We start from the raw sequence: 57,671 nt of genomic DNA, 5'->3' as shown, positions 1-57,671 counted from the left end.
GGAAACTATATAATCGGCGCGTTCTACTTCTGCTCCCACAGGCTGGGCAAAGCAAATCGTGGGACTTCAATTTCACAAATCGGTTAAGCTTTGTTTTGCAGATGGGGCATTGGTGATTATTTCCCAAGTAGTTAATGGTGATCAACCGCCTAAAGAGAAATTCGTGCTTAAAAAGAAAACTTTGAGGAATAAAGCCCTTTAGAATTTTTTTTAAACCGTTGTACATTTTAATTGCCTTTGCGTTGCACCACTTCAAAAACCTTGTTTTCGTCACATTTTAAGGTTTTGCTTGGGTAGCGAAGCAGGAGCGCATAATCGTGGGTTGCCATTAAAATGGTATTGCCGTTTTTATTGATTTCACGCAACACCTCCATAACTTCAATGCTGGTCTGCGGATCTAAATTTCCCGTAGGCTCATCCGCCAAAATAAGTTCAGGGTCGTTCAATAAAGCTCTTGCAATGGCAATACGCTGTTGTTCACCACCTGAAAGCTCATGTGGATATTTAAAGCCTTTAGTTTTCATGGCCACTTTATCAAGAACTTTTTCAACCCGTTCCCTGATTTCATTTTTGTCCTTCCAACCGGTAGCTTTCAGTACAAATTCCAAATTGCCATTAACGGTTCTGTCCGGCAACAATTTAAAATCCTGAAAAACAATACCTAATTTTCGTCTTAAAAATGGAATGTCCTTTTCTTTTAACGTTCGTAAATCAAAATCTACAATATGGCCTTCTCCAGTAGTTAATTCCAGATCGCCATAAAGTGTTTTCATAAAACTACTTTTTCCACTTCCAGTCTTTCCAATGAGATACACGAAATCGCCTTTTTTCATTTCAACATTAACTTCAGACAACACCATACTGTCTCCTTGATATATGGAGACATCCTTTAATTCTAAAACAGTTTCAGACATTTTTTACGTGAGTTTTTAAGAGTTGTAAATGTATTGTTTAAATAATCAAATATCAAATAATTTGGGAATGAGATGGTAGGGGGTAGTCGGTAGTTTGCAGTCGGCAGTCTTCAGTTGGCAGTTTGTTAATCCTTAAATATCGACGATTGGGCATTTTAAGGTTTTTTATTCTAAATGTCACAACAGAAGTCACATGGAGCCTGACATCCTCTGGACCATCTGTGAAAAGTTTTTAGGTTGTTGTTCAGTCCACCACTGTTTCGTGTTCAAATAGTATTATTAACAGACATCTTTGCTGCCTACTGAGTACTGCCGACTACTAATTGCCTGCTAAATCCCGCCCACTTCTCTTTTAATAACTCCGTGTATAATTAAAATTTTTTTCCTTCGTTATAGCTTTAAGATTCAAGTATCTTTGATCGTCAAAAAAAAACAAATTTAATGCTTAATAAAAAACTCTCACTTTTGGTAGGCTTCCTATTACTTATAGGACATACCTACGCTCAACAATCGGCAACTTATACCAATGAACTGGTCGATTATCAAAAAGCACTTACTTTATATAATAACAAACAATATCAAGCAGCACAAAGCATGTTTGATAAAGTTAAAGACGCGACCGATAATGAACAGTTGATTGCGGATTGCACGTACTATTACGCTAATTGTGCCGTGCGACTCAATCAGATAAATGCCGATGCCCTCATTGAGGATTTTGTTGAAAAACATCCCACCAGTACCAAACGGAATTCTGCATTTATGGATGTAGCCGATTATTACTTTGATAACGGCAAATATGCTTATGCCAGAAAATGGTATGAGAAAGTGGATGAAGGTAATATTGGTATATCAGAACGCGATCGGTTTTCGTTTAATTACGGATATAGCCTATACTCAACAAAAGACCAAGTTGAAGCACAAAAATACTTTAATCGTGTTGTGAATTCGAAAGAGTATGGTTCACAAGCCAAGTATTACATTGGATTTATGGCTTATGAAGGTGATGATTATGATCGTGCCAATGAATATTTCGAGCAAGTAAGCGAAAATGAAAAGTATCAGGAAAAGCTCTCTTATTATCAAGCAGACTTAAACTTTAAGCTCGGGAAATTTGAAGAGGCAATAAAACTTGCGGAAGCGCAAATGAAAAAGAGCAATCCGAGTGAAAAATCGGAATTGTCCAAAATCATTGGCGAGAGTTATTTTAACCTTCAAAAATACAAGGAAGCCATTCCGTATTTGACCGCATATAATGGAAAGAGAGGAAAATGGAGCAATACCGATTACTACCAATTGGGGTATGCCTATTATAAGCAAAATGATTTTGAAAAAGCCATTTCTGAATTCAATAAAATCATTGGAGGGAATGATAGTGTCGCGCAAAATGCGTACTACCATTTAGGTGAAAGTTATGTGAATCTCAATAAAAAACAAGAAGCATTGAACGCTTTTAGAAATGCTTCCCAAATGGATTATAATCTTAAAATTCAGGAAGATGCTTGGTTAAATTATGCAAAACTGAGTTATGAAATAGGAAATCCATACCAATCGGTGCCACAGGTTTTGACCAGTTATTTGGAGAAATACCCACAAACAGCAAGCAAATCTGAAATTGAAACCTTATTGATTGACTCTTATATCACCTCAAAAAACTATAAGGAAGCTTTAAGATTATTGGAAGGTAAAAACAGTTTTGAAAATAAAGTCGCTTATCAAAAGGTCGCTTTTTACAGAGGAATTGAAGTTTATAATGAAGGCAATTATAGAGAGGCCAAAAACTTGTTTGAAAAATCGATAAAGGAACCACGGGATGCAAAATTTACCGCGAGAGCCACGTTTTGGAAAGCAGAATCTGATTATCACATCGGAAATTATGATGAGGCATTGATCGGTTTTAGACAGTTTAAACAACAAAATGAAGCTGCTTCAACACCAGAAATGACCAACATTGATTATAATTTGGGCTATACTTATTTCAAACAGAAAAATTATTCAAAATCGACCGAACATTTCAAAACATTTGTCAACCAACGCAAGGATGATAAATTGCGATTGAACGACGCTTATTTGAGATTGGCAGATGGTTATTTTGTGTCGTCGGATTATAAAGATGCCATTGATGCTTATGATAAAGCCATTGCCTTAAAACAGATTGAACCTGATTATGCCGATTTTCAAAAAGCGATGAGTTATGGCTATATCGGTCAGGATAACACGAAGATTCAGGAACTGAACAGTTTTATAAATAGATACAGCAAATCGTCTTTAAGAGATGATGCGATGTATGAATTGGCAAATTCTTATGTGAAAGCCAATCAGAATGATAAAGCGATTGCTATGTATGACCGATTGAATTCGGAGTATAAGAATTCTGTATTCATTTCGAGGTCAATTTTGAGACAAGGGCTTATTTATTATAATGCGGGTCAAAACGAACAAGCTCTGAACAAGTTTAAAAACGTTGCCAGAAATTATCCAAGCAGTGAAGAAGCCGTTCAGGCTGTATCCACATCCCGATTAATTTACATTGATACTGGAAGAGTTGACGAATATGCGGCATGGGTGAAAACTTTGGATTATGTGCAGGTGACTGATGCTGATCTTGACAATACGACCTATTTGGCGGCAGAAAAGCAGTATTTGGAAAATAAGACGGATAATGCCATCAAACAATTTAATGGGTATTTAAATCAGTTTCCAAATGGGATGCACGCTTTAAAATCGCACTTTTATTTGGGAGAATTATATACTAAAAAATCCCTGCCTGAAACTGCACAACCACATTATGAGTTTGTAGTGAATAAACCTAAAAGCGAATATTCAGAGCAAGCCATCGTCAAACTATCGGAGATTTATTTGAACGGTTCACAATGGAATAAAGCCATCCCACTTTTAAAACAATTAGAAGTAGAAGCCAATTATCCGCAGAACATCATTTACGCACAATCTAACTTGATGAATGCTTATTACCAACAGGAAAAGTACAAAGACGCAGAAAGCTATGCTGAAAAGGTGTTATCGGGTTCTAAATTGGACAATAAGGTTAAAAGTGACGCACAGATTATAATTGCGCGTTCGGCCATAAATACCGGAAATGAATCTAAAGCAAAATCAGCATACGCCACGGTTGAAAAGATAGCCACAGGCGCTTTGGCTGCTGAAGCTTTGTATTACAACGCTTACTTCAAAAACAAAGAGGGAGATTACGAAGCGTCTAATGCAACGGCCCAAAAATTGGCTAAGGATTTCGGGAGTTACAAATATTTCAGTGCAAAAGGTTTGGTGGTCATGGCTAAGAATTTTTATGCCCTTAAAGATGCGTTCCAAGCCACTTATATTTTGGAAAGTGTGATTTCAAACTTTCCTGAATTTAAAGACGTCGTACAAGAAGCACAAACGCAACTCAGTACTATTAAAGCACAAGAAGCAAAAACAAATTCATCAATCACAACAGATAACTAAATTCCTGTCAAGGCACCATTTTCTGAAATATTTCACGATTATGAGTGTCACTAACATTTGAAATTTAGAATTTTATTTTTGGAAATTAACACGTAATAAACAATGCTGAAACAAATCAAATATATTTCCCTCATCGCAGTTGTAATAAGTACTGCATCTTTTGCCCAAGAACGCACAAAAGATACTTTAGATTCGGAAGTGGTCAATGTGGTCAAACCTTATACCCCAACGGTTGCGGATGCCTTTAAAATTAAAGAAACCCCAATTTTGGATGATGACGTCAACACCACAAAAAAAGAGATTAAATACAATATTTTTTCAATTCCTGTGGCGTCAACTTTCACACCGGCAAAAGGAAAGGCGGCAACGGTTAACAAACCTAGGGCTGTTAAATTATATGATAATTATGCGTCCTTGGGCGTTGGCACCTACACTACCATATTAGGAGAAGTTTATCTAAATCAGGAGTTGGGGAGAGGAGAGAATGTTGGGGGCTATTTTACGCACCATTCCTCAAGTGGTGGCATTGATGGTCTACTTTTGGATGATGATTTTATTGATACTAAGCTGAATGTGAATTACAGCCAAAGACTTAGAGATTTATCGTGGACCGTGGAAGGCGGTGCTTTATATCAAAAATACAATTGGTACGGATTACCACAGCCTTATTTTGATGCTACAACTGCTGACATGTTAGATGTAGGTCACACATTTTATGGTGGGAATGTTGGTGCTAAAGTGAAATTTCATGATTATCTAATTAATGATGCCAGTGCGCGCTATAGAAGATTTGGAGATAATCAGGGGTCTGGTGAAAATCGCTTTGTATTGAAAGCCTCTGCAGATGTCCCTATTCAGGATGAATTGATATCTACGGAAGTTACCATCGATTATATCAATGGTTCTTTTGATAGAGATTTTTATACGGACAATAAATTTCAATATGGAAATGTAAGTTTTGGGATTGCACCAAGCTACCAATTGACCCAAGATGATTTAACACTGAATCTGGGCGTCAATTTGGTATATAAAAATAATACGGGCGATTTTGGAGCGAGTAAATTACATATTTATCCAAATATTACGGCAACTTTCAGAGTGGTGGACGAGTTGATGATTGCTTTTGGGGGTCTTGAAGGTGGGCTCAAACAAAACTCTTATTATGATTTTGCCCAAGAAAATCCATTTATATCACCAACACTTTACATAAGTCCAACCGATCAAAAATACAATTTGTCAGTGGGTTTAAAAGGGAAATTGTCCAATAGCATAAGCTATAGCGTAAGCAGCCGTTATATCAATGAAAATGATAAGGCCCTGTACACTTCAAACCCTGTTTATATTGGAGCTACTGAGGATTATCAATATGGAAATTCCTTTGGAATAGTTTATGACGATGTCAAAACGTTTTCGTTTGGGGGTGAACTAAATGTTGATGTCAACCGAAATTTTAAATTAGGTGCCAAAGCTGAGTATTTTTCTTATAGCTCCAGTAGACAAGCAGAGGCTTGGAATCTTCCAGACCTGAAAGCTTCGTTATTTATGGATTACCAGATTGATGAAAACTGGTTTGCTGGAGCAGGGCTGTTTTATGTAGGCGAACGTAAGGATCAGTTTTTGGAGGAAAATATTAATGAATTTGTGTTACCCATACAACAGACCATGACATTGGATAGTTATTTTGATGCCAACGCGCATGTTGGCTATCGTTTTGATGAACAACTATCATTTTATATTAAAGCCAATAATATTGCAGATAAGAAATATCAACGCTGGATCAATACGCCAGTTCAAGGTATCCAGTTTTTGGCAGGAGCCACTTACCAATTTGATTTCTAAACACTCCCTACGAAAGCGAATTCCTGCGAAGGCAGGAATCTTATGATGAGAAGTGAAATTTAGTTGATTCGACTACCTTAAGAGATTTAAAGCACCCAAATTTTGGGTGCTTTTCACATTTGTAACATTTTTTTATAGAACGCGAATAACAAAGAAGAAACAGATTTTTGCTGATTAGTCTTGTCTTGTATGCTTTACTAATATAAATCATCGGTCTTATCTACCAGAACGGAATTCTGTGTCCCACAAAAAAAATGTTTTTGACATTTTTGAAAATAAAAGCTCTCCGTTCAAAAAGGTTCTTGCTACTTCCAATCATCTTAATATCGGATAGCTTATAATTTGAGTATATCCGATAAAAAGAGTATCTTAGTGAAGTGAAACATTTAGATTTAACATATAGAGAAGAAATGACGCCTATTTTTGAGCGTCTAGAGGAGAAGCTGGAGCAATTAAAAAAGCACCGGCCTTTGCCTTCCATGGCCTTAAACAAAATTAGGGAGGCTTTGACAGTTGAGTGGACCTATAATTCCAATAGTATAGAAGGTAATACTTTAAGTTTAAGAGAAACCCAAATGGTATTGCAAGATGGTATTACTATAAAAGGGAAATCATTAAGAGAACATTTTGAAGCAAAAAACCATGAACGGGCCATAAATCTTCTTTATAAATTAGTAGAACGTCGTGAAACACTTTCCATTCATGAAATCCTTTCTTTACATGGGCTCGTTTTGAATTCCATAGAAGAGGAATTTGCTGGAAGACTTCGTATGGTGGTGTGCGCATTTCGGGAGCAAATTTTGTGCCTCCCAATGCTGTAAAAGTGTCTGGTTTGATGGATGATCTTTTAACATTTATCAAAGAGAATCCTTTAAATTTGAATGTTATTGAGCTTGCTGCCGTGTTTCACCATCGGTTTGTTTGGATACATCCATTTTTTGACGGAAACGGCAGGACCGTAAGGTTGGCCATGAATTTGTTGTTGATGATCCATGGTTTTCCGCCAGCTATTATCCTGACAAATGATCGGATTAAATATTATACAGCGCTAAATGATGCCAACAATGGACGTTATGGAAAGTTGATGCTCCTTATGTCCCAGGCCATAGAGCGTACCTTAAATATTTATCTTAATGCTTTGCCCGGAAACACCTTGGAATACACAGAAATTTCCAATTTGGTAGAAGAGGAAAATCTTCCCTATGGGCAGGAATATATCAGTCTTTTGGCACGTACAGGAAAGATAGATGCTTATAAGGAAGGCAGGAATTGGCTAACGACAAAGGAGGCTATAGAAGAATACGTAAAAAATAGAAAACGAAAGAGATAAGTTTTGAAAAGCATTTCAATTGGAATGCTTTTCTTATTTTTACAATACTATCAATAACCAACTGTAACCAATTATTAAGATGAAAAAACTATTAGTTCTCCTTTTTATCACCCTTATTTTTTCTTGTGAAAGCGAAAAAACAGAGGTCGATTCGATCATTATCAATGCGAATATCTATACAGTAAATGACAATTCTGACAAAGCCGAAGCCTTCGCCATTAAAGATGGTAAATTCCTCGAAATAGGAAGTTCTAAGGCCATTCAGGACAAGTATGCTTCCAACAATATTATCGATGTTAACGGAAAAACCATTGTTCCTGGATTTATTGATGCACATTGCCATTTTTTGGGATTGGGATTAAACCAACAATCGGTTGACTTGGTGGGGACTAAAAGTTTTGAGGAAATCATTCAACGTATTAGCGAATTTCAAAATGAAAAAAAACTAGATTTCATAACAGGTCGTGGTTGGGATCAAAATAATTGGGAAGTCAAGGAATTTCCTAATAAAGCCTTATTGGACGTATTATATCCAGATACGCCAATCGTCTTGACCCGTATTGACGGACATGCAATTTTGGCCAATCAAGCGGCTTTGGATTTAGGCAAAGTGACTGTTGATAGTAAAGTGAGCGGAGGCGAAGTCGTTATTGAAAACGGAGAATTGACAGGAGTTTTAGTAGATAATGCAGAGAATTTGGTGATGGCATATTGGCCTAAATCTTCTAAGAAAGAATTGACCAATGCACTTTTGGATGCTCAAAAAATCTGCTTTGAGTATGGATTGACCACAGTTGATGATGCGGGATTGTCGCGACAAGCCATTGAACTTATTGATAGTTTACAGCAGTCAGGCGATTTGAAAATACGTGTGTATGCCATGGTATCGGGATCAAAGGAAAATGTCGATTATTATTTAAACAAAGGGGTGAGTAAAAACGATAGGCTAAATGTAAGTAGTTTTAAATTCTTTGCCGATGGTGCTTTGGGTTCAAGAGGAGCCATGTTAAGAGCGCCATATAGTGATAAACCAAATCATTTCGGATTGATGGTAACGGATCTTGAGACCTTTAATAATGCCGCAAAACGAATTGCCAATTCCGAATTTCAAATGAATACTCATGCCATCGGCGATTCTGCCAATCATGCAGTATTGCAAACTTATAATAAAGTACTAAAAGATCAATCGGATAGACGCTGGCGTGTGGAACATGCGCAGATTGTATCGCCTGGAGATTTTGAACTCTATAAAAACGTCATGCCTTCGATTCAACCAACACATGCCACTTCTGATATGTACTGGGCAGAAGACCGTTTGGGATCAGAACGAATTAAAGGTGCTTACGCTTACAAAGAATTATTGGATGCTTACGGTAAAGTCGCTTTGGGAACTGACTTTCCAGTGGAGCAGGTGAGTCCGTTCTTAACGTTTTATGCGGCAGTAGCACGTCAGGATCTGGAAGCATATCCAAAGGATGGCTTTCAAATGGAAAACGCATTGAGCCGAGAGGAAACTTTAAAAGGTATGACCATTTGGGCGGCTTATTCCAACTTTGAGGAGAACGAAAAAGGAAGCATCGAAAAAGGTAAATTCGCCGATTTTATCATCCTTGATAAAGATATTATGACCGTTGACGTTCATGAAATCCCGAATATTAAAGTTGAAGGAACTTTTGTGGGTGGGGAGAAGCAATAAGTTTTTTCTGTAGTTATTTCACAGAGTTACACGGAGAGATTTGTTAATTTATATTAAACTCTATGTGTATCTCTGTGACTTCTCAGCGAATCTCTATGTAATAAACTTTAATAAACTCGCGCCAAATAATCATAATGCTCACCCTCCATTATGAGTTCGCATTCTAATCCCACCGATTTGCAGGCCGTTACCAATGTTTCAAAATCGATATAAAGCCAAGTGGTAAGCGGCTCTGATTCGCCTTTATAACTCACCAGATAATCAAGTTCACCGTAGTAATTGGAGTTCAAGTCCTGCCAATAACCACCGTCCTCATCTTCATACATGTAGATGATATCTGTAGAATCAAGTAATATCTGACCACCAGGATTTAATATAGATTTGAGATGGTTCAAATAGTGGGGTACTTTTGAAAGCTCTTGAAATATTCCGCTTCCATTCATCAATAATAAAATGGTATCAAATTTTTCGGTTTCATCTAAAAGCGCAATAACTTCGGCATTTTTGACCCCACGTTTTTTTGAAACCTCTATGGCACCTTTAGAAACGTCAATAGCCTTTACGTCAAAACCTTGTTCCTGAAGATACAGCGCATGACTTCCAGCGCCGCAGCCCACATCCAAGACCCTGCCCTTAACATGCTCCATGGCTTTCTTCTCTAATATTGGCATTTCATCATAATCCCTGAAAAGGAATGGCAAGGGCAGTTCATCCTCATCAGATATGTTTGTAGATGTGAAAACATCTTCCGTATAATTCCCATTATAATAATCCAATAATGCTTTTCCGAATATATCTCTCATAGAAAGTTTTTTTTCATTTCCGTAAAGTTGGAAATCTTAAGTTCTAAATGTGTTATTTTTACACTAAGTAAGAGGTCGTGCAGAATCTCACAGAGTAAGACAAAGATAAGCATAAGGTGCATAGAACCTTCTGTGGTATGATAAAAAAGTACGTGCCAATACAATCGGATGCTGTCAAATCTGTTGTTATAAATTTAGAGTTATTGCTGACTGTTAAGTCAGGTTGAGTTTATCTAATTGTGAGCTAACAAATAAGTCAATTGCTAATACTGATCGGAAGATGTTGTTTTCCTATTAAAAATTTAGTCGAATAAAAACACAAATAAAAATAAAATTATGGCTATGAAAAGAGGTATTCTGTTTTTAATATTAACCTTGTCGATGTCCAATTATTGTTTGTCCCAGGAATGGTTGACCTCCCTGGAGGCTGCCAAACGCATTGCTTTAGTTCAAGATAAATTTCTGTTCATGATGTGGGAAGATGCCACTTCAATACCGTATCCCGTAATCATGAAGGATACCAATGGGACCCAAGTATTATTTGACGATTTATTTAAAAATGAAGAGATCAATGAAATCATTTGGAAATACTTTGTGCCCGTAAAGGTCAATGAAAATCTCTATGGCGAGTTATATGATGCCGTAAAAGATAGCAGGAGCAAGAGTTATTTGTTTCAATTTGAAGATGATAATATTAAGATTATGGATGCTAATTTAAATATTGTCAATACCTCGTATTCGCCTGAAGCTTATTTCAATTTATCACAATTCATCACCAATTATGGGTTGAATACTTCTTTTTTGAATGCGGAATTACGTAATTACTCAGAGCATAAAGATTTTGGTACCGCTTATCGATTAGCTTCAAAATATATGGATTATGCGATTTTAGTCAATAAAAACGTGAGAAAAGACATTATTGATTTGTCATTAATTTATTTAGAGGAATCAAAAAAGCATTTATTAACAAGCGATATAGAAAATAAGAAACACTTTGAGGATAAAATGAATTTATTAAATTACTCACAATACCTTCTTGAAAATAAACCAAGGAAAGTGCTTCGTTTATTGAAAAAATTTGACGTTTCAGCAATTGATGAAACCACTGAATCTCTTCTTGCTTTTCTATATTATACGGCGTATCAACTTAGAAAAGATGTTAAAAATTCAGAGCCATGGAAAAGTAAAGTTTCTTTAGTAAATTTAAGGAAAGCAGAATTGATCACTCAACTTCATTTATAGCTAATTGTTAAAGCATCAATAGGTGCTAACAACCATTCCATCAATGCACCGAAACATTAATTCGTTTTATTGGTACAAGGTATATTTATTACGGGTTTTTTTGAATTCCTCAAGTCCTTTTGTCCACGTAGCTTTAATCTCCTTTTCAGAAAGTCCTTTTTCAATTTGCTCCTGAAGTTTTTTCGTTCCCGCCAATTTCACAAAAAATGCATTAAAAAACTTAGACTTATCTGCTGTATAAGTATAGGCGTCAATAACGTAATTTAAATTCAAGCCTGAGGTCACATCAACCTGGGTCAAATCCTCCCCACAACATACTTTTCCTTGTTGAGGTGGTGTTTTTGCTCCTTCATTAGGTTGTGGCGTGAAGCTAAAAGTAAAGTGATTCTTGTCTAAATCGGGACTTCCGAAAACCTGGAATTGCTTATTGGTGCCTCGTCCAACGCTCACATTGGTACCTTCAAAAAAGCACAAGCTTGGATACAACGCAATGGATTGGTCATTTGGTAAATTTGGCGATGGTTTAATCGGCAAACTATAAGGCATATCGTGAGTGTAATTCGCCATCGGTATAACGGTCAATTCACATTGAATTCCATCTTTCAGCCATTTTTCGCCATTGATCATTTTAGCATATTCGGCAATCGTCATCCCATGGGCAATTGGAATAGGATGCATACCCACAAAACTGGTATATGCTTTTTCTAAAATGGGACCGTCCACATAATGCCCATTTGGGTTTGGTCGGTCTAAAATCAATAGTGGAATGTTCGCCTCCGCACAAGCCTCCATGACATAATGCAAAGTTGAGATATAAGTGTAAAAACGGACGCCCACATCCTGGATGTCAAAGATTAAAATATCCAAACCTTTGAGCTGTTCTGGTTTTGGTTTCTTGTTATCGCCATAAAGGGAAATAATAGGCAGTCCTGTTTTTGGATCCAAGCCATCTTGAATTTTCTCACCAGCATCAGCGGTGCCTCTAAATCCGTGTTCTGGTGAAAAGACTTTTTTCACATTTATGTTCAGACTAATTAAAGAATCAACAAGGTGCGTGTAGTTTGCCTGATCAGTTTGCTGATTTTTGTTCTTAAAGATGACGCTCGACTGATTTCCAACAACACCAATCTGTTTGCCTTCTAATAATTTTATATAGTTTTCCGTTTGATTGGCTCCAACACTTATGGATTTTAGAGGGGAATCGTCGGTTTTCGGGTTTCCATCTTCCGTCTTTGTACTTTTAGATCCGTTTCCACAGGAAATCAACACCAAAACAATCGCCGATATTATCGGGAATAATGTATTTTTGAACATCTTTAATCGCATTTTAAAATTTTGAATTACGAGTTTTTTATAGCTAAACGTATTATAGGCAGTAAAGCGTATAAAAGTAGTGTATCGGCACCAATAATAAAAATTGGTATTGCAGCAATTGCTATTGGCATTGTGGTAATGCTTATCGCGATTGCTACAGGAATCGGACTTCAACAAAAAATAAGAGACAAAGTGGTGGCTTTCAATGGTCACGTCTCAATTACCAATTTTGATAGTAATGTGTCTGATGAATCTGAAATTCCAATCAGCAAAAACCAAGATTTTTATCCTGAGTTTAAAAACGTTGATGGCATCAGGCATGTCCAGGCTACGGCTACAAAATTCGGGGTCATCCGTACTGCAACTGATTTTGAGGGAGTTGTACTCAAAGGTGTTGGCTCAGACTATGATTGGCGGTATTTTAAAGAATTTCTGGTTGAAGGAAGAGTCCCTGATTATTCGGGTGAGATGAGCAATGAAGTTCTGATTTCTCAGTATTTGGCCAACCGACTGCAGTTCAAGTTGGGCGAAAACTTTCAAACCGTTTTTAAAAAAGAAAGTATTGATGAGATGCCGTTTTTACGCGCGTTTAAGATTGTAGGCATTTATAATTCCGGATTTAAGGAATTGGATGAGAAATTTGTGATGGGTGATATTCGCCACGTGCAACGACTCAATAAATGGACCGAAAATCAAGTTGGGAATTTTGAAGTGTTCATAGACGATTTTAATCAGATTGGTGAAAAGGGATTGGAAATCTACGAAAATATTCCTTCCGATTTGGATGCGACTACGGTGGAGCAAAAATATATTTCCATATTTGAATGGATCAAAATTTTTGACAACAATACCTATGGCATTATCGGAATCATGATTCTTGTGGCAGGCATTAATATGATCACCGCGCTATTGGTTCTTATTTTGGAACGAACCCAAATGATTGGCATTTTAAAAGCTTTGGGAAGTAACAATTGGAGCATTAGAAAAGTGTTTTTGTATAATGCGACTTATTTGATCGGATTGGGATTGTTCTGGGGCAATTTGATTGGATTGGGATTGTTGTTTGCACAAAAATATTTGGGTTTGGTGCCATTAAATCCTGAAGTGTATTATGTTTCAGAAGCGCCTGTATATCTCAATTTGGATTATATCCTATTACTTAATTTAGGAACCTTTCTTGTATGTTTGTTGATGCTTTTAATTCCTTCGGTGATCATTACCAAGATTTCTCCGGTTAAAGCGATGCGTTTTGATTAGGGAGAGGATAGAGGATGGTGATTAGAGGATAGAGTACGTTTTGATCGTTTTTCCTGCAGATTACGAAGATTGGCGCAAACAAACTCTTTGCATCTCCGTGAATCTCTGTGTAATTGTTTTTAATGGTTTTTCCGCAAATTTATAATCAATAACTCCGTGCATCTCTGTCTTTTCTCCGTGCATCTCTGTGTTATACAACCAACAATTTAATAAATCAAAAATTCCACTTACCTTTGCCTTCTTAAAATAAAACGCATGCACTACGCAGAAAATATTCTTGAGACCATAGGTAATACGCCTTTGGTCAAACTCAATAAATTAACGAAAGATTTACCATGCTTGGTCTTGGCTAAATATGAAACGTTCAATCCAGGCAATTCCGTTAAGGACAGAATGGCGGTTAAAATGGTTGAAGATGCTGAAGCAGATGGGCGATTGAAGCCAGGAGGAACCATTATCGAAGGTACCTCTGGAAATACCGGAATGGGATTGGCATTGGTCGCGATCGTAAAAGGTTACAAATGTATTTTTGTGATGAGCGATAAGCAGTCTAAAGAAAAAATGGATATCCTACGAGCTGTTGGTGCAGAGGTTATCGTTTGTCCAACAGATGTGGCACCAGATGACCCAAGAAGTTATTACTCGGTTGCCAAACGTTTGAGTGAAGAAACGCCAAATTCTTGGTATGTAAATCAATACGATAATTTAAGTAATGCAAAAGCACATTACGAAAGTACAGGTCCTGAAATATGGAAGCAAACGGGTGGCAAGATTACCCATTTTGTGGTTGGTGTGGGCACAGGAGGTACGGTATCTGGCGTGGGTAAATATCTGAAAGAACAAAATCCGAATATCAAAGTTTGGGGAATTGATACTTATGGCAGTGTCTTCAAAAAATATCATGAAACTGGAATTTTTGACGAAAATGAAATCTATCCATACGTAACTGAAGGGATTGGTGAGGATATTCTTCCTAAAAATGTCGATTTTGATATCATCGATGGATTCGAAAAAGTGACTGATAAAGATGCTGCAGTCTATACCCAATTATTGGCGAAGGAAGAAGGTATGTTCTTAGGCAATTCAGCTGGTGCCGCCATTAAAGGCTTATTACAATTGAAAGAGCATTTTACTAAGGACGATGTGGTTGTCGTTTTATTTCACGATCATGGCAGTCGTTATGTAGGGAAAATGTTCAACAATGACTGGATGAGGGAGATGGGGTATATAGATTGAACTTCATCGTTAGTCAACAAAATATAAAATGGAATCAAGCCCGTTTCGTTGTTAGAATCAAGCCTGCCCGTCCGTAAATTTTTTAAAGGCGGGAATATAGACGAGCTTTATTAAGTGGACATGATGATAAAATAAAAAAGCGTCAGGATTATTTACATTCCTGAAGCTTTTGCTTTTTATTGCTTTGTAGATTATTTAACGTTCACTCGAACTCCTTCACTGTGACTCATGAATTCCGGCGCATACATGCTTTGAATGGTCGTGATCCCGTTACTCATGTCGCCGCTGTTGTTCACACGTAAATCATATTCAAAAACGTAGATGCCTTTTGGTAAATAGTCGAAGAAGAAGTTCGTAGCCGCATCTTTTGTGCTTTCATAATAGCCCAATCCGTCTTGGTATTTATAAGAAGACAAAACATTGACAGGTTCAAAACCTGCCGCACGCATATCTTTCATGTGTAGGAATTCCATAGGTCTATCGCTTCGTAATTCGATACGAACTCTTACCAAATCGCCAACTTTTAAATCGGTTTTAGAAGTGATTTCTAAAAGTTGTTCCCCTTTATCGGTATTGGATTTTAAGAACAGTTTTTTCTTCAATTGCAAAGGTGTTTCGGCAAAAGTTATTTTATCCAAATCTTCAAAATACTGCCAGTATAAACTTCCCCAAGCAATACCATCGCCTTTTTTGGTCAAGGTGACATTTGCCATCTCTGGTTTTATTTCAGAACCATTCCAAGCCGTTTTATAATAACCCGTTCCGGCTTCAACTTTAACGTGCTCTAATTTTGAAGTTGCGATTTTTTCGCCACCTATTGTAACATCTACCATGTCCGTAACGCTAAGCCAATCGCTGCCTTGCAATAATAATGCATAAACAGCTTCAGTGGTCGCTTTGGTGGTTTTCCAACTGTTGGTCTGTTTGTTTTTAAGCAACCAGATCTTTAAATTGTCGATGGTTTTAACGTCATTTTGAATTTCTGAAAAGGCTTCAATCATGAGGGCTTGGGTTTCAATGGGCGCTTGGTACCAAAACCAGGATGCCGTATTATCTTTCCAAAACATACCCAATTCGTCAGAAGTAATACTATTCTCTTTTAAGGATTTCAATATTTTATCAGCTGTTTTAGAATCTTTAATACGATGTGAAACCATGGCCATCAGTCCTTTGGCATATAACGATCTACTTAACCAATACTTTTGGATTTGTGTTTGGTAGTATGCAGTTATGGTTTGAACTTCTTTGCTTTTTGCGATTTCTGGAAAGAAGCTACGCATATATAAATAATGTAATTGGGTATAGCTTAGATGATCTTTGCTCAAATCGACATTTTTATCGTATTTGCGAAGGTCTTTGTATTCTTGAACAAATTCAGCATCTAAATAAGCGATCGCTTTTTTGATCATGTCGTTTGAAGATCCATTTACTGTACTTGATTTGACATTAAGGTGGTCTAAATGTCCAAAACCTACCAGGATCTGTTGTGTAATAAATCGGTTTGGTCGTCCGCCTTCAAACCATGCCCAAGCGCCGTTGCTCATTTGATTGTTCTGGAGTTTGCGCTGTGCCGACTGCAATTCGTTGGTCATCTTGTTCATGTCAAACAATAATGCAATACGTTTCTTTTGCTCAGTTTCTGATTGGGCATCACGTAACCACGGCGTTTCCGCGATAAGAATGCTTTTCAATTCTTCGTTCTTTTCAAGATTGCTGATTAAGGCATCTTGAGATGCCCATTGGTCAAAGACTTCTTTAATCCTTGGATTGCTGTTAGCAATATGACTAGCCAGCGCATTAGCGTAATATCTACTAAAGATTTGCTCATTACAGTCATACGGATATTCCATTAAATATGGTAACGCCTGAACGGCATACCACGCGGGATTGGAAGTCATTTCCAAGGTTAATTTATGGTTTTTAAGTGTTTTGGAGCTGTTGGCAGCGCTTGTTGAAGCTAATTTGTCCAAGGTGAATGTGCGTGTTTCGTTTGAGCGTATCCACATTGGCAAAGTTTCTGTAACCAACATGCGGTTTGAAAGTACAGGCAGTAGGTTTTGTTCACCGTCGCTAAAAGCGCCCGATTTTGCAATCACTTTATATTGAACGGCATCCACGTCATCTGGAATTGAAAGGCTCCAAGTAACTTGGGTATTGCCTTTGGCATCCACAGTGAATGACTTTCTATTGTCTGAATTGTTAAGTTTAGCATCAATAGAATTCCCGGTAATGGCATCAAAAAGTTGTAAAATAGCTTCTCCCGATAATGTGTTTTCAGTGAGGTTGGCAATTTTTGTACTGATAGAAATGACATCGCCATGACGTAAAAAGCGAGGGGCATTCGGGATGACCATTAATTCCTTTTGGGTGACTGTTTCCAAAGATGTCGTTGTGCTTTCCAAGGTTTTGGTATGCGCCAAGAGTTGTAATTTCCATCTCGTCAATGCTTCTGGTGTTGTGAAACTAAAAGTGATATTACCATCAGCATCTGTTTGCAATTGTGGGAAAAAGAATGCGGTTTCCTGAAGGTTTTTACGAATGGCAACAGAGTGTAGATCTTCATTGGATTCTTCTTTTAAGCCGGGTGGGGTTGGAACATTAGATGAATTGCTCAATTGTTGCTGAGCATCATAACTCACTATCGTTGATTCCTCCAAAGTTGATTCTGAGTCATCAACTATCATGTTTGATTTTTCCATTCGAACACCAGACGCTAGCCCTCTCACCGTACGCATCAGATTGTGATTTCCGCGACCAAAATAAAATCCAAACCAATTCCATTGATCATAACTTTGATAAGGATAGCTTAAATTATTGGTCGGTAAATACACATAAAATGGGTTGCTTCCAAAACTTTTGATGTCACGTCTTTGGTTGAAACTGTAATAATTTGGTTCATATAATGGACTAAATTGCCATTGGTGTGGTTGAAATTGATCTAGAGACAGGTCATACATGCTAGCCAAGAGTTCAGCGCTCACTTTATCACCTTGTGGACCCTTGATATTGAAACTCCAAGTTTCGTCGGTCCCAGGTTCTAATTTATCCCTAAAGGTTTTGGTTTCGATGGATAACTCCGATTTTGGATGTGGGACAGAAATGGTTTGTGTTCCAGTTTTAAAACTATTAAAAGCAGCAAAGCTGTAGTGAATGGCAAATCCACCCAAGTCCGCATCGGTTACGGGAATAACAATTGTTTTTTTGTTTTTGCTTAATGGTATGATATAGGTGTTGATAATTTTTTGTCCTTTTTCAACATCTACAGTAACCACCACATTTTCTGCTGCAGAGCCAAAAGTAATAATCACATTTTGACCTGTTTTATAAGCAGATTGATCAGTGCTCACGCTAAACAGCTGATTATCCGGAAGCGTTTTATCGTCCGGACTGAACACAAAAGTCCGTGCTTGATCTGTTACTAATTGGCCAAAGCGATCCTTACTTTCTAGAATGATGATATAATTACCAGATTCCCATTGTTTAAGGTTTTCCAATTTAATCTCCTTCGATTTTGAAGTGTCAAAATTGGTTTCAAAAACCATCTTGCCTTTTTCCCAAGTTTCTGGATTGTGTTCCTCTTGATAAGCTTCATGAGGGAATAATTTTTTAAATTCTTCACGGGATAAGATTTGATAATCCGGCGCTGGCCAAGGGCGTGGTCTTAAGACTTCTTTTGGCGATTGAAGTTTGTAAATTTTGACGGTGCCTTGCGCGGCAACAAATTCGCCATTTAAGTTTTTGGTGCTTAGTGAAAGTTGGTGTTCCTTTTTGGATTTATCCAACTGTCCTTCTACACTTATGTTGGCCAGAAGCGCATGGTATCCAACTTTCACAATAGTAGTTGCGCTCCGTGTTTCACCATTTAAATCGGTGACATCCGCAGTGATTTCGTAATTGAATACGGGCAGACTGTTTTTGTCCACACTTTCATCAGGAATGGCTTTAAATTTTATTTCGAAATTCCCATCCTTGTCGGTCATGCTTTCACCATGGGCAATTTCCTGTGGTTCACTGTTAAACCAAGGTCGGTGCCAGTAATACCAACGAGGATATTGTATTTTTCTGTGCACACGATAGACTACTTTTGCATCTGTAATTGTACTGCCAGCGTAGGCTAAAGCATTTCCTTTAACGGTTACCGAATCATTGACTTTAAAGGTTTTAGTAATTGGAAGTAGTTTGGTTTCAAATTTTGGACGTTTGTATTCTTCAACAGAAATGTTGGCATATCCATAACTTCCTGCATGGATGCTAAGGCTAAATTGACCTGTTAATCCGTCATTAGGTAAAATGAATTCTCCCGAAACCGAACCATAATCGTTGGTTTTAAGCTGCAATTTCTTGACCACTTCGCCATTGACATTTTTAAGGATCACTTCTACTAATTGATTGGCATAAACCGTAGTCTTTTTATTTTCGGTTTTGGTGGCAATTCCTTTAAAATAGACCACTTGACCAGGTCTGTAAATACTTCGGTCTGTGAATAAAAATGGGGTATAAGTAATCTTTTCTTGACCTTCCACTTGGTTATAATAACTTCTGCTATAATAATCCTTAAAATATGCCGTGTCTGACTTATGGACGGCGGTGATATTCATGTTGTAATAGCGATTCTTGGAATTCGTCATGCTGAATTCACCGTTCTTATCCGTTTGGAAGTTTTGGGTTTTGTACTCGTTATTATAATTTACTTGGTACCTCACCGTCACTTTTACGCCTTCAATTGGTTGACCATTGTTTCTATTGATAAATTGAAAAAGTTCTCTATTGGTATCAGATTTCGTCACCAACGCCATATTGGTTACTTGAATGGATTTAAATGCGAAAAACGCTCCGTTCGAGTCATTGGGAGTTGCCACAATAAGATACTGTCCATTACTCAATTTAGGAAGGATTACTTCAGTCGTATGGACTTGGTAATCCTTTTCATCCTTGAGTTGGCTGTCCCATTCCTCGGCGACTTTTAATTTTTTGATGAAAGCAAAACGTTCTTCCTGGCGGTGTGTTGTATTTAAAGTTTCCAACTGTGATGGGGTCAGCGGATAAACTTTAAATTTTAAGTGGGACAAATTCGAGTAACGAACCAAAATCAAGCTGTGCTCTTGAATTGGAATACTGTTTTCTGCAGTTAGTTCCAAGGTGGGATTTAAGATGCTATTTTTTAAAATAGCACATTGTTCTGCACCACTACTTTTTGGGAAATCCTGTGTTACCGCATCGCAGATCGCAATAGCTTCTTTTAGTTTCCAACGGACATCAGGATTGGATTTAGGATCAAAAACTTGACCTTGTTGTTGATATAGTGAGGCAATTTCAAAATTATATAGTGCTGAAACTTCATGGGTTTTATAGGTTGCTAACGCTTGTTCAAGACTCTTCAAATAAATAGCGTCCTTATCGTTAAACGTTGCATTGTCTCTCACGAATTGCAGTCGATGGATATCCACATCCACTAAAGCATAGGGCGCTTTGTCTTTTAGGTGAAAGGCAATTAAATTTTGGTAAATCTTTAGAGCTTTTAGTTGTAAGGATGTAGAATCTTGATGGCTGATTTTCAATCCTGCAAAGATTTTGGCATCCATAAGGAATTCAGGGTCATCAATCTGAAATTTATAAGCAGGTTTAGCAATGCTGTTCTCATCGGTTTGATAAAAAGTCAGAGCGTTATGGTTCAAAAAATCAAAAAGCGTTGGACGGTATTGTTTCGAACCTTTTGATAATTGCAACAATTCATTGTAGTTATCCAATGGGGTTTCTTGAAGGACTGAACCGTTTTTAAGTGAATTTTGAAAATGAACATCTATTTCTTCAAACAAGGTGCGTAAATCCCAAGTTCTGAAATCGTCCGCATCAACTTTGTTTTCCGTATGGGTTCGGTTATAAAACTGATAGCGGTTTTGTTGAAAATATTGCCAATATAAATTGGCGAGCATATTTTCTAGAATATTTTTGGTGGGAATTTCACTATTGGCAATTTGTGATTTAAAATCGTTAATAATTTTAAGTTGTGCATCTTCTTCTAAAACGAGTGCATATTTACTTTTATACAATACGCTTTTGATGTGCTGCGAGGGGTTTTTATCGGCAACTGCTAATTTGGAGATTTGTTCTGTGACCTCCAAGGCGGATTTGGTCAAGCCTTCATTTTCATGTTTTTCGACTTGTTTCCAGAGTTTTTCGTAAGTATTGGATTGTGGTTGTGCGAAATTTGCGAAAAATAGAATCATAAATAGGGTTGTAAACTGTTTCATCATATGAATTGATTTTAATCCTTGACCTGGATTTATTCGCAAGCTAATTCACTAAGTCCTTTTAAATATGACAAAATGTGTGTGACCTGCATTTGACTGAGTGAAGTTAACATATTTTGAAGTTAACTTTATTACTTTTTATCAATTAGCAAAAACAATACCACAACAATTGAAATGTTAGAATATAGAATTAAGAATGAGAAATCAGGAAACAAGAGAGCGCGTATGATGTTGAGAAGATAGCTTTTGAAGAATAGGAACTATCTACGTCGTCTTTTTACCTCGCATATTTAAGAAATTAAAATACGAGGATCATTATCATATAGAATATCAAGGGTTTTGAGTTAAATGAGTTGTTTGATTTTAGATAACAATGCGTGAGAATGTCTATTTTTGAATTCAGAAACTTCACTATGAAATTATTTATTTATTTTTTCTTTTTTTCAGTAGCGTCATTAGGTCAGACCGATATTGTAAAAACCGAACAGTTTTTAGCGAATAAACAATTTTCAAAAGCGGAAGCGCTGATGACTACTTTTGTGAAAAATAACCCTACCAACGTTACAGGTATTGAACTTTTGGGAGATGCCTATGGTCATCAGAAAAAATGGGATGGCGCCATTGAAAACTATAAAAAATTGGTGGATATAAGTCCCAAAACGGCTAACTATCATTATAAATACGGTGGCGCTTTGGGCATGAAAGCCTTGTCGGTCAATAAAATGAAAGCCCTAGCCATTATAGGTGATGTCAAGCAGGCATTTATTACGGCGGCCGAGCTTGATCCTAAGCATATTGAAACCCGATGGGCGCTGGTAGAATTGTATATGCAGCTGCCAGGAATTATTGGGGGTAGTATGAGCAAATCTCTAAAATATGCCGATGAATTGCAAAGCCTTTCAAAAGTTGATGGTTATTTGGCAAAAGGCTATATCTATGAATATGATAAAGAACTTAAAACCGCTGAAAAGTATTATAAGCTTGCAGTGGAGGAAGGTGGGTCTCTATTGTGCTATCAGAAACTTACCAGTTTATACGAAGCCCAGAAGCAACCGGATAAAGCCATTGCCACTATGGAAGCGGCTCAAATCAAGCATGATAACAATGACTTAAATTATCAAATAGGAAAAGTGGCTGTTGAAAACAATACACAATTAAGCAAAGGCGAAAAGCACCTTCTTCTCTATATTACTAATTTTTCCGTGAAAGATGATCTGCCAAAAGCGCGGGCAAATTACCGCTTGGCACAGATTTACAAACTGCAAAATAAAAAAGATGCTGCGCTAAAACACATCGAACTCGCTCTCGCTGAATTGCCTGAGAATGAAATTTTTCAGTCGGAGAAAACAGTCATTCTTAAATTATAATAGCCACTAATACACGAATGATTTAATTGATTTCTGCGTGTACCTCTGTTTATCTCTACGAAACTTTGTGTAACAATTATCTTCTTTTCAGGTTCAATTTCATTCGCAGTTCGCGTCAAAAAAACTATCTTTGGAGTCTTCAAAATCAAACTATGAACGTACATTTTATAGCTATCGGCGGCAGTGCCATGCACAATCTCGCCATAGCTTTGCACCATAAAGGATATCAAGTAACAGGAAGTGATGATGAGATTTATGAACCTTCGAAAACAAGGTTGGAGCAGAGAGGTTTGCTTCCAGTAAACTTTGGTTGGTTTCCTGAAATAATAAACACTTCTATAGACTGCGTGGTTTTGGGGATGCATGCCAAAGCAGATAATCCTGAACTCTTACGAGCTCAAGAATTAGGTTTGAGAATTTATAGCTACCCAGAGTTTTTGTACGAGCAGTCCAAACACAAAACCCGAGTGGTGATTGGCGGTAGTCATGGGAAAACAACAATTACGTCCATGATCCTCCATGTCATGGATTATCATGATAGAGATGTGGACTACATGGTAGGCGCCCAATTGGACGGTTTTGATGTGATGGTGAAACTAACGGATGACAATGATTTTATCGTATTGGAAGGTGATGAGTATTTGAGTTCCCCGATTGACCGACGACCAAAATTCCATTTGTACCAACCCAATATTGCATTACTGAGCGGGATTGCTTGGGATCATATCAATGTTTTTCCATCCTATGAAGTTTATGTGGAGCAATTCAAAATATTTGTGGATAGTATAGTTAAAGGTGGAAGCATAACTTATAATGAAGAAGATGACGAAGTGAAAAAAGTGGTGGAAGCTTCAGAAAATACGATCAGAAAACTACCCTACCATACGCCGGACTATAAAATTGAAAATGGAGAAACACTCTTGGAAACTCCCGAAGGCCTGTTGCCGATTGAGGTTTTTGGAAAACATAACTTAAATAACCTCGCTGGGGCCAAATGGATTTGTCAACATATGGGTGTTGACGAAGACGATTTTTACGAAGCCATTGCCAGTTTTAAAGGCGCCAGTAAACGTCTCGAGAAAATAGGAGAGGGAAAGAACAGCATTGCATTTAAAGATTTTGCCCATTCCCCAAGTAAAGTTAAAGCGACAACCAAAGCAGTAAAGGAGCAGTTTCCTGATAGAACTCTAGTGGCTTGTTTAGAGCTGCACACCTTCAGTAGTCTGAATGCAAATTTTCTGAAAGAATATAAAGGAACATTAGATGCTGCCGACGTAGCGGTTGTGTTTTATTCGCCTCATGCCGTAGAAGTTAAAAAACTGAAGGAAGTGACCCATGCTCAAATTGCCGATGCTTTTGAACGTGAAAATCTCATTATTTATACCAATCCTGACGATTTTAAGAACTTTCTGTTTTCACAGAAATTTGACAACAAAGTTTTATTGCTGATGAGTTCTGGTACTTATGGCGGATTGGATTTTGAGGAAGTCAAGAACTTGATGGTCTAAAGTTTCAAACATCGCCATTAAAAAAGCCATTCACGATTAGTAAATGGCTCTATATTTAAATGATGTTATATTTATTTAATCTCCACCACTTCTAAGTCAAACACTAAATCTTGACCAGCTAATGGATGGTTGCCATCAACAACAATATGATCTTCTTTAACTTCCACAACTCTAAACTGGTGTTCTGTACCATCTGGTGCTTTAGATGCTAATCCCATCCCAACTTCGGGTTGGATGTCCTGTGGCAATTGATCTTTTGTAACTTGATGAAAAAGCTCCTTTTGGATGTCGCCATAAGCTTCTTCTTTTATAATTTCAACGGTTTTTTTCTCGTTCACTTTCATATTGATGAGAGCATTTTCAAAACCCGGAATCAGTTTACCTTCACCGACAGTGATTTCTAAAGGCTCACGCTCCAAAGAACTGTCAAAAACTTGACCGTTGGTTAATTTTCCTGTGTAATGTACTTTCACTGTGTCATTCTCTTTTACTTGACTCATAATTGTGTTTTTGTGTTTTAATAAAGTACAAAACTACTGTTTAAAGAATAAAACAAAGGCTCACAGGAGAAGTTTATGGACTATTTAAGAAAAACTTAACGACTTTATGAGGGGAATGAATGGAAACTGCTTTCTAACATATAGCTAATTGATAGTCTATTTTGAAGCGGTAGCCTCTTGAAATGACAAACTAAGGATAGACTTATGCAATCTTTTAAAGTTTGGTGCGCAATCAATGAAAATTAATAAGTCTCTACACCTTCCGTGGTAAATGAGAACGACTTATTTCCCAATCCACCAATCATGACCGCTTGAAAAATCGGATTTAATTTTTCATTTCCATACCATTCAATTACAAAATTGGCGCCTGAGCCGCCAGTTTTATCCTCCTCATCTACAACATATTCCAACGTTTCAAATGGGGTTAGAAAGATGGTTGATTCTATGTGCTTTCTTACCAATTTCCCTTCTGTATTATAATAATCAATACGGCTTAGATATAACGAGTCTGTTTCACTGGTATTATGAATGCTTAGGGTTGACGTGAGCAATGTTCTTTCATTGCGGGTGCGTTGGTAAATGTCAGAATAAACGGGAACATAAACCTTCTTTGTTTTATAAAGACTGTCCGTTTTTTGAATAGATTTTTTTAATTCATGATCGGTTGAGATTAACTTTCTTTGCTCTTTTGGAGTCGTTTCTTCGCAGGCAAATATCAGAAGGAAAAAGGCAGAAAAAAAGAATCTTGAATAGTTCATATAAGTCAGTTAATGCTGGAGTTGCCTGAAGCTGTGGCTAAACAAATATAATAAACATTTCAGTAGCATCATGCGCAAAACATAGCTCGCTATCGAAAATACTGATGTAGCTTTCCTTGATTTCTACATTAGTATTTTCCGTCTGACAGCACATGCTCATACTAAAAAGGAGAACTAATTGACTTTTACGAAACCCATTAAATAGAGCACTTCGCATGAACCATTATCTGTTCAATCGAAATTTTTTTAAATCTGTTATTTCAAAATTAAGTGCTGAATGAAAAACTCCATCATCCTTTCGAAATTTACCGCGGTGTGTCCTTGATCAGGACCGACTTGGACTTCAAAGCTTTTTCCTGCTTTTTGTAAAGCCTGTATTAATTGTAAGGAATTGGCTGGATGCACATTATTGTCATTGGTGCCGTAAAAGATCATTAATTCTCCTTCTAAGTTGTTGGCATAGTTCATTAAATTAGAAGCGTCATAGCCTTCAGGATTATTTTCCAATAGATTCATATAACGTTCGGTGTAGATGTTATCATAATTTCTCCAGTCTGTTACCGCTGAATTGGCGACTGCCACATGATATACCTCTGGAAATCTTAATATGCTCATAGCGGCAACGGTTCCGCCATAAGATGTGCCATAAACCCCAACTCGCGATTTGTCAAAATACGGACGATCATATAACGATCTGATTCCCGCAGCAAAATCGTCCATTTCAACAATACCCAAATTCCCATACAACTTGTCGAGCATATGTTTTCCGCGTCCTCCAACATTCCTTCCATCGATATTCACGACTAAAAACCCAAATTCAGTTATCGGGCTTGGGAGACGAAATGTCTCTGTAAACGCATTGACGCCGGGACCACCATAATTACTTAAGATCAATGGATAGGTTTTTGTAGGGTCAAAATTTGATGGAAAATGAATCATGCCATGCAGTTTCGTTTCGCCATCCGCAGATGTAAATTCAAAGGTTTCTACAGTTTTGAAACCCAATTCGTTAAATTTTGACAGATCTGTTTTCAAAATTTCTGAGACCACTTTCCCCTTAGCGTCCACAAGATTCATAAAAGGAGGGATGTTGTGGGTTTGAGCGATATCAATAAAATGGTTTCCGGTAGGGGATAGGATGATATTATGATTGTAAGCAGGATTGGTTAATCGAACATCCTTAGTGCCATCAAGTTTAACCCGATGGAGTTGCATCTTCATGTGGTTATCGCCACTGGCCGCCATATAGTATAGAAGCTTATTTGCTTCATCAACCTCAATAATTCGCGATACTTCAAAAGCATGATTGGTAATGGCATTGACGAGTTTTCCATTGAAATTGTAGAGGTAATAATTCTTAAATCCATTTCGTTCCGAAGCCCAAATAAAATGTTCCTGGTCTTTTAGCTTATAGATTTCTGGCGAATTTACCGTAAAACTTGGCAACCATTCTTCTCTAACAACAACTCTTGTTTCACCAGTTGTAGGATTGGCCGCTTTAAACTCCATGATGTCTTGCTTCCGGTTTGTACTGTGAAAAAGCAGTTCTTTACCATTTGGAGACCATTCTATATCATATAGATAGGTGCCAATAGCGCCGTCATTGAAAGGTTTGCTGTCACGAGTGTCGAGGGTAACGGTCTCTTTTGTTTCTAAATCATAAACCAATAAATCGACAGGTAAGTTTTTGGCACCCACTTTTGGATAGGCTTCAACTTCCACCGAGTCTTGTATTTTAGTTTGATGATAAAGTACATAATACTTCTTGGCGTCTTTTTCATCAAACCGATAAAAAGCGACTTTTTTACTGTCTGGAGACCACCACATGGCGGTGTTTTGACCTAATTCTTCACCATAAACCCAGGTTGCAATACCATATTTTACTTGATTTTCCTCATTTCCATCAGTCGTGATTGCTACTACGTTTGAACCATCAGGATTACTGATGTACATATTTCTATCTTTGGTAAACGCTTTTAAGGTGGAGTCGGGTGATAATGCGAAAGCATATTGTCTGCCCCGTTCTGGTCGCCCTTGTCGAGAAAATGGAGCTCTTGGCGGTGCTTGATAGTCTTCAGATTTAATGATCTTCTTTTTTCCAATATCAAACGTATGCTGAGTATTGTTTTCAATATAAGTGAATGTTTTCCCGTCTGCGCTCCAATTGATGTTTGGTGATATTCTTGGTACTGAACTATATAATTGCGACGACATTTTTTGATACTGTTCGTATCCTGGCATATTTTTTATTTTGCCCTGAGCGTTGCTTGTGTATGCGGACATTAGAAATAAGGATACGAGAAACAAGGACAAAGATTTTATTGAAAGTCTACAGGTCATTAGAATTGATTTAAGAATGAAAAATATGTGATAATCGTAATAATTTATTGGTAATAGATTTAAAGTGTTTCTTTTAGCCACTTAAAAAACTCATGTTGCCAAACCAATGCGTTTTGAGGTTTCAAGACCCAGTGGTTTTCCTCAGGGAAATAGACCAGTTTACTTTTGATCCCTAACAGTTGAGCAGCTTGATATGCGCTCAAACTTTGTTCAATAGGCACACGGAAATCTTTTCCACCTTGGATGATTAAAATAGGCGTATCCCATTCTGAGACTTTTGTGATAGGATTGAATTCTTGATAGACTTTTTGTGCAGTCTTGTTATTTTTATCCCAATAGGGACCTCCGAAATCGTGGTTGACGAAAAACAATTCTTCAGTGGTGCCGTACATCGTTCTGGTATCAAAAACACCATCATGAGAGATAAAGGTCTTGAAACGCTTGTTGTGAATCCCCGCGAGATAAAACACGGAATAGCCGCCATAACTCGCACCAATAGCACCTAAACGATCGTTATCTACATAAGGTTCCTTGGCAAGCTCGTCAATAGCCGATAGGTAATCGTCCATAACCTGACCACCCCAATCCTTACTAATGGCTTCATTCCACTCAACCCCGTGACCTGGCATGCCCCGACGATTTGGGGCCACAATAATATACCCTTGGGATGCCATCAACTGGAAATTCCAACGGAAAGAATAAAATTGAGATAAAGCAGATTGAGGACCTCCTTGTGCGTACAATAAGGTTGGATATTTTTTGGTCGCGTCAAAATTAGGTGGTAAAATAACCCATACCAACATTTTTTTGCCATCAGTAGTGGTGACATAGCGTTTTTCTACTTTGGGAAGATCAAGGCCATTATATAATTTTTGGTTGAGAGTGGTCAATTCCTTAAAGCTTTTGTCTTTTAGGTTAAAACTGTAAAGCTCAGCGGCATGGTTCATATCGGTTCGGGTCACCAAGAGCGTGTTGTCTTTTTGGGAGATGATACTTGTGACATCAAATTGACCTTCTGAAAGTTGTTCGACCACAGGTGCAATGCGTTTTCTACCCGGATAATTCACTTTAAACAGCTGAATGGTGCCATCCACAGGTGCCGTGAAATAAATAGTGTTGCCGTCTGTACTCCATAAAAAACTATTGACTGTGCCATCCCATCTGTCGGTTAGATTTTGTTTAACGCCATTGTTCAACACGACAATATCATTTTTATCGCTTTCGTAACCTTCCGTTTTCATTTGCAGCCATGCCAAAGCGCCTTCAGTTGAAAAGGCTGGATTGGTGTCATAGCCTTTATTACCTTCCGTAATGTTTTCGGTAGTTTTGGACTCCAGATTGTATTTGTAGATGTCCGTATTGGTGCTGGTAGCATAAGCTTTCCCTTTCAGTTTTTTGCTAACATAATAAATGTGTTTACTGTCTGGAGACCAAATATAATCCTCATCGCCACCAAATGGACGTTGTGGGGTATGGTGGGGTTCGTTGGGCATGATATCGATTCCGGTGTCGTCATCCGTCCCCACTTTTTTATAAAACAAATGATTGTAACTGCCATCCTGCCACGTGTCCCAATGGCGGATATCCAAGTCTGAAAAAATATAGACATCGGATTTTTCTAGGGCTTTATAGATGTCAGTACCTTTAATGTCTTCAATGTGAACTTCCTTATGAAATAATTTGTGTTTTCCATCTGGCGACGTGTTTTTGTCGGCCGTGGCCACCTCATCTTTTTTAATTTCGATTAAATCCCCGCCCGTAATCGGCATTTTATAATATTTGGAGTCGAAGTTGTTTTCTTTAATATTTGGAGTTTTGACCTCTATAAAAATGGTTGATCTTTCCTTATCCAGTCCCTTAACGCTTAGGCGTTCTACCTTCCATAATAGTTCGGGTGTCATTTTTTGTTGGGCTATCATTAAACTACTGCTCAATATTAAACTCATAAATAAGAGTGACTTTTTCATAACTGTTCATTTTAATAATTGGAATATCTTTTCTCAAGGTTTCATCTAAGATTTGCATCAGCGCATAAAATTATAAAAAAACCTATCGGTTAGGGTCTAAAGCTACGATTAATTAATAAAAGACTTTCGCCTTCCGAATTTTAAGAAGCCACAAGGATGAAATCGTTGTGAAACGATTTTATTACCTAAAATTGCGATTGAAGTACGCTAAAATTCTATAACATGGAAAATAGTGATTATGAAGGTTTATTGTCATCTTAATCCTTTGGCGAAATAGAAAAAAAAAGCCTAAAAAATCAAAGATTTTTTAGGCTTTTAAGTAGGGTAGACATTATGTGTAACACCCTTAATTTAAAATCAACGGAATTTGATTCTGTTCTGTATTAGTATTCTGGATTTTGTTGATTTCCAATTTCAGGATTCGCATTGATTTCTTCTTGAGAAATTGGTAAAATCGTTTTATAGAATGAACGATCGATTGTTTTTGGTCTGGTCGAAATTGGAACGCCTCCAAGATCGTCATTAAAAACTATGTCCTTATTTAATCTCAGCATATCAAAGTATCGTTGTCCTTCAGTGAACAATTCTTTACTTTTTTCGTCCAAAATCATATCAATACTAATGGTGCCAGCGGTTGCAGGCGCTAAGTCAGGTGCTCTTTTTCGAATCGCGTTAAGATAAGTGGCCGCCAGATCTTTATCTGTATGGAATGCTGCTTCCGCTGCAATTAGGTAAATCTCAGATAATCGGATCACTTTAATATTTACCGCCGTTGGTGTAGACTTCCCATCTCCACTCAAAGTTGTATCTCCACTATACTTATAACTCGCCCCCATATGGGTTGCGCTAACTTCATCGTAATCAAGGATTCCCCATCTCACATCATTAGGATCTTCTCCTAAACGGTTCAAATAATAGTCACTGGCTATAAATTGACCAATGGCACTTGCAGATCCATGTCCAGATCTTCTTAAATAGACACTAAGACTAGAGTTACCTAGATCTGCTTCACTTGGAAGGATAGCCAATTCAAATATGGATTCCGATCCAAACTGGCCAGCCCATGAATTGACCCAGGCACTGTTAGAATATAAGGAATAAACACCAGAATCAATAATTTCTTGAGCGGCAGCAAGAGCTTCTGGATAGCGTTCCATATTAAGATATACCCTTGATTGTAATGCCAAGTTTGCATAATAATTTAAATAACCATTAGTCTTACTTTTAGAAAGAAGTGGTTGTGCCGCTATCAAATCCGCTATGATTTGATTGTAATTGGCCGCGACAGTTGCTCTTAAAGGTTGCTCCAAGGCATCTAAAGGTTCAAGGATATTGGGAACACCATAAGATTCCTTATCATAAGAATATGGCTTTCCATAGATCCGGACCAAATCAAAATACATTAATGCTCTCGCTGTTAAAGCTTGCCCCTTGACATCATCAAAATTGGCTTCTGAACCGGCTGCTTGCAACTTTTCAATGTTGACAATGAGATTATTGGCTTGAAGGATGCTATTGTAGATGCTATTCCAGAATCCGGAATATGATCCCGTAGTGGGAGAATGGTTAAATGAGTATAGTCCATCTAGCCCTCTTCCCATGGAGAATGTTGTGAGATCTCCTCCTTTGGCGTCACCATATAAAATGAAATTACGACCATAATAATTTGAGGAAGTCATGTTACTCATAATTCCGGTGAGCATTACTTTTGCGTCAGCAAGAGTTTGTATAGAAGTTGAAGCGTCTCCAGAATTACTTGGGGTAACATCAAGAAAATCATCATCGCATGAGCTTAACCCAAGGAATAGAATAATAATTATGACAGATTTTATCTTGTTCATTTTTCAGTTGTTTTTAATTAATTATAATGATAATTCAATACTAAAGGTATAATTCTTCATAAAAGGCGTTTCCCAGCCTCTTGCAGCGTATTGATTTACTTCAGGGTCTGCATTTTTATACTTGGAGAACGTGAGTAAGTTTGTTCCAATAACATATAATCTTACGTTTTCAAACCCAATTGGATTTACCAATTTGGTCGGGAGATCATAGTTTAATCGGATGTTTTTCAACCTAAGAAAACTTGCATCATAAATATGTCTTCCACTTTTCTGTATGGCATCGGTAAGGTCATTACCACTTACCTTTGGCAAACTGCCATTAGGGTTTTCCTCAGTCCACATGTCGTCATATGCATATTGCGAACGGATTCGCTCCCAGTAGTAGCCATCATCTGAAACATCCTTTTCAGCTCCGTCATATAGTTTTCCACCCAATTTGTAGATAAAATCTAAACCTAAGGAAAAGCCTTTATATCCTACTTGAGTATTTATACCTCCAAAAACGTCAGGAATACCATCGCCTATGATGGTGTAATTTGCGTCATTAAAATCATATGTCGCGCCTCGTCCGTTAAGAAGAAAATCACCAGCTTGCGGGTTGTCTTTATCATTGACATAATATCTGCTCAAACCATTTGCAGGATCAACTCCAGCATATTCATAACCATAAAAAGCTAATGTCGATTCGCCTTCACGGTAAATGTATTGAGCGGTAGCATCTCCATCATTAACCCAAATAATATCTGCTCCTTCGCTTAACTCGAGAACCTTTGAATCGACGAAAGATGCATTTACGGAAGCACTCCAGGTTACATCGTTGGTGCGAATAATATCACCTCCTAAAGTTAACTCCAGACCCTTATTTCTAATAGATCCGATGTTTTTTAGGGTAGAACTAAAACCTGTTACACGTGAAATTGGTACACTCTGCAATAGATCTTTGGAATCTCGTGTAAAATATTCGATAGTTCCATAAATTCGATTTTTTAACAATCCAAATTCTAATGCAATGTCGGTTGAATAATTGGTCTCCCATGAAAGGTTTTCATCGGCGACATTACTCAGCGTGCCACCGGCAGTCTCCATATATTGTGCGCCATACCCCGTAAGCGATCTCCAACCAAAATTAGATGGTGGCAACGTACCGTTAACTCCGTATGAAGCTCTCAAACTAAGATTACTGATTGCTTCTACGTCCGTTAAGAAAGCTTCTTTACTGATATTCCAAGAAGCGCCAACCGACCAAAAGTTACCCCAGCGTGAATCCGGACCTAATTTTGAACTCCCATCACGTCGGAAAGAGCCAGAAAGATAATACTTCTTATCAAAACTGTATTCCAATCTAGACAGGATAGACATCATGTTATTTCCCCAATAGTACGCCGTAGCATCTTTTTCTCCTGCGGTGGCAACAGTGTGTAAATTACTTGAAGGTAAATCTTTACCTGAAGCACGAATATAATCGGTTTGATTTTTTTCAACTTCATAACCCGCTAAAAAGTCTAAATGATGTACACCAAAATCTTTCGCGTAATTTAAGGTTGTAGAAGAAACTATACTTCTTGTGTTTGTGGACATTTCATCAACGGTTCCGAGCCCTTGTCCGTTATAATGTAAACGGCTGTAGTATAAATGGTCTTTAGTTTCAATATTGTCATAGGAAAAAAGAGTTTGCACATTAAGTTCCGGTAGAATATTAACTTTCAGGCCTTCTATTGCACTCACCCTTAAAGTTCTTGAAGAGTTTTCCCATTCATTGTCGTAATAGACGTTATTCTGTGCTAAACTTCCAAAACGCGCCTTCCAAGGCTCTCCAGTTTTATAATCCGTAGGATGGTATAAGCCCCAAAGGAGGTTTCGGGTTTGCTCATAGTAGTTGGTACTAAGATTTCGACTATCATTAAATCCTGATAATTCAGTTTGGGCAACGTTTACTTTAGCTGTAAATTCGATGAACTTCCCTATTTTCTGTTCTAAATTGACCCTTCCTGAAATACGTTCGTTTTCATTAATTTTCACTCGGCCCTCATCTTTAGTGTAAGAAAAAGAAGAATAATAATTTGTTTTCTCATTTCCGCCACTTACAGCAATATCTTGGCTTTGGTTGATTGCTGTTCTAAAATAAGCATCTTCCCAATCATAATATTGACCTTCTCTATTAACCAAACCATCGGTCATCCCTTTAATCATTAGGTTTTCTCCTACGCCAGTGCCACTGGTTTCAAAATAATACCCATGTTTATTAAATTTCACGTTCAAACGTCTGATAGCATCAGCATTTGCGACTGCGTCAGTTTTTCCGCTTGATGTATTATAATCATGGAAAACACGATATAGATAATTTACGTTCTCTTGAGTACTTGCGGCTTCATAATTGTCTGTTGCCCAAGATGGACTAAAACCGGTTGAAGATTTAATCGTAATTCGAGGCTCCCCGGTTTTTCCTCGTTTGGTGGTAATCATAACCACACCGTTAGCAGCTCTAGATCCATATAATGCAGATGCGGCCGCATCCTTCAATATAGTGATGGATTCAATGTCACTCGGATTTAGGGTGTTCATGATATTGTTGGTAACCAAAATTTGATCTGATAGTTGGCCTGAATTGCCAGAAGACACAGGAACACCGTCAATAACATAAAGGGGTTGTGTGGATGCGTTCATAGAGCCAATTCCACGAATCTGGATGCTGGTTGAAGATCCAACCTGTCCTGATCCTTTGGTAACATTTACCCCTGCCGCTTTACCAGCCAGCGCATCCTGAAAGGAAGCGGTCGGAACGTCTTTAATGTCGCTGCTTTTAACAACAGATGCGGATCCTGTATACGTATCTTTTGTAGCGGTTCCATAGGCTACCACGAAAACTTCGTCCAGAGCCATTGCTGACTCCCTTAAAGAAACATCAATAATATTGGATGCTCCCACTTTTACCAATTGATCTTCAAATCCCATACTGGTAAAATGTAAAGTTTGTCCCTCAGCAACTTCCAATGAATATTTTCCATCAAAATCTGTAACTGCTCCTTTGGCAGCGCCTTGAATGATTACGTTTACACCCGGCAGTGGCATTTGTTTTTCATCGGTCACTGTTCCGGTAACTATTTTTCCTTGAGCAAAACTCAACTGCGCAAGAAAAATCATTAACAGTGTTAAAAATCCAGTTAATTTTACTTTCATAATTTAAGTAAATAATTAATTAATATTCATTTCTTTTAGTCTTTATTTAACAAAACGTTATGTTGACCTTAACAAATATAGATGATTTTTTTTGAAATCCAAATGCGGTTAGAGGTTAGATCAATCTGAACTACGAATATTCTGAGTTTTCCCGTCATAGAAGAGAATGTCTGATTTGCGTGATAAAGAGGTATAAAATCCAAGGGATCTTATTCTTTAGAAAACTTGCCAATATGGTTAAGGGCAGCGTAAGTTGTTGACTTGTAGTCTTTATCTTATAAAATTGAGACTTCATGCTATTCGAGTTCCTACACGCTAAGAGATAGCTAGAAAGAGAATGGGACACCTTAAAAACTAAAACCACTTCAAATTTTCCTGGATTCAAAAGGGTTTTTTATAAAAGTTCTATTTTATTAAATAAAAATTATAAATAAAAGAACATGTTAAAACCAAGACTAATAATTCGATATCAAAATGTGGGAGAAATCCAGACGGAATATGCAATATAAAGTCTGGAAAAAATCTTCAAGGGGTTCCTTCAGGAGTATTTTAGAATAGGTTGCGCTATTAAATCAATTTAAAAAATGCGGTTTGCCTATGTTGTAGACTTGACCAATTACCTAAATAAACCCGAACAACTCCTATATTTGTTAGGCGTTTGCCTCAAATGGATGCATGGGAATTCCAATTTCATGGATGGCAATATCACTTTTTTGCCTTGAATTTTAGACGTTTTAAAAGAGGCTGAATTTTTCTGTCCTCAAACTTTAGAATTTAAGATTTCATTTTGGAAAGCTGCCAAGCATTTTCCAAGTTCCATTTGATGTCCCAATTCTGATAAAGAACGTTCTAACGCACTTAGTACAGCAATAAGATCATTAGGGGAAACGGATCCCATATGGCCTATCCTAAAATAAGAGGTCTTTATGTCAGAAAGTAGTCCACCTGCTACGATAACATTATTGTTCGCCATTTTAGTTACTATTGCCGTACCATCAATTCCTTTAGGATAGTATACTGCAGTAAGTGTATTGGCTGCCAAGTGATTCGTTTTCGGTAAAATCTCAAGATTTAATGCGGTAATTCCAGCTCTAAATGCATTTGCCAATACTTGATGTCGTATTACCCGTTCACTCAGACCTTCTTTACAGATGATTTTTAAGCTCGTTTCTAAAGCCACAATTAAATTGACAGGTGGTGTGCCAAAATAGGAAGGTTTCCTTTCTTCATAGGCACGCATGACGGGCAACCAATTTTGCCAATCCGAATAATAATTGGCTACTGGGGTTTTTCTTTTATTCCAAACCTTCATTGCTTTTTCTGAAACCATTAAAAGTGCGAGTCCAGGAGGAACTCCAATAGCTTTTTGAGAGCCTGTCAAAACGACATCCAGTCCCCATTCCTCTTGATCTATCGCTTCGCCGGCCACGGAGCAAACGCCATCTAGAATACTTAAAGTATTATATTTTGTGGCTAATTTTGCTATAGGTTCTGGGTCTACCAATATTCCCGTTGAGGTATCAACATGGGTTATGGTCAGGGCTTTATATTGCTTGGTTTTGAGTTCTCTTTCAATGGCTTCAAGACTAATAACTTCGCCCAAAGGAGCTTCTAGTATAGTGGTGGTTGCTCCATAGCGTTCCATAATGTCTTTAAAACGTTTACCAAAGTATCCTGTTGAAATCACCAATACCGAATCGTCTTTTTCTATAAGGTTGCAGGCTGCCATGTCCATAGCCAAGGTTCCAGTTCCCGCCACGATAAAAGGTTGCCCTTTTGGAGCCTTCCATACCTCTCTCATGAGCTCAAGGCTATTTGCAAAAACCTCAATAAAACCTGGTGCCACATGGCTGGTCGTAGCCATGCCCATTGCCTGTAAGACCTCCGGTTCAAACTCTATTGGACCAGGAATCATCAGTAACTTTCTGCCTTTCATTTATTATTTTATTTTAAAAATTAATATTGTGTAAGTCTTATAAATATGTATTCTGATAAATATAGGCATCTAGAATGGAAACCTAAAGTCTAGAAGTGTTATATTAACAAAAATCAGTAGTTAAAAACCCACATATATTTTAAAACCAAGTATTTGAGAAAACAGCAATGTTAATTGCGATAGCGCACCTGTCGCAATTAACAAAATTGCTCTATTTGTCCATCACCAGTTCTGGTTTTGTAACATTTCTTTTGAATTCAAATTGATTGCTGGTATTCTTTTCTCCGCCTGCTTTTAAGGCATTCTCCCCCGCAAAAAAGGTTTTATGGCTGTCGCCAAGATCTGAGCCTGCCATGCGTTGGTGTTTTACACAAGAAACACCTTTTTGGATTTCCTGTCTTTGGACCCCTCTTACATAGGCCAGCATCGCGTCTTCTCCAAAATACCCTTCCGTTAAATCATTCATATGAAGTGCGGTGGTATGGTAGGTTGGCAAGGTGATTAAATGATGGAAAATTCCTGCGTCTCTTGCAGCATCTCTTTGGAAGGTCCTGATTTTCTCGTCAGCACGATAGGAAAGTTCAGAAACGTCATAGTCGGCATCCATTAAATTATGTCTATTATACCCGGTCATATTTTCACCTTCTTCAAGCATTTCATCGTAAGCTTGATGGCGGAAATTTAGGGTCCAATTAAAAGATGGTGAATTGTTATAGACCAGTTTAGCATTAGGTATTACTTCTTTAATTCGGTTAACCATATGTGCAATTTGCTTGACGTTTGGAGTTGGCGTCTCTATCCATAACAGATCGGCTCCGTTTTGTAAGCTTGTTATACAATCCAAAACTACACGATCAATATTAGAACCTTCCTTAAATTGATATAGGCCATTGGCCAATCGTATGGGGCGGTATAATTTTCCGTCTCTTTTAAGCATCACGTCGTCATCTTTTGCCTGATCGATAGTCATCTCTTCTGCATCTACGAAGGCTAAATATTGAGAAGCCAGATCTCCTGATATTTTGCTCACCGGCAGCTTTTGAGTTAAGCTAGCGCCTTCAGAATCTGTTCTTGCCACAATGATTCCCTCAGGTATTCCCAATTCTATAAAGGCATACCGAATCGCGTTTAGTTTTGCGATAAAATCCTCATGGGGTACAGTCACCTTTCCATCTTGATGCCCACATTGCTTGGCGTCCGAAACTTGATTTTCAACTTGAATGGCACAGGCGCCAGCTTCAATCATTTTTTTTGTCAATAAATAGGTCGCCTCTTCATTTCCAAAACCCGCATCAATATCGGCTATAATAGGAACAATATGGGTTTCAAAATTATCGATTTGATCTTGTACGTCTTCACCTTTTTCAAGTTTCGTAAATAAATCGTTGAGCTCAATGGCATCTGCTTGACGTAAGAAATCGTAAATTTCTTTTATCAAATTAGGAACTGTGGTTTTCTCGTGCATGGATTGATCTGGCAACGGTCCAAATTCAGAACGTAAAGCGGCAACCATCCAACCGGATAGATAGAGGTATTTTTTGCTTGTAGTTTTATGGTGTTTTTTAACGGCGATCATTTTCTGTTGCGCCACAAAACCATGCCAGCAACCTAAGGATTGGGTATAGCTTGAAGGGTCTGCATCATATTCTGCCATATCCTTTCTCATAATGGCTGCGGTATATTTAGCGATATCCAAACCCGTTTTAAAACGATTTTGAACCACCATACGAGCGGCGCCTTCCGGGTTGATGGCATTCCAAGTAGTTCCATACTTGGCTTTGAGGTCTCTTACAGTTTGCAATGCAGAACTATAGCTACTTTGTTCTAAATTTTTCATAATTTTGTGATAAGTTATTTGTTAGTAATAATGAGATCCTGTTGATTGTGGCCGCAATCGCAGGATTGTTTTTTTAGAGGTATTGATATGCCGGCAATGTTAAAAACTCTTCAAAATCTTCTGATTGGACGAGATTGTCAAAAAGGTCAATTGCCAATTGGAATTTTGAACTTTTCATGTGATCTGAGCCAAACTCCCTAATTATTTTTTCTACTTCGTCATCTAAAAGTTCTTTGTAGAGCTCTAGGTTAAAGGTTCTCCCATCTTCCAGCGTGACTTCGTTTTTTAGCCATTGCCATACTTGAGTCCGCGATATTTCGGCGGTTGCTGCGTCTTCCATTAGGTTATAGAGTGCCACTGCGCCATATCCTCGTAACCAGGCTTCGGTATATAGGATCCCAACATTAATGTTTTTTCTTACTCCAGTTTCGGAAATTGTACCCAAAGGGAGTTCAACCAGGTCTTGTGCTGTAATGTTGACATCGTTTCTTGAAACATGTAATTGGTTTGGTCCGGACATATGCTTGTCAAATTTCTGCATGGCCACGGCAACCAAACCGGGATGTGCAACCCATGTGCCATCATGACCATTTTTGACCTCACGTTCTTTATCTTTTCTAACTTTTTCCAAAGCCGCACTATTGGCTCTTTCGTCATTTTTAATGGGAATCTGTGCCGCCATTCCGCCTATGGCTAGAATGCCTCTTTTATGGCAGCGCTGGATGACCAACTTTGAATAGGCATCCATAAAAGGTGTGGTCATGGTGACTTGATCGCGGTTTGGAACAATAAAATTGGGATGGTTTCTAAATTTTTTGATATACGAGAAAATATAATCCCAACGCCCACAATTCAAACCAACAATATGATCTTTCAGCTCATAGATAATTTCATCCAACTGAAAGCTGGCGGTGATCGTCTCTATTAAAACAGTCGCTTTAAAAGTTCCCTTGGGGACTTCCAGATAGTCTTGGGCAAACGTAAAAACATCATTCCACCAGCGTGCCTCTAATGAATGTTCCAATTTTGGCAGATAGAAATAGGGCGCGGTCTGGTTATTTAATAAGGTAGTGGTATTGTGAAACACATACAACCCAAAATCGACCAAACTGCCCGAAGCTTCTTCATCATCATTAATTAAGAGGTGTCTTTCGTTTAAATGCAAGCCTCTTGGTCTCACCATTAGAACGGCGGTTTCTTGATTTAGTGCGTACGTCTTATTGCGTTTTTTGTCCACTAAAGAAATTGATTTTGTATTGGCATCTCTCAGGTTTTGTTGGCCTTCCATAGTGTTTTTCCAAGTAGGTGCATTACTGTCCTCTAAATCGGCCATAAATGTTTTGGCGCCAGAATTTAAAGCATTGATAATCATTTTTCTGTCTACAGGGCCTGTGATTTCTACACGTCTATCTTGTAAATCCTTCGGTAAGTTACCAACGGTCCATTCATTATTTCTAATATGCGTGGTCTCTCTTGAAAATTCCGGGAATTTCCCTTCATCAAAAATGGTTTGCTGTTGAACACGTTTTTCTAGAAGTACTAACCTTTCAGAATTGAACCTTTCGTGCAAGGCGATGAGAAATGTAAGAGCGTCTGGCGACAGAATGTCGGGGTAGTGATCTTCAACATTTTTAGAAAATTTTAATTTTGCTGATTTTAAAAGTGTGTTTTGCATGATAGTGAGATGTTTGTGAGAGCAATGATAAAATAATTATTTTTAAAAAACAAGCGAACGTTCGCTAAATAAATTATTTCGCTGAAATTGGTTATTCGCAAAAATCATTATATTTGTTTTATGGAAGAAGATTATATCAAAATAATATTTGGCTTAAAGCTAAAGCAGATAAGGACTGAAAAGAATTTATCGCTCTTTGGTCTGTCCAAACTCTCAGGCTTATCAAAGTCTTATTTAAATGAAATTGAAAACGGAAAAAAATATCCAAAACCGGATAAGATTATGGCACTTGCAGAAAAATTGGATGTGCCTTATGATCAGATGGTGTCTTTGAAGTTGGATAAGAATCTGGCGCCGATCGGTGATTTGCTCAGTTCAAAAATTCTGAAGGAAATTCCTTTAGACCTCTTTGGAATCAAAGAAAGTGACTTGATAGATATCGTTGCGAATGCCCCTTCCAAAGTGAATGCATTTATCAGCACCATTATTAAAATTGCGCAAAACTATAATTTCAGTAGGGAGAGTTTTTTCTTAGCTTCTGTGCGCTCTTTTCAAGAAGCCAACAATAATTATTTTGAAGATTTGGAACAGGGCGTTTTAAAGTTCGCCAAAGCGTACCAGATTAATTTAAAACTGCCCATCACTTCCAGGGATTTGGGAGAAATTTTGGTGGAAGAGTTTGGTTATACACTAGTAGATGACGAATTGAACAAGTTTGAAGCTTTGGATAATTTGAGATCGGTGTTTGTTCCAAAAACCAAAACATTGTTGCTGGCCAACGAGATTGATGAAGCGCAACGGACGTTTATCTATGCCAAAGAACTGGCTTATAATTACCTTGAAATAGAGGAGCGTTTGTACACGTTTCCATGGATTAAGTTTAAAACCTTTGATCAGGTATTGAATAATTTTTACGCGTCGTATTTTGCTGGTGCACTCATCATTCCAAAGGCTAAAATTAAAGTGCTCTTGAATGAGATTTTTGTAAAGGAAACTTTAGACAGAGATTTATTTTTGAGCGCGATTGAAAGTTTTAATGCATCGGCCGAATCTTTTTATCAGCGTTTGACCAATGTGCTGCCTGAAGAATTTGATCTTCAGAATTTGTTCTTTTTGAGATTTACCCATAAGGCAGGAAGCGAAAAATTCTACCTCAAAAAAGAATTGCACTTATCCCATCACCACTCGCCTCATGCCAATGAAGCAGGTGAACATTATTGTAGACGTTGGGTGTCCATAAAAATGTTGGAAGATATCAGTAAAAGTGAAAAGGAGCACGAATTCGATCTTCAAATTTCGAATTATCCAGAGGATGGGATGAAGTACTTGGTATTGTCTTCGGCTACAAAAGATCCGTTCAAGGAAGGTCATTACCGTAGCATCAGCGTTGGCTTGCTGATTAACAAACAGCTCCAAAGAAAAATCAATTTCCTTTCCGACCCCAATATTGTTACTCGAAACGTGGGTGTGACCTGTGAGCGCTGCCCAATTCAGGATTGTGAAGTCAGACAAAAGCCTGCTATTTATTTAGAGCGCGCCGCTAAAAATAGAAAGGTCGAGAATATTGTAGAAGAATTAAACGCTAAGTTTCAGTCTTAAATAGTTTTTAACTCGTGAGCTTGTAAAGATGATTTGGCGGTGCTCGCAAATATAAAAGCTTGATAAATCATGGATTTATCAAGCTTTTTTTAATAATAATGATGACCTGGTAATTAAAAAATCATGACTTATTTTCGGAATCATTCAAACTACACTAAAGTAGAATTTTAGAAACTCGAAGATATGATTCTTGTTGTTTTTTAGGCTATCTTACCGTAAGATTTAAAGAAAGTGTTTCCATATTTCCAATACCTGAATTACGCTCTGCCCAAACTTCTATATAGTCACTTTTTTTCAATTCTACTGATCCTATTATTGGCAACGCCAAAATATCCGAAGGTGTAAAAATGCTGGAAGAGCCACGACCATATACTTTTGTTTGGTCTATCACTACTCCATTTTTTGCTATATAGAGTATTGCGGTGAAAGAATCACTAGAGGTCTGAAAAGATATTGAGGCAGCTAGTTGAAAGAATCTTGGTTTATTCCCCTGATAGATAATTCTGTTATTTTCCTCTTTTTTAAATCTAAATAGGTTATTTGAGGTAGTTGTACCCTCGATTTTTTTTCTACTCCCACTTCCCGTGCCACTAAATGTGGTTGTTGCCCCACTACCAACCGGCGCTGATAAATTAATATCTCCCGTAGACACGTCGTCACTTTCCCTTGGAATGCCGGGTGCAGCAACAGACCACGCATTGCTGAAATTATATCCTGGATAAGACCCTGTGGTATAGCCATTAACGTATGGAGCGCTTGAAGTACCTGAAAAAACCGTGCCTTGTAAAACTCCTGTTATTACAATAAGGCCATTTGTGCTGACATCAAGTGCTACAGCTGAGCCTTTGACGGTGCTAAAACCACTGACTTTCTCTATCAATCCGAAAGTGCCAGTAAATTTTTCATAAGTGCCTTGATTGTTATCCATCCATGCTTGATTATTCAGTAATAAATTACCAATACTAGAATAGGTAATGCCATTGTTGTTATTAATAAAATTAACAATATTGCTAAAGACCAAGCCTAAGTTTCCTATGTTTCCAACGCTGCTTGTCATTCCTTCAATAATCGTATTTTGGATCAATAGAGTGGAGTTGCTTGCCGTACCTGGACCGGTGATGTCAAAAGCTTTAGCTCCTTTTAAGGTGACATTTTTTATGCTTCCCCCTTTATTTCCTTTAAAAACAGTTCCCGTTGCTGAGAGCATATCTTCGTTGGCGTCCAGTCCGGAAACATACGCATCGTTTAGCTCAATGGGATGTGCTAAGTTTATCCTGCCATTAATTTCATAATAAGTGTTTTGATCTAATTTATAGCTAGATCCGCCTCCGGCAACTAATTCTGTGGCTAAATCTGTTACCGATTTTATTAATTTATAATTATTTCTCTTAGCTGAAGACATGTCATTCGCTAGCTTTGTCCATGAGGCATTTGTGGTATTATAAAAGTAAAATGATTTTTCATTTGTATCAAAAACCAATAAACTTTCTGCGGGACTTACAATTGTCGTCCGTTCTAATGTCGTCATGCGAGGCGCTAACAATCCTTGAGAATTAGATTTGAGATCCAATAAGGATGACGGATCTGGGTGTGCGGTACCAATCCCTACTTGTGATAAGGCAATTGTACTTGTTAACAGGCAAAGTGCTAATGCAATTTCTTTAATTTTAAATTTCTGAATGTTCATAACCTATAGGTTTTAATTTATTTTTTTATTAATGATTTGGGTTTCATGACTTCAGCTATTTATGGACTGCTGAAACTGATATTTTTTGATGGTAAAATTTGGATTTATTAAACTATTTAATGATCATTTTCTTGGTTTTGGATTGCTTTTCATTATCCAATTTCACCACATAGATACCGCTGTTTAAATTTGTAGTCTTTATGGTGTTTCTTTCAGAACCTTCCTTTAAATTGGATGTCAAAACCAAACGGCCCTGAATGTCATATATTGAGATCATCGTGTCCGCCAGAAGTTGCCCATTTATATAAATGGTCTGATCGATTACATACAATCTGATGCTGCTGCTTTCTGGATCAATGGTAGAAAGCGTAGTGTTGCCAATCCTTAAGAAAAACCTTCCGCTCCCAGAAATTGCAGCCTCAGGGGTAAATGTGTAATTTTTGGCGTTTAATAAAGTGAAGGTGTTGGCCGCTTTATCCTCTAAATAAACTAGGGTCTCTACTGGTAATGTTGAGCTTTCAATGCTGAAGGTCATCTGTCTTCCTTGCGCGACTTTTAATCCTAACGGAATGATTACATCATTTAAATCAGTTAATCCCAGACTTTGGATGGCCATATTCCGACCAAGGTTATTTTCGACTAAATGGGAAAACAACATTAGATTTGAACTTGTGCCACTAAAGATTTCTGCATCATAACCCGGGTCTAAACCTAAGGTGGAATTTTCATTGAAGTAGATTTCGGTAGCAAAATTATCAGTCTTGTCTCCCGCTTGTAATCTCAGCATTTGATGAGGACTAGCTTGACGTCCAAGGATGAAATCATCTGTTCCCGTAAGGGTTCTCATCGCGGTGGTAAATGAAATTTGATTGGTGGAGGTACTACGGTTTTTGGCGACGAAGAAGCCTTGACCGGGAGCGATATTTACAGTGCTATTGGTCAAATTGTTAATAATAGTAAAATTTCCAATGGTACCCACACTTGGCGCTTTGCCACTGTTGTAGCCATAAATTGCTGTTGCGTTTGGGTCTAAAAACTCTTTGTTTTTATTTAAAAATGCTTGCGAGTCAATATACGTTGGGTAGGGATTCCCAATAAGGTTCCAGTAATTTTTGCCGTTTGCAGTGATCTCAACCGTTTCAGTGTTGCTCGATACTTTACCAGTGAATCGTACGGTCTGCCCACTTTTTGATGCGGCTCTATAACCAATTCCTCTTTTTAACTGGGTTGCCCCATTTATATTTACGTCATAGTTTACGTAAACGTGAGCGGAATTACTATAAGGGCCAAAGGCATATGTTGAAGGTGTTTTGGGAGAATGTGGTAGAATGTCTAAATTTTTTATCATCCCGCCGTCCGGGCTATAATTCAGGAATTCTGCAAAAGTCACGTCCCCCGTTTCTTTCACGGGGAGGGAAATTAAATCATTTCCGCCATTTACACCCGAAGTGCCAACAACATTGACATAGCGGTCATAGTTAACCACAGTATTGGTTGCCAATTCGCCATGCAATAAGAGGCAAGCGTATTTATCTGATGTTGATTCCAAATCAATGTTAGGTGCGTTTAGGGTTGTGCCAGATGCTACTATAACTGAAGTGCCAGCACTCACCGTCATTGTTTTTTCTAAACTTTGCGCATTAGAAGTAAAACATATCGCAAATGAAACAGCGCCTGATAAGAGTAGTTTTTTTTTCATAAAATTCATTTTTTTATTGCAAGTTTTTGGAGGGCATCATAAATTCTAATGATCCCAATTAATGGGTGATGATTAAATTGTGGTCAATATTAACCCCTAGTTTGGGGTTTAAATTCCCCACTAAAGACTGTAATAAAAATTGTTGATGGAAGTGCCAGGGGTCATTCTGGCAACTATTCTAATGTATAAGTTGTTAGGACCGTTTTATGCCAGTCCGAGGGAATGAGAAGTGATTGGAAACGCAATTAGTAGTACGTATATCTGTTTCATAATATGTAGGTTTCGTATTAATCATTATTGTGTTACCTATGATGATTCTTGAGATGGTAGACTAGAATTTGGGGCTAAGGCTAACCAGCAACGAATGTACGGTTATTATCGACAAAAGCGAGCGCTTTGTCGAATAGTTTCTCTTTTAATAATTATTGTCATACAGAAAAACTGTATCTTTTAAACACTGCATCTATTTTGTCCGTAGGCTAATTTAAAATCACCTCTATGGCTTTATCTAAAAATTCGTCTTTCTCTTGTTTAATGCCTTCAATTGTTTTGTTAACATAAAAATCCGGCAATATCCCAATACCGTGAAGTTGGGTGCCGTCATGCTTCACGACCTTCATTCCAGTCCAACTAATGTTGTAATTTCCAAGAAGCGTAAACGGATTTACATTGCCATTTGTGCCAGCAGTAGGTTGTCCTACAATAGTTGCTAGTTTATAGCCTTCGATAAAACTCATATAACTTTCTGCGTAACTGATGGATCTGCCATCAATAATAAAAACGATGCTTTTATCGCCCAAATATGGTTTTTTAGCCTGTATTTCCCATCCGCTTTTTTCAAATCCTGTGATTTTTTCATGATCTGGATAAATTATTTTGGGGATCCTCATCCAGGCTTTCGAGGTGTCTTTTTCTTTCAAAAGATGTGAAATAAAGTCGTCGTTGCCGTTAGGATAGCCTCTTAGATCACAAATAATACCTTTTGCCTGTTGTAATTGTGGTAAAAGTTCAGTTATAGTGTCCATTTCAATAGTAGACAGATTTAGATAGTATATATTCTCATCCAACACTTTGTAATTGTTTTCTTGTATGCGAATATTATGATCTAAATAGTCAAGTTTTCTATCCCGATTTAAGACGAAGTTTTTTTGATTGATCTCGATAAGAAGTTCTTCATTTTTTTCACCTAATAAGCTTGTTATCTCCGCTCTATAATTTAAATATCCTTGAGTTCCTGCAGAAATCCGAGAATTGACCTCTTTAAAATAGTCTGCTGATAATTGGTTGTTCACTTTGGTGACCACATCGCCAATTTTTATTCCTAAATTTTCATCACCCACCTTAGTTATTATCAACTTGTCTTCAATCCATTCCCACTTAATAGGAGGCACATATTCAGCATATTTAGGACTACTCACAAATATGTGACCATCTTTTAATGGCGCCGTAAACTTTTCTAATGTTATTAGATGATCCTTCTCTGTATGATCATTTAAACTTCGTCGCAAAGCAATTTCCAATTCTTTATCCCAATCAACATCCACTTCATCAAAGTAAGGATAGAAATGCTGAAAAACATTGTAGGTATTTATGACATTGCCTAAGTACATATAAGTTGTATTTAGCGCATCGAAATTTTGTAAACGAAAAAGGAGCGGATTGAAAGTTTCACTTTTAGGATACGTATGTTCAGCGTTTCCGTATAGACTTAAAGGAATTTGACAAATGATGCCCTCACCAATTTCTTTTTCTATGAGTTCACCAAACTTTGGAAACGCATCGAATAAGGGTTCCCCTTTTACTTCTTTTAATTGTCCTTCAAAATTGATTACAGCACAGGTTTTACCTTCTATATGTTCGGTATTTGAAAGTGCATAAGAATAGCCTTTACTTTTTCCTATCCATTCAGTATCCTGGTTTTTTTCTCCAATAGATTGTGCCTCAAAACCACTGTTTTTAATTGGAATCTCTACCCATTCATTTTGCTCTTTATAATAGAGATGGACATCATCCAAATACAAAGTGCCTTTGCCAATTAATAGACTTCCCATAAAAAGTGATGAGGCGAGCTCATCTATTTCTCCAATAATCTCATATTGCTTCCATTCCTTACTTGTAATGGGAGTATTGCCCATATTCTCAAAAAAGCCTCTTGTCTTATCAGACTTGTCCACACGTAGCCATAAATGTGCAGTACCTTCGGAACCCTCCTTAAGTTTTACCCATCCTGTATATTTTATTTCCTTTCCTTGATACTTTTCAGGATCTATGGATAAGGTCAGAGTGCCAAAGCCATTCGATTCATCAATTTCAGTATAACTATTGACTCTGCTGCTAGTGTAGGGTTGTCCATAATAATACATGTCTTTTGAAACGCCCTTATGTTGCCAATAAACGGGTTCATAGATTTCAGTGTTGCTGGGTGTGATTGCCTTAATATTGTAATTCTGCTTCGAATTAGAAAATATAACACCCGGCGCCATAGGTTGGAAAAGGCTGTTGAGTGTCGCAATAACCTCTTTTCTATTATGACATTTTAAAATCTCGTGAGCTCCCAATGCGGCAAATTTATTCCAATCTATTTCAGATGCTTCATTACTCGGATGAAAGTATTTTACATAACCATAGGCTTTGGCAAACGTTTTTAAATGATCTATTTTTTCTTGCTGTTGAGAATGGCTTGCGCTAACAAATAAAATGGCGCATAAGAGTATGATCGTTTTTTTCATAGAATTAAAATTGGCCGCTGGATATACAAAGATGGGATTCGCTGTACATAATGATGTAAATATAGCTTTTTTAATAGTTGATAACTTTAGTAATAATAATACGATTGGCCGGTGGAGGAGCAAAATCTGTTTTACAGATTAGTGTGGGGTTCTGAATAAATAAGTATTTTTCGCGTTCCTCTGGAGTTAGTTGGCGATATTCAAAAGTGCAAGGCCGTCCCGAGGACTTGGAGAACGGTTTTCGAAATTTCTATTTTCGAAAAATAAGGTACCGTAATGGCGTTTTGGTAAGTTAGGAGATTGTCTTCTTTATCTGAAGCGAAAAGCATTTTATCACAGCTGAGATTATATCTGCTAAAGTCTCAAGTCAGAGAGTTGTGGAATATCAAATTTATTAAAATCTATTATGGATAGGTATGAGTTTTCGTTCCTACCATTTTTTTTCACAGTACAGAACAAGTCCCTTTCTTTAACTCATTTTGGATTATCCATTCACTCTCCATACATTATCCATACACTATCCATGGCGTATCTATGGCGTATCTATGGCGTATATACGCTATACCTTTTTGTTACCGTCCTGAAATAGCTATACAGATTATTAATTAAATCCTGTTATAGTTATACAAATATAGTTGATAGTCCTAAAAGAACTATACAGTTATTATTTCCGGTGGTAGGATTATCTTCGTTGATTATGAATATGGGATCGTTGCCCATTAAAAGCCCTAAATTGCGAAAAGCAGTTTTAGCTTCTTTTTTCATGTGTTTGCTTTTGCACAACTGCGTTGGCAACGCCACAAATGAAAAAGCCTAACAAATCATAGATCTATTAGGCTTTTTCTGGTCGGGGTGGTCACGGTGTTAGGCGTGACGACCTCCATTGTGTCGTCGGTAAAGGATTAAATACTTTGATCCTGAAAAAAGGTCGTTGCTCATTAAAGCCTAAAACTGCGAAAAGCAGTTTTAAAGTCTTTTTTCGTTTGTTTGCTTATGCTCAACTGCATTGGCAACGCCACAAATGAAAAAAGCCTAATAAATTTTTAATTTATTAGGCTTATAATGGTCGGGGTGGCAGGACTAATTTAACAATCGTAACACCCTGTATGTCAAACTCTTAAAACGTCGCTAACTGTAGTTGTCCACCTGATTGTACACTAAAGTCAAAAAGAACGGTTTCAAAACAAATTTTATTTGTCTTTGGTTTTGTAAAGATACAATTTGTATTAAATGATATGAAAATAATAGCATAATTTATTAAAATGTGTCCTTTTGAGATCAAAAAATGCTCATACAAAATAGATACTTTGTTCAGAAGTTACATTATTTTGGTAGCAGTACTTTGTTCTAAGTAGTGCTTATTGTTGATAAATTCAATTTGGTAATCGTATTGTGAGAGAGTACTATCATGAGGCTGGTTTGCACTTTCTGACGCTTTCGCTGTAGAGTATGTAAATCTGTTGATTTAAGGTCTTGATAAGTTGAAAGTTTGGAAAAGCTTCACTTAACAGCAATTTACTTCAACACATTCTATATTGCACTTAACTCTATACCATAAAAAACGGGCAGATAAGTTCCGCCCGTTTTATATCATGCTTAAAAAATACTTCTATTTTACAATGACACGATGGTTTTCAACTCTATTGTTTATGTTTATCTTTAGGATATAGGCTCCTTTGCTCAAATGCTTTACGGAGAAAGAACCTCTGCCGTTTACGATATTTACACGCGTATCCATATTGCCAGCATAATCATACAGCTCGCCCAAAACCAGATCCGTTGTCTTGAACTGCGACGCAATTGTCTTATCGGCGGTTTCCTGTAGGTTAATATGTACAATATCCGAAGAAGGGTTAGGATAAACACGATCAGGCTCATACGCGCCGGTTGCTACGTAATGATATGTAACAGAACTTCCGCAGATGTTGGTTGACGTCAGCTTAATGGCATAATCGGCATTTCCATAAGGAAAAATTACATCCATATTGGGGCCATTAGCCGTAAAAGGAACCGATGGTGTAATGGTCCATTGGTAACTTACGTCTTCTAAATTATTTGAATACGCTGAATAAGTGGCATAGCCCCCATTGGGTAAATGTTGTGGACCTGAAATGCTTGTTACTGGCTTCCCTACCCATATATCTTTTTGTGGTAGGGAAAAGCTTGTGGAACCTATTGTTATCTGAGCCTTTATCCAACTTGAAAAACCCGTGCCCGTGGCTGAAACTGTAGCTGTGTTCTGTGAAGTTGTAACCGTAAGCCCACTTCCAGCCTGCCAAGTGACCGTAGCACCCGAAGGGAGATTGACAATATTGTAAACATCTTGGGTGCACAACGTTGAAGGGCCACTAATGTCATAATTGGATGCAAATTCGGAAATCCAGCTTTTGTAATTACTAATCTTTGTATATATAGATGGTGAATTAGAATTCCCTATACAATTTGGTACACCCCAACTTACAATTCCAATTAGTTTTGTTTTTCCTTGTGAATCTTGTGTGGTTAGTGGACCCCCACTATCTCCATGACATGCTCCCTGTCTATTTGAACCAACAGATCCGGTAGCCACCATATTGTTCGTAATAAGTGGATGGGAAGGATATGAAGTGTCCAATTGGTTTTTGGCTGTTTGATTAGAAATAAGAGGTACATTGACCATATACAGTTGGTCCGTACTGTTTCCAGTACCAGTAGTTATCCAACCCCAACCCGAAACTTTTGTTGGTTGTCCTGCATTATAAAGATTATCTTCTTCTGACGCAACTATAATAGGTTGTGTGTCATTGTTGTAAGTGATTTTTCCGTTAATTCTTACTAGAGCAATATCATTGTTAGAAGGGCTATCATTATAATCAGGATGAATTATTATTTCATCTATATTGTATTGTTTAGAATTAGCTGTTGGTTGTAAAAAATTAGTAATACCTGTTTTAATTTTATAACTAGATTTGGGTGCTTCAACACAATGGGCAGCAGTCACAATCCATTCGTCATTAATAATACTACCTCCACACCAATGGTTCCCGTTTAATTGTAAACTTACTTGATGTGGGGCTTCACTTATATTTATCGGATACCCTCCTGTGATAAACTGTGAATAACTAAACAAAGGCGCTAATACTATAAATAGTAATATTTTTCTCATAATTACAATTTTTTAATTTTTATAATTTCTATTTTTTCTGGATTGCCTACAAAACCTCCGCAATCCATTTGCTTCTCACCTAAATAAGAAAAAGTAACTTTTACTTTTAATTCGTGTATCTCAAAGGAACTGTCTAGATTAATAGGTTTAACAAACTCATAATGGTCATTAACATCCTTATTGTTTTTGTCAATAAGAATTAAATATCCACACCACTGATCAATAGTTCCTGTATAAGTGAAATGGTCGTCATCGTTGTTGTCTTCATTACTACTACACGAATAGGTCACAACGAGCATTAGGGCAAATAACAATCCCAACGGGTTACTCATTACATTTGTTTTTTTCATAATCAATTTGTTCTTAAGTTTTTTCTAAACATACAAATAAAAAGCTGATAATCAGCTATAAGCCTTTTTTTTTGTGAATCCTTCAGAAGTGCTCAATTTTACTGAGTCTTCCGCAATATTGTATTTTTTTACTTTATAGATATTATTTGCATAAACCCATTTTCATTATAAAGAGCAGGTCCTTCAGCTTCCATAGGCGGTAAATCCACATATTCAATTCGGTTGTCTTAATAGACCATATATTTACCAAGATTGAGGTTTTGGTATCTTGGATTAAAATCATCATGTGTTCCAAAAGCGAAACCGTTTATAAACCGAAGCGTATAACGGAGATTGTCATCACAATCATCGGGTTGGCTCGTTTGTATATCACTTTCCTGTAAAATTTGCAGAAACCTTGGGCGTGCATGTTGACTCCATGAATAGAACCGTTCGTGGTTAAACAGGAAAACAGCAACTACTACCTATCAGAAAGATTTATGAAGGAAGCGATAATATTACTAAGACATACTGTTTGGAACATCGAGGATATAAGTTATGCACTAGGTTTTGAGATCCTTCACTTTTTAATCACTTTTTTAAGAATAGGACGCAGGATGTTCCATCAAATTTTAGAACTCGAAAGGGAAACTTGATGAAAAAGCCTGGCTTTTAGCTTTGAAAGAAAAGTTCCTCGGGATTGAAATTTAATGAAAGATGGGAATAGCAAGAGGGTAACACGCTACGCGATGTTATATATTCCTTTTTCAGTTCAATTCGCTCATTTTCAGCAGGTTGTAAATATGAAGTGTTTTTCAATTTCATCGATTTGCGTCAAATGGTCTCAAACCACCAGTAAACAGGCAAGAATTTGCGACAATTGATGAATTATCGAGTCCTTATTGGAAGTTTAATATCATCCAACAGTGTCTAAGAATTTTCAGAAAATTATTCAATTGACATATTGTAGAAACGGCCATAATGCTTTTTTTTCTTTTCAATAGCAATTATCACTATAAGGATAGAAGTGTAAACGTGAAAAAATCATGGAACGACAAGTATGATTTTAACGTAAAATTCTTATTAGGAGTTTTTGATTTCACATATGAACTCTAAATTTAAAAAAATATTGAAAGAAATTTATGAAAAACATAAAGCCAGCCAATAACCCTTTTGGCCAAAGCCGTTTGATTCGAAATTGACACAAGAGCAGTACGAGCCTTTAAAACTAAAATTGTGATTTTGAAATTTAGTTTTAGCTGAAATTTCCTTTCAATACACTCCCGTAGCCTTGTGAGGAGCGCATTGAAAGGAAATTCATTAAGCTTAAAAAAATGTTTGTTTGGTTTGGGTCTTTGGTTCCAACTTTTTCGTTTCAAACCTTATCAGCAGATTGTCTATGTCCTCACTAATCTTCGATTCTACGACCCTGGCGTAAATCTGTGTTGTTGATAGTTTATTGTGCCCCAATAGCTTTGATACGGTCTCAATGGGTACACCATTGGAGAGCATGACGGTAGTTGCAAAAGTATGTCTGGCAACATGGAACGTGATGTTCTTATGGATTCCGCAGTCCAGTGCTATTTCCTTTAGGTATTTGTTGGTTTTCTGGTTTGAGCTGAGCGGAAGGATAGTCTTATTGTTTGTTTTTTCAGCTCCATCCCTATATTTTTCAATAATTGCCAAGGCTTTGGGCAAAATAGGAATTTTGACTGTTTCATTTGTTTTTTCACGTTTGGTAAAGATCCAATAGTTGTTATCTATGCCCCGAGTAATATGGTTCAGGGTCAGTTCCCTGACATCTACATAAGAAAGTCCCGTATAACAGGAGAATATAAAATAGTCCTTAACTCTTTCCAACCGTTCATTAGTGTAATGAGTATTCTCAATCAGTTCGAGTTCGCGCTCTGTAAGGAACTGTCTGTCAAATTTATCGAACTTGAGCTGGAACTGGTTGAAGGGATTTTTTGGGATCCATTCCAACTTAACGGCAAGGTTGACCATTTTTTTAAAGCGTTCCATATGTTTCATAACGCCGTTGTTGGACAGTACCAATTCTTTTTTTGGATTTCTGTAAGCCCTCAGGAACTGCTCAAAATCACAGATGAACCGATAGTTCAATTGTTTCAGATAAATGTCATCAACTTTTGAAACTTTGCCCAGATACTTCAACAGGTACCTTTCGGTTGTGTAGTAATTCTTCATGGTGCCATATTTCAGGATGCTGACCATATTGGTATTATGGTAGGTCATGAGCTCAGTCAAGGTTTTATGGTTCTCGTCCAGACCCAAATAACGCGCTTTAACGGCGTTTGCGGTAATGATCTTTGCTTCTTCCAGTAATTGCTTATGGCAGTCCAGCAAATGGCTGTATACTTGGTCTAGGTAGGTATTGAGGACTTTTGTTTTGTAGGAGCTTCCACGTGCCCTATTCTTGTTGCTGTCCCAATCCCTTAAAAGTGTACACCTTTTTAAGCTGATTTCTGAACGTTTCTGATTGACTGTGATACGGGCGAAGATGTTTAATTCGTTCGCAGTGCTTCGGGATTTCCTGGTATAGAAAATCACGGCAAAGGTAGTGTTTGTCTGCATTGTTGATGTCTTTGGTTAAACAAAAATGTTTTAAAGACAAAAGTCAAATCGTTTTTAAAGTCCCTTAAATTTACGACAATTTTGGTAAGAAAATGCACACCTGATTGTACACCTTTTAGTTGTTATTAAATGACATTAAGTGATATCACTAAAAACAAAAAACACTGAGAATCATACGATTAACAGTGTTTTAGTTTGTCATATTGCTAGGTTTGTCGGGGTGGCAGGATTCGAACCTGCGACCTCCGCGTCCCAAACGCGGCGCGATAACCGGGCTACGCTACACCCCGAATTGGTTATCTTCAAAATTTCAAAACAACTCGATTCCTCAAAATCGAGGTGCAAATATATAGCTTTTCTTTAAATAGTAACAATAATTATTTCTAAATTTAGACTTTAAAGACTAATTGTATGAAAATCAAGAATTATTTTGTTTTAGTATTTGCATTTATTGGCTTTATATCCTGTGCTCAGGATAAGAATCCCATTAATAATGACCATGGTTATGAAGTGGTTGTTTCGGACCTAACCATTCCCTGGGGCTTTGTGTTCTTACCCGACGGCTCCATGTTGATCAATGAGAAAGAGGGTAAGATGCTTCATTATAAAGAAGGTAATAAAACCGAGGTTCAAGGACTTCCAAAGATTTCCAATCGAGGCCAGGGTGGATTGTTGGATATCGCATTACATCCAAATTATGACGAAAACGGATGGATCTACATCACCTACGCTTCTCCTGAAGGAGATGGTGATGGTGGTAACACTGCAGTGATGCGCGCTAAATTTGAAAACAATGCCCTCACCAATAAAGAACTCCTTTACAAGGCTACTCCCAACACTAAAAAAGGGCAGCATTTTGGATCCCGTATCGTTTTTGATAACGCTGGTTATCTTTACTTTACTATTGGAGATCGGGGAGATAGAGACGTAAATCCACAGGATATTACCAGAGATGGTGGGAAAGTCTATCGTTTAAATGATGATGGCTCGATTCCAGGTGATAATCCGTTTTTGAGTGAGCCCAATGCCAAAAAAGCTATATATTCTTACGGGCATCGAAATCCTCAGGGTATGGTGTTGCATCCTGAAACCGGTGAGGTTTGGACGCACGAACACGGCCCTCAAGGAGGTGACGAAATCAATATTATAAAGAAAGGTGCAAATTATGGTTGGCCGGTCATTAGTTATGGTATCAATTATGATGGCACAACACTTACAAGTATTACCGAAAAGGAAGGTATGGAGCAACCACTTCACTACTGGGATCCTTCCATAGCTCCAAGTGGGATGGCGTTTATAACCAGCGACGTTTATCCGGAATGGAAAGGGGATTTGTTAGTCGGTTCATTGAAGTTTAATTATATGGACAAAGTGGTTTTAAAAGATGGAAAAGTAGTTAAGGAGGAGCGTTTCTTAGATGGTTTGGGACGGGTAAGAACTATCAACCAAGGTCCTGACGGCTATATTTATGTAGGTATTGAAAACTTGGGGATTGTTAAATTATTGCCTAAATAAGAATGAAAAAAACGAGCCTATTGCTTCTGTTTTTAGTGGTGCTTTTCTCCTGTAACACTGCGCCCGCACAAACACCAGAGCTCAAAGCAAGTATGGCCAGAGGTGCTGCCATATACGACGATTTTTGCATGAGTTGCCATTTGCCGGATGGTAAAGGCGTCCCAAACGTTTATCCTCCGTTGGCCGATTCTGATTACTTAATGAAAAAGCGTCAAGAAAGCATCAAGGCGGTAAAGTATGGACTTTCTGGAGAAATTACGGTAAATGGAGTAAAATATAATAGCGCCATGGCTGCTTTAGGGCTTTATGATGATGAAGTTGCGGATGTGATGAATTATATTTTAAACTCCTGGGGAAATGAAGACGGAAAAATAGTAACCGTTACTGAAGTTTCCAAAATAGAGCCATAAGAGTTCTTTATATTTGGTTAAATTTGCCTTGAAATATAAAAATCAAAGGATGCTCATTATTGGAATAGCAGGAGGTACAGGATGCGGAAAAACTACCGTGGTCAATCAAATTTTAAATGAATTGCCTGAGGGTGAAGTGGGCGTGATCTCACAAGATTCCTATTATATGGATACTACACATTTAAGTTTTGATGAGCGGGAGAAAATTAATTTTGATCATCCACGTTCCATCGATTTTGACTTGTTGGAAAGTCACTTGAAGGATTTGAAGGCAGGGAAAGATGTCCACCAACCGGTTTATTCATTCCTAAAACACAACAGAACAGGAGATACCATTCTAACCCATCCCCGAAAAGTGATGATTGTGGAAGGCATTTTAATTTTGACCAATCCAGAATTGCGGAAGCTATTTGATATCAAGATTTTTGTGCATGCCGATAGTGATGAACGATTGATCAGAAGATTAAAACGTGACATTTCTGAACGTGGACGGGATTTGGATGAGGTTTTGGCACGTTACAAGAACACTTTGAAACCAATGCATCAACAGTTTATTGAGCCTATGAAAGAATATGCAGATATCATTATTCCCAACAACAAATACAACACTGTGGCGGTGGATATCGTAAAATCTATTATTAACCAACGTTTAGTATAATTTGAAAATCAATCGGAAATATATCAATCGTTTTAAAAATCTATATGTGATCATATTCGTGGGATTCGCCATATGGATGCTGTTTTTTGATGCCAATTCCTTTTTGATCCATCACGAATTGAATTCTGAAATGAAAGCTTTGGAAAATGAGCGCGATTACTATAAGAAGGAGATCTTAAAGGATAAAAAGGCAATTAAGGCCTTGAGCACGGAAGAAGGTCTGGAACGCTTAGCGCGAGAGAAATATTACATGAAGAAGGAGAATGAAGAAATTTATATTATCGAATATGAAGATAGTATAGAAAATCAAAATGACCATGACTAAAACGCTGTTTGAAGATTTTTATGAAGTGTCTTCCAAGCAATGGAAGCAACTCATTCAATATGATCTAAAAGGCGCCGATTATAATGAAACGCTGATTTGGAAGACGGATGAGGGCATCCATGTGAAACCTTTTTATCACGCTGATGAATTTAAGGAAGTCCCAACTCTTTCTGGTACTAAAGCTACAGAATGGCAGATTTGCCAAACCATTTTTGTGGCCAATATTCAAAAATCAAACCTTAAGGCGGTCAATGCCATTGCCCGTGGTGCAGAAAGTATCAAATTCATCTTACCTTCTGAAGACATTGTTGTAAAGGATCTTTTGGTTAATATAAATTTGGCCAACACGCCCGTTTTTTTCGAATGTCAATTTTTGTCTGCACATTTTATTGATCAATTTGCATTCACACCAAATATGGACAACATCCATATCGCGCCAGATATAATTGGCAACCTTGCCAGGACGGGCAATTGGTTCAAAAACCTGAAAGCAGACCATGCCGAGTTGGAGGCCATTGTAAAAGATACAAATGCCTTTACGGTTCATTTGGATCTGTATCAAAATGCCGGCGCTAATATGGTGCAGCAATTGGCTTATGCGCTCGCGCATGTCAATGAATACTTAAATCATTTTGATGCTATCCTTTCGGATAAAGAAAAGCAAACTTTTAAAGTGACTTTTAATGTTGCAGTGGGCAGTAATTATTTCTTTGAAATCGCCAAACTTCGGGCT

At 37.5% G+C, this 57,671-nt stretch carries 36 protein-coding genes and 1 tRNA gene (1 of these 37 running past the window's edge); 16 read left to right on the top strand and 21 right to left on the bottom strand.

Features of this window, described 5'->3' with window-relative positions; all coding sequences use genetic code 11:
* Both VLZ86_RS04175 and VLZ86_RS04170 read right to left on the bottom strand, forming a co-directional pair.
* Positions 1-70 carry the 5' portion of a class I SAM-dependent methyltransferase gene (locus VLZ86_RS04175; RefSeq protein ID WP_325449040.1) on the bottom strand. 515 nt of this gene lie to the left of the window's left edge, so only the first 70 of its 585 coding nucleotides appear in the window; its start codon is at positions 68-70; its stop codon lies beyond the left edge, outside the window.
* 157 nt (positions 71-227) lie between these two features.
* A complete protein-coding gene (locus VLZ86_RS04170) occupies positions 228-914 on the bottom strand; it encodes a cell division ATP-binding protein FtsE (protein WP_325449038.1) in 687 nt (228 codons plus the stop codon).
* Positions 915-1,355: 441 nt separating this feature from the next.
* Here VLZ86_RS04170 and VLZ86_RS04165 point away from each other — a divergent pair, with 441 nt between their 5' ends.
* The 5 genes from VLZ86_RS04165 (at position 1,356) to VLZ86_RS04145 (ending at position 9,241) form a co-directional block, all read left to right on the top strand.
* Positions 1,356-4,376 carry a tetratricopeptide repeat protein gene (locus VLZ86_RS04165; protein ID WP_325449036.1) on the top strand — a complete coding sequence of 1,007 codons (3,021 nt, stop codon included), beginning with the start codon at positions 1,356-1,358 and terminating at the stop codon, positions 4,374-4,376.
* Between the two features lie 102 nt (positions 4,377-4,478).
* On the top strand, positions 4,479-6,215 hold the full coding sequence (locus VLZ86_RS04160) for a TonB-dependent receptor (RefSeq protein ID WP_325449034.1): 1,737 nt from the start codon (positions 4,479-4,481) through the stop codon (positions 6,213-6,215).
* A 377-nt stretch (positions 6,216-6,592) separates the two neighbouring features.
* Positions 6,593-7,036: a hypothetical protein gene (locus VLZ86_RS04155; RefSeq protein WP_325449031.1), complete on the top strand. Its 444-nt coding sequence runs from the start codon at positions 6,593-6,595 to the stop codon at positions 7,034-7,036.
* Between the two features lie 14 nt (positions 7,037-7,050).
* Positions 7,051-7,545 (top strand): Fic family protein, encoded by a 495-nt coding sequence (locus VLZ86_RS04150; RefSeq protein ID WP_325449029.1) that lies wholly within the window; start codon positions 7,051-7,053, stop codon positions 7,543-7,545.
* A 79-nt stretch (positions 7,546-7,624) separates the two neighbouring features.
* Positions 7,625-9,241, top strand: coding sequence for an amidohydrolase (locus VLZ86_RS04145; protein WP_325449027.1), 1,617 nt, complete (start codon positions 7,625-7,627; stop codon positions 9,239-9,241).
* Between the two features lie 107 nt (positions 9,242-9,348).
* Here the strand turns inward: VLZ86_RS04145 and VLZ86_RS04140 are convergent, their stop codons facing one another.
* Positions 9,349-10,044, bottom strand: a complete 696-nt coding sequence (locus VLZ86_RS04140; protein ID WP_325449025.1) for a class I SAM-dependent methyltransferase — start codon at positions 10,042-10,044, stop codon at positions 9,349-9,351.
* 342 nt (positions 10,045-10,386) lie between these two features.
* Here VLZ86_RS04140 and VLZ86_RS04135 point away from each other — a divergent pair, with 342 nt between their 5' ends.
* Entirely contained in the window at positions 10,387-11,286 is a 900-nt protein-coding gene (locus VLZ86_RS04135) for a hypothetical protein (protein ID WP_325449023.1), read from the top strand.
* A 66-nt stretch (positions 11,287-11,352) separates the two neighbouring features.
* Here the strand turns inward: VLZ86_RS04135 and VLZ86_RS04130 are convergent, their stop codons facing one another.
* The gene (locus VLZ86_RS04130) at positions 11,353-12,600 is read right to left on the bottom strand and encodes a DUF1343 domain-containing protein (protein WP_325449021.1); all 1,248 of its coding nucleotides are present in this window, start codon (positions 12,598-12,600) and stop codon (positions 11,353-11,355) included.
* 21 nt (positions 12,601-12,621) lie between these two features.
* Between VLZ86_RS04130 and VLZ86_RS04125 the strand changes: the two genes are divergently transcribed.
* Entirely contained in the window at positions 12,622-13,857 is a 1,236-nt protein-coding gene (locus tag VLZ86_RS04125) for an ABC transporter permease (protein ID WP_325449019.1), read from the top strand.
* Between the two features lie 255 nt (positions 13,858-14,112).
* A complete protein-coding gene (locus VLZ86_RS04120; protein ID WP_325449017.1) occupies positions 14,113-15,093 on the top strand; it encodes a PLP-dependent cysteine synthase family protein in 981 nt (326 codons plus the stop codon).
* Positions 15,094-15,284: 191 nt separating this feature from the next.
* On the opposite strand, the gene VLZ86_RS04115 is transcribed toward VLZ86_RS04120, so the two are convergent.
* Positions 15,285-21,347 carry an alpha-2-macroglobulin family protein gene (locus tag VLZ86_RS04115; RefSeq protein WP_325449015.1) on the bottom strand — a complete coding sequence of 2,021 codons (6,063 nt, stop codon included), beginning with the start codon at positions 21,345-21,347 and terminating at the stop codon, positions 15,285-15,287.
* Between the two features lie 410 nt (positions 21,348-21,757).
* Between VLZ86_RS04115 and VLZ86_RS04110 the strand changes: the two genes are divergently transcribed.
* Both VLZ86_RS04110 and VLZ86_RS04105 read left to right on the top strand, forming a co-directional pair.
* Entirely contained in the window at positions 21,758-22,711 is a 954-nt protein-coding gene (locus VLZ86_RS04110) for a tetratricopeptide repeat protein (RefSeq protein ID WP_325449014.1), read from the top strand.
* Positions 22,712-22,863: 152 nt separating this feature from the next.
* Positions 22,864-24,219 (top strand): UDP-N-acetylmuramate--L-alanine ligase, encoded by a 1,356-nt coding sequence (locus VLZ86_RS04105; protein WP_325449013.1) that lies wholly within the window; start codon positions 22,864-22,866, stop codon positions 24,217-24,219.
* A gap of 71 nt (positions 24,220-24,290) precedes the next feature.
* Here the strand turns inward: VLZ86_RS04105 and VLZ86_RS04100 are convergent, their stop codons facing one another.
* The 9 genes from VLZ86_RS04100 to aceB form a co-directional block, all read right to left on the bottom strand.
* On the bottom strand, positions 24,291-24,719 hold the full coding sequence (locus VLZ86_RS04100; RefSeq protein WP_325449011.1) for a peptidylprolyl isomerase: 429 nt from the start codon (positions 24,717-24,719) through the stop codon (positions 24,291-24,293).
* Positions 24,720-24,961: 242 nt separating this feature from the next.
* Positions 24,962-25,477 carry a DUF3124 domain-containing protein gene (locus tag VLZ86_RS04095; RefSeq protein ID WP_325449009.1) on the bottom strand — a complete coding sequence of 172 codons (516 nt, stop codon included), beginning with the start codon at positions 25,475-25,477 and terminating at the stop codon, positions 24,962-24,964.
* Positions 25,478-25,732: 255 nt separating this feature from the next.
* Positions 25,733-27,718, bottom strand: coding sequence for a S9 family peptidase (locus VLZ86_RS04090; RefSeq protein WP_325449006.1), 1,986 nt, complete (start codon positions 27,716-27,718; stop codon positions 25,733-25,735).
* 158 nt (positions 27,719-27,876) lie between these two features.
* Positions 27,877-29,784, bottom strand: coding sequence for a S9 family peptidase (locus VLZ86_RS04085; protein WP_325449004.1), 1,908 nt, complete (start codon positions 29,782-29,784; stop codon positions 27,877-27,879).
* A gap of 383 nt (positions 29,785-30,167) precedes the next feature.
* The gene (locus tag VLZ86_RS04080; RefSeq protein WP_325449002.1) at positions 30,168-31,625 is read right to left on the bottom strand and encodes a RagB/SusD family nutrient uptake outer membrane protein; all 1,458 of its coding nucleotides are present in this window, start codon (positions 31,623-31,625) and stop codon (positions 30,168-30,170) included.
* Positions 31,626-31,646: 21 nt separating this feature from the next.
* Positions 31,647-34,802, bottom strand: coding sequence for a TonB-dependent receptor (locus VLZ86_RS04075; RefSeq protein WP_325449000.1), 3,156 nt, complete (start codon positions 34,800-34,802; stop codon positions 31,647-31,649).
* A gap of 760 nt (positions 34,803-35,562) precedes the next feature.
* On the bottom strand, positions 35,563-36,738 hold the full coding sequence (locus tag VLZ86_RS04070; protein WP_325448998.1) for an alanine--glyoxylate aminotransferase family protein: 1,176 nt from the start codon (positions 36,736-36,738) through the stop codon (positions 35,563-35,565).
* Positions 36,739-36,949: 211 nt separating this feature from the next.
* A complete protein-coding gene (locus VLZ86_RS04065) occupies positions 36,950-38,575 on the bottom strand; it encodes an isocitrate lyase (protein ID WP_325448996.1) in 1,626 nt (541 codons plus the stop codon).
* A gap of 73 nt (positions 38,576-38,648) precedes the next feature.
* Positions 38,649-40,250 (bottom strand): malate synthase A, encoded by a 1,602-nt coding sequence (aceB, locus tag VLZ86_RS04060; RefSeq protein ID WP_325448994.1) that lies wholly within the window; start codon positions 40,248-40,250, stop codon positions 38,649-38,651.
* Positions 40,251-40,370: 120 nt separating this feature from the next.
* On the opposite strand from aceB, the gene VLZ86_RS04055 reads away from it, so the two are divergent.
* Entirely contained in the window at positions 40,371-41,849 is a 1,479-nt protein-coding gene (locus VLZ86_RS04055) for a helix-turn-helix domain-containing protein (RefSeq protein WP_325448992.1), read from the top strand.
* 205 nt (positions 41,850-42,054) lie between these two features.
* Here the strand turns inward: VLZ86_RS04055 and VLZ86_RS04050 are convergent, their stop codons facing one another.
* The 7 genes from VLZ86_RS04050 to VLZ86_RS04020 all read right to left on the bottom strand — a co-directional run bounded on the left by VLZ86_RS04050 (position 42,055) and on the right by VLZ86_RS04020 (position 54,320).
* A complete protein-coding gene (locus VLZ86_RS04050; protein ID WP_325448990.1) occupies positions 42,055-43,536 on the bottom strand; it encodes a hypothetical protein in 1,482 nt (493 codons plus the stop codon).
* Between the two features lie 112 nt (positions 43,537-43,648).
* Positions 43,649-45,235, bottom strand: coding sequence for a T9SS type A sorting domain-containing protein (locus VLZ86_RS04045; protein WP_325448988.1), 1,587 nt, complete (start codon positions 45,233-45,235; stop codon positions 43,649-43,651).
* A 479-nt stretch (positions 45,236-45,714) separates the two neighbouring features.
* On the bottom strand, positions 45,715-47,964 hold the full coding sequence (locus tag VLZ86_RS04040; RefSeq protein WP_325448986.1) for a S41 family peptidase: 2,250 nt from the start codon (positions 47,962-47,964) through the stop codon (positions 45,715-45,717).
* A 1,609-nt stretch (positions 47,965-49,573) separates the two neighbouring features.
* Positions 49,574-51,109 (bottom strand): trypsin-like serine protease, encoded by a 1,536-nt coding sequence (locus VLZ86_RS04035; RefSeq protein ID WP_325448984.1) that lies wholly within the window; start codon positions 51,107-51,109, stop codon positions 49,574-49,576.
* 2 nt (positions 51,110-51,111) lie between these two features.
* Complete coding sequence (locus VLZ86_RS04030) at positions 51,112-51,459, bottom strand: hypothetical protein (protein WP_325448982.1); 348 nt, start codon at positions 51,457-51,459, stop codon at positions 51,112-51,114.
* A 1,305-nt stretch (positions 51,460-52,764) separates the two neighbouring features.
* Entirely contained in the window at positions 52,765-54,030 is a 1,266-nt protein-coding gene (locus VLZ86_RS04025) for a site-specific integrase (RefSeq protein WP_325448980.1), read from the bottom strand.
* Positions 54,031-54,245: 215 nt separating this feature from the next.
* Positions 54,246-54,320, bottom strand: a tRNA-Pro gene (locus VLZ86_RS04020).
* A 121-nt stretch (positions 54,321-54,441) separates the two neighbouring features.
* On the opposite strand from VLZ86_RS04020, the gene VLZ86_RS04015 reads away from it, so the two are divergent.
* The 5 genes from VLZ86_RS04015 to VLZ86_RS03995 form a co-directional block, all read left to right on the top strand.
* The gene (locus VLZ86_RS04015) at positions 54,442-55,545 is read left to right on the top strand and encodes a PQQ-dependent sugar dehydrogenase (protein WP_325448978.1); all 1,104 of its coding nucleotides are present in this window, start codon (positions 54,442-54,444) and stop codon (positions 55,543-55,545) included.
* A gap of 2 nt (positions 55,546-55,547) precedes the next feature.
* Complete coding sequence (locus VLZ86_RS04010) at positions 55,548-55,955, top strand: cytochrome c (protein WP_325448976.1); 408 nt, start codon at positions 55,548-55,550, stop codon at positions 55,953-55,955.
* Positions 55,956-56,004: 49 nt separating this feature from the next.
* Entirely contained in the window at positions 56,005-56,613 is a 609-nt protein-coding gene (gene udk, locus VLZ86_RS04005) for a uridine kinase (protein WP_325448974.1), read from the top strand.
* Between the two features lie 46 nt (positions 56,614-56,659).
* Positions 56,660-56,938: an FtsB family cell division protein gene (locus VLZ86_RS04000; protein ID WP_325448972.1), complete on the top strand. Its 279-nt coding sequence runs from the start codon at positions 56,660-56,662 to the stop codon at positions 56,936-56,938.
* Positions 56,931-57,671: methylmalonyl-CoA mutase family protein (locus VLZ86_RS03995; protein WP_325448970.1), on the top strand; the 741-nt coding region annotated here is incomplete at its 3' end. The genes VLZ86_RS04000 and VLZ86_RS03995, both read left to right, overlap by 8 nt.

This window comes from Gelidibacter sp. (assembly GCF_035515035.1).
GTDB lineage: Bacteria > Bacteroidota > Bacteroidia > Flavobacteriales > Flavobacteriaceae > Gelidibacter.
Note: the sequence above shows the minus strand (reverse complement) of the source record. Positions and strands in the feature narration are given on the sequence as shown.

Excerpts from the sequence above, each read along its gene's own strand:
- VLZ86_RS04170 (WP_325449038.1), bottom strand. The coding sequence starts at position 914 with ATGTCTGAAACTGTTTTAGAATTAAAGGATGTCTCCATATATCAAGGA.
- VLZ86_RS04165 (WP_325449036.1), top strand. The coding sequence starts at position 1,356 with ATGCTTAATAAAAAACTCTCACTTTTGGTAGGCTTCCTATTACTTATA.
- VLZ86_RS04160 (WP_325449034.1), top strand. The coding sequence starts at position 4,479 with ATGCTGAAACAAATCAAATATATTTCCCTCATCGCAGTTGTAATAAGT.
- VLZ86_RS04150 (WP_325449029.1), top strand. The coding sequence starts at position 7,051 with ATGGATGATCTTTTAACATTTATCAAAGAGAATCCTTTAAATTTGAAT.
- VLZ86_RS04145 (WP_325449027.1), top strand. The coding sequence starts at position 7,625 with ATGAAAAAACTATTAGTTCTCCTTTTTATCACCCTTATTTTTTCTTGT.
- VLZ86_RS04140 (WP_325449025.1), bottom strand. The coding sequence starts at position 10,044 with ATGAGAGATATATTCGGAAAAGCATTATTGGATTATTATAATGGGAAT.
- VLZ86_RS04135 (WP_325449023.1), top strand. The coding sequence starts at position 10,387 with ATGAAAAGAGGTATTCTGTTTTTAATATTAACCTTGTCGATGTCCAAT.
- VLZ86_RS04130 (WP_325449021.1), bottom strand. The coding sequence starts at position 12,600 with ATGTTCAAAAATACATTATTCCCGATAATATCGGCGATTGTTTTGGTG.
- VLZ86_RS04120 (WP_325449017.1), top strand. The coding sequence starts at position 14,113 with ATGCACTACGCAGAAAATATTCTTGAGACCATAGGTAATACGCCTTTG.
- VLZ86_RS04115 (WP_325449015.1), bottom strand. The coding sequence starts at position 21,347 with ATGATGAAACAGTTTACAACCCTATTTATGATTCTATTTTTCGCAAAT.
- VLZ86_RS04110 (WP_325449014.1), top strand. The coding sequence starts at position 21,758 with ATGAAATTATTTATTTATTTTTTCTTTTTTTCAGTAGCGTCATTAGGT.
- VLZ86_RS04105 (WP_325449013.1), top strand. The coding sequence starts at position 22,864 with ATGAACGTACATTTTATAGCTATCGGCGGCAGTGCCATGCACAATCTC.
- VLZ86_RS04100 (WP_325449011.1), bottom strand. The coding sequence starts at position 24,719 with ATGAGTCAAGTAAAAGAGAATGACACAGTGAAAGTACATTACACAGGA.
- VLZ86_RS04095 (WP_325449009.1), bottom strand. The coding sequence starts at position 25,477 with ATGAACTATTCAAGATTCTTTTTTTCTGCCTTTTTCCTTCTGATATTT.
- VLZ86_RS04090 (WP_325449006.1), bottom strand. The coding sequence starts at position 27,718 with ATGCCAGGATACGAACAGTATCAAAAAATGTCGTCGCAATTATATAGT.
- VLZ86_RS04085 (WP_325449004.1), bottom strand. The coding sequence starts at position 29,784 with ATGAAAAAGTCACTCTTATTTATGAGTTTAATATTGAGCAGTAGTTTA.
- VLZ86_RS04080 (WP_325449002.1), bottom strand. The coding sequence starts at position 31,625 with ATGAACAAGATAAAATCTGTCATAATTATTATTCTATTCCTTGGGTTA.
- VLZ86_RS04075 (WP_325449000.1), bottom strand. The coding sequence starts at position 34,802 with ATGAAAGTAAAATTAACTGGATTTTTAACACTGTTAATGATTTTTCTT.
- VLZ86_RS04070 (WP_325448998.1), bottom strand. The coding sequence starts at position 36,738 with ATGAAAGGCAGAAAGTTACTGATGATTCCTGGTCCAATAGAGTTTGAA.
- VLZ86_RS04065 (WP_325448996.1), bottom strand. The coding sequence starts at position 38,575 with ATGAAAAATTTAGAACAAAGTAGCTATAGTTCTGCATTGCAAACTGTA.
- aceB (WP_325448994.1), bottom strand. The coding sequence starts at position 40,250 with ATGCAAAACACACTTTTAAAATCAGCAAAATTAAAATTTTCTAAAAAT.
- VLZ86_RS04055 (WP_325448992.1), top strand. The coding sequence starts at position 40,371 with ATGGAAGAAGATTATATCAAAATAATATTTGGCTTAAAGCTAAAGCAG.
- VLZ86_RS04050 (WP_325448990.1), bottom strand. The coding sequence starts at position 43,536 with ATGAACATTCAGAAATTTAAAATTAAAGAAATTGCATTAGCACTTTGC.
- VLZ86_RS04045 (WP_325448988.1), bottom strand. The coding sequence starts at position 45,235 with ATGAAAAAAAAACTACTCTTATCAGGCGCTGTTTCATTTGCGATATGT.
- VLZ86_RS04040 (WP_325448986.1), bottom strand. The coding sequence starts at position 47,964 with ATGAAAAAAACGATCATACTCTTATGCGCCATTTTATTTGTTAGCGCA.
- VLZ86_RS04035 (WP_325448984.1), bottom strand. The coding sequence starts at position 51,109 with ATGAGAAAAATATTACTATTTATAGTATTAGCGCCTTTGTTTAGTTAT.
- VLZ86_RS04030 (WP_325448982.1), bottom strand. The coding sequence starts at position 51,459 with ATGAAAAAAACAAATGTAATGAGTAACCCGTTGGGATTGTTATTTGCC.
- VLZ86_RS04025 (WP_325448980.1), bottom strand. The coding sequence starts at position 54,030 with ATGCAGACAAACACTACCTTTGCCGTGATTTTCTATACCAGGAAATCC.
- VLZ86_RS04015 (WP_325448978.1), top strand. The coding sequence starts at position 54,442 with ATGAAAATCAAGAATTATTTTGTTTTAGTATTTGCATTTATTGGCTTT.
- VLZ86_RS04010 (WP_325448976.1), top strand. The coding sequence starts at position 55,548 with ATGAAAAAAACGAGCCTATTGCTTCTGTTTTTAGTGGTGCTTTTCTCC.
- udk (WP_325448974.1), top strand. The coding sequence starts at position 56,005 with ATGCTCATTATTGGAATAGCAGGAGGTACAGGATGCGGAAAAACTACC.